Source organism: Paenibacillus sp. TSA_86.1, from assembly GCF_052691815.1.
Window position 1 is genome coordinate 173,015 of the sequence record NZ_JBQZGE010000002.1, and the last position, 57,671, is coordinate 230,685.

At 45.0% G+C, this 57,671-nt stretch carries 47 protein-coding genes and 2 pseudogenes (2 of these 49 running past the window's edge); 26 read left to right on the forward strand and 23 right to left on the reverse strand.

Features of this window, described 5'->3' with window-relative positions; all coding sequences use genetic code 11:
- From ACUTVW_RS06960 to ACUTVW_RS06975, 4 genes are all read left to right on the forward strand, one after another.
- Positions 1 to 190, forward strand: the 3' end of a protein-coding gene (locus ACUTVW_RS06960; protein WP_445645128.1) for a metal ABC transporter permease. 689 nt of this gene lie to the left of the window's left edge; the window shows 190 of its 879 coding nt (coding positions 690-879); the start codon falls outside the window, past its left edge; it ends in the stop codon at positions 188 to 190.
- A 22-nt stretch (positions 191 to 212) separates the two neighbouring features.
- A complete protein-coding gene (locus ACUTVW_RS06965) occupies positions 213 to 1,289 on the forward strand; it encodes a metal ABC transporter substrate-binding protein (RefSeq protein ID WP_445645129.1) in 1,077 nt (358 codons plus the stop codon).
- A gap of 163 nt (positions 1,290 to 1,452) precedes the next feature.
- A complete protein-coding gene (locus tag ACUTVW_RS06970) occupies positions 1,453 to 1,944 on the forward strand; it encodes a hypothetical protein (protein WP_445645130.1) in 492 nt (163 codons plus the stop codon).
- A 41-nt stretch (positions 1,945 to 1,985) separates the two neighbouring features.
- The gene (locus ACUTVW_RS06975; RefSeq protein ID WP_445645131.1) at positions 1,986 to 2,693 is read left to right on the forward strand and encodes a M50 family metallopeptidase; all 708 of its coding nucleotides are present in this window, start codon (positions 1,986 to 1,988) and stop codon (positions 2,691 to 2,693) included.
- 139 nt (positions 2,694 to 2,832) lie between these two features.
- Here ACUTVW_RS06975 and ACUTVW_RS06980 read toward each other — a convergent pair whose 3' ends face one another.
- The 5 genes from ACUTVW_RS06980 to ACUTVW_RS07000 form a co-directional block, all read right to left on the reverse strand.
- Positions 2,833 to 3,204, reverse strand: a complete 372-nt coding sequence (locus ACUTVW_RS06980) for a DUF4363 family protein (RefSeq protein ID WP_445645132.1) — start codon at positions 3,202 to 3,204, stop codon at positions 2,833 to 2,835.
- 86 nt (positions 3,205 to 3,290) lie between these two features.
- The gene (locus ACUTVW_RS06985; protein WP_445645133.1) at positions 3,291 to 4,052 is read right to left on the reverse strand and encodes a DUF421 domain-containing protein; all 762 of its coding nucleotides are present in this window, start codon (positions 4,050 to 4,052) and stop codon (positions 3,291 to 3,293) included.
- A 128-nt stretch (positions 4,053 to 4,180) separates the two neighbouring features.
- The gene (locus ACUTVW_RS06990; RefSeq protein WP_445645134.1) at positions 4,181 to 5,056 is read right to left on the reverse strand and encodes an SDR family oxidoreductase; all 876 of its coding nucleotides are present in this window, start codon (positions 5,054 to 5,056) and stop codon (positions 4,181 to 4,183) included.
- The gene (uxuA, locus tag ACUTVW_RS06995) at positions 5,053 to 6,120 is read right to left on the reverse strand and encodes a mannonate dehydratase (protein WP_445645135.1); all 1,068 of its coding nucleotides are present in this window, start codon (positions 6,118 to 6,120) and stop codon (positions 5,053 to 5,055) included. Before uxuA ends, ACUTVW_RS06990 begins: the two co-directional genes overlap by 4 nt.
- 69 nt (positions 6,121 to 6,189) lie before the next feature.
- The gene (locus ACUTVW_RS07000; protein WP_445645479.1) at positions 6,190 to 6,864 is read right to left on the reverse strand and encodes a GntR family transcriptional regulator; all 675 of its coding nucleotides are present in this window, start codon (positions 6,862 to 6,864) and stop codon (positions 6,190 to 6,192) included.
- 300 nt (positions 6,865 to 7,164) lie between these two features.
- Between ACUTVW_RS07000 and ACUTVW_RS07005 the strand changes: the two genes are divergently transcribed.
- Together ACUTVW_RS07005 and ACUTVW_RS07010 are read left to right on the forward strand one after the other, a co-directional pair.
- Positions 7,165 to 7,467, forward strand: coding sequence for an ArsR/SmtB family transcription factor (locus ACUTVW_RS07005; RefSeq protein ID WP_434750948.1), 303 nt, complete (start codon positions 7,165 to 7,167; stop codon positions 7,465 to 7,467).
- A 202-nt stretch (positions 7,468 to 7,669) separates the two neighbouring features.
- Positions 7,670 to 9,070: an aldehyde dehydrogenase gene (locus ACUTVW_RS07010; RefSeq protein ID WP_445645136.1), complete on the forward strand. Its 1,401-nt coding sequence runs from the start codon at positions 7,670 to 7,672 to the stop codon at positions 9,068 to 9,070.
- 122 nt (positions 9,071 to 9,192) lie between these two features.
- Here ACUTVW_RS07010 and ACUTVW_RS07015 read toward each other — a convergent pair whose 3' ends face one another.
- Positions 9,193 to 10,104: a helix-turn-helix domain-containing protein gene (locus ACUTVW_RS07015; RefSeq protein WP_445645137.1), complete on the reverse strand. Its 912-nt coding sequence runs from the start codon at positions 10,102 to 10,104 to the stop codon at positions 9,193 to 9,195.
- 211 nt (positions 10,105 to 10,315) lie between these two features.
- Between ACUTVW_RS07015 and ACUTVW_RS07020 the strand changes: the two genes are divergently transcribed.
- From ACUTVW_RS07020 to ACUTVW_RS07060, 9 genes are all read left to right on the forward strand, one after another.
- Positions 10,316 to 12,496 (forward strand): glycoside hydrolase family 52 protein, encoded by a 2,181-nt coding sequence (locus ACUTVW_RS07020; protein ID WP_445645138.1) that lies wholly within the window; start codon positions 10,316 to 10,318, stop codon positions 12,494 to 12,496.
- On the forward strand, positions 12,493 to 14,637 hold the full coding sequence (locus ACUTVW_RS07025) for an alpha-glucuronidase family glycosyl hydrolase (protein WP_445645139.1): 2,145 nt from the start codon (positions 12,493 to 12,495) through the stop codon (positions 14,635 to 14,637). The genes ACUTVW_RS07020 and ACUTVW_RS07025 overlap by 4 nt, the downstream gene beginning before the upstream one ends.
- Positions 14,638 to 14,802: 165 nt before the next feature.
- Positions 14,803 to 15,876 carry an NAD(P)-dependent alcohol dehydrogenase gene (locus ACUTVW_RS07030; protein ID WP_445645140.1) on the forward strand — a complete coding sequence of 358 codons (1,074 nt, stop codon included), beginning with the start codon at positions 14,803 to 14,805 and terminating at the stop codon, positions 15,874 to 15,876.
- Between the two features lie 192 nt (positions 15,877 to 16,068).
- Entirely contained in the window at positions 16,069 to 16,335 is a 267-nt protein-coding gene (locus ACUTVW_RS07035) for an HPr family phosphocarrier protein (protein WP_445645141.1), read from the forward strand.
- Positions 16,336 to 16,478: 143 nt separating this feature from the next.
- Positions 16,479 to 16,730 carry a type B 50S ribosomal protein L31 gene (locus ACUTVW_RS07040; RefSeq protein ID WP_434750955.1) on the forward strand — a complete coding sequence of 84 codons (252 nt, stop codon included), beginning with the start codon at positions 16,479 to 16,481 and terminating at the stop codon, positions 16,728 to 16,730.
- A 161-nt stretch (positions 16,731 to 16,891) separates the two neighbouring features.
- Positions 16,892 to 17,200, forward strand: coding sequence for a Dabb family protein (locus ACUTVW_RS07045; protein ID WP_445645142.1), 309 nt, complete (start codon positions 16,892 to 16,894; stop codon positions 17,198 to 17,200).
- Between the two features lie 133 nt (positions 17,201 to 17,333).
- Positions 17,334 to 18,095 carry an SDR family NAD(P)-dependent oxidoreductase gene (locus ACUTVW_RS07050; RefSeq protein ID WP_445645143.1) on the forward strand — a complete coding sequence of 254 codons (762 nt, stop codon included), beginning with the start codon at positions 17,334 to 17,336 and terminating at the stop codon, positions 18,093 to 18,095.
- A gap of 283 nt (positions 18,096 to 18,378) precedes the next feature.
- Entirely contained in the window at positions 18,379 to 20,106 is a 1,728-nt protein-coding gene (poxB, locus tag ACUTVW_RS07055; protein ID WP_445645144.1) for a ubiquinone-dependent pyruvate dehydrogenase, read from the forward strand.
- Positions 20,107 to 20,352: 246 nt separating this feature from the next.
- The gene (locus tag ACUTVW_RS07060; protein ID WP_445645145.1) at positions 20,353 to 21,108 is read left to right on the forward strand and encodes an SDR family NAD(P)-dependent oxidoreductase; all 756 of its coding nucleotides are present in this window, start codon (positions 20,353 to 20,355) and stop codon (positions 21,106 to 21,108) included.
- A 166-nt stretch (positions 21,109 to 21,274) separates the two neighbouring features.
- Here ACUTVW_RS07060 and ACUTVW_RS07065 read toward each other — a convergent pair whose 3' ends face one another.
- Complete coding sequence (locus ACUTVW_RS07065; RefSeq protein ID WP_445645146.1) at positions 21,275 to 21,637, reverse strand: ribosomal protein L7/L12; 363 nt, start codon at positions 21,635 to 21,637, stop codon at positions 21,275 to 21,277.
- Positions 21,634 to 22,842 (reverse strand): cytochrome P450 family protein, encoded by a 1,209-nt coding sequence (locus tag ACUTVW_RS07070; protein ID WP_445645147.1) that lies wholly within the window; start codon positions 22,840 to 22,842, stop codon positions 21,634 to 21,636. Before ACUTVW_RS07070 ends, ACUTVW_RS07065 begins: the two co-directional genes overlap by 4 nt.
- Positions 22,843 to 23,030: 188 nt before the next feature.
- Here ACUTVW_RS07070 and ACUTVW_RS07075 point away from each other — a divergent pair, with 188 nt between their 5' ends.
- The 9 genes from ACUTVW_RS07075 (at position 23,031) to ACUTVW_RS07115 (ending at position 38,290) form a co-directional block, all read left to right on the forward strand.
- Positions 23,031 to 24,008, forward strand: coding sequence for an aldo/keto reductase (locus tag ACUTVW_RS07075; protein WP_445645148.1), 978 nt, complete (start codon positions 23,031 to 23,033; stop codon positions 24,006 to 24,008).
- 453 nt (positions 24,009 to 24,461) lie between these two features.
- Positions 24,462 to 25,562, forward strand: coding sequence for an ATP-binding protein (locus ACUTVW_RS07080; RefSeq protein WP_445645149.1), 1,101 nt, complete (start codon positions 24,462 to 24,464; stop codon positions 25,560 to 25,562).
- Positions 25,550 to 27,991 (forward strand): DUF5682 family protein, encoded by a 2,442-nt coding sequence (locus ACUTVW_RS07085; RefSeq protein WP_445645150.1) that lies wholly within the window; start codon positions 25,550 to 25,552, stop codon positions 27,989 to 27,991. Before ACUTVW_RS07080 ends, ACUTVW_RS07085 begins: the two co-directional genes overlap by 13 nt.
- On the forward strand, positions 27,976 to 29,178 hold the full coding sequence (locus ACUTVW_RS07090; protein ID WP_445645151.1) for a VWA domain-containing protein: 1,203 nt from the start codon (positions 27,976 to 27,978) through the stop codon (positions 29,176 to 29,178). Before ACUTVW_RS07085 ends, ACUTVW_RS07090 begins: the two co-directional genes overlap by 16 nt.
- Positions 29,179 to 29,199: 21 nt before the next feature.
- Positions 29,200 to 32,763, forward strand: a complete 3,564-nt coding sequence (locus tag ACUTVW_RS07095; protein ID WP_445645152.1) for a DUF4132 domain-containing protein — start codon at positions 29,200 to 29,202, stop codon at positions 32,761 to 32,763.
- Positions 32,764 to 32,767: 4 nt separating this feature from the next.
- Positions 32,768 to 34,612: a hypothetical protein gene (locus tag ACUTVW_RS07100; RefSeq protein ID WP_445645153.1), complete on the forward strand. Its 1,845-nt coding sequence runs from the start codon at positions 32,768 to 32,770 to the stop codon at positions 34,610 to 34,612.
- The gene (locus ACUTVW_RS07105) at positions 34,599 to 34,877 is read left to right on the forward strand and encodes a hypothetical protein (RefSeq protein ID WP_445645154.1); all 279 of its coding nucleotides are present in this window, start codon (positions 34,599 to 34,601) and stop codon (positions 34,875 to 34,877) included. Before ACUTVW_RS07100 ends, ACUTVW_RS07105 begins: the two co-directional genes overlap by 14 nt.
- A 235-nt stretch (positions 34,878 to 35,112) precedes the next feature.
- Complete coding sequence (locus ACUTVW_RS07110; RefSeq protein ID WP_445645155.1) at positions 35,113 to 37,617, forward strand: WG repeat-containing protein; 2,505 nt, start codon at positions 35,113 to 35,115, stop codon at positions 37,615 to 37,617.
- A 268-nt stretch (positions 37,618 to 37,885) separates the two neighbouring features.
- The gene (locus ACUTVW_RS07115; protein ID WP_445645480.1) at positions 37,886 to 38,290 is read left to right on the forward strand and encodes an RDD family protein; all 405 of its coding nucleotides are present in this window, start codon (positions 37,886 to 37,888) and stop codon (positions 38,288 to 38,290) included.
- Positions 38,291 to 38,488: 198 nt separating this feature from the next.
- Here the strand turns inward: ACUTVW_RS07115 and ACUTVW_RS07120 are convergent, their stop codons facing one another.
- The 6 genes and pseudogenes from ACUTVW_RS07120 to ACUTVW_RS07145 form a co-directional block, all read right to left on the reverse strand.
- A complete protein-coding gene (locus ACUTVW_RS07120) occupies positions 38,489 to 38,935 on the reverse strand; it encodes an IS110 family transposase (protein ID WP_445645156.1) in 447 nt (148 codons plus the stop codon).
- A complete protein-coding gene (locus ACUTVW_RS07125; RefSeq protein ID WP_154891853.1) occupies positions 38,932 to 39,171 on the reverse strand; it encodes a transposase in 240 nt (79 codons plus the stop codon). Before ACUTVW_RS07125 ends, ACUTVW_RS07120 begins: the two co-directional genes overlap by 4 nt.
- Positions 39,172 to 39,582: 411 nt before the next feature.
- On the reverse strand, positions 39,583 to 39,732 hold the full coding sequence (locus ACUTVW_RS07130; protein WP_186809845.1) for a hypothetical protein: 150 nt from the start codon (positions 39,730 to 39,732) through the stop codon (positions 39,583 to 39,585).
- 681 nt (positions 39,733 to 40,413) lie between these two features.
- Positions 40,414 to 40,886 (reverse strand): annotated as a pseudogene (gene tnpA, locus ACUTVW_RS07135) (IS200/IS605 family transposase).
- Between the two features lie 186 nt (positions 40,887 to 41,072).
- Positions 41,073 to 42,878, reverse strand: coding sequence for a sensor histidine kinase (locus ACUTVW_RS07140; protein WP_154891854.1), 1,806 nt, complete (start codon positions 42,876 to 42,878; stop codon positions 41,073 to 41,075).
- Positions 42,875 to 43,579, reverse strand: a complete 705-nt coding sequence (locus ACUTVW_RS07145) for a response regulator transcription factor (RefSeq protein WP_154891855.1) — start codon at positions 43,577 to 43,579, stop codon at positions 42,875 to 42,877. Before ACUTVW_RS07145 ends, ACUTVW_RS07140 begins: the two co-directional genes overlap by 4 nt.
- Before the next feature lie 287 nt (positions 43,580 to 43,866).
- Between ACUTVW_RS07145 and ACUTVW_RS07150 the strand changes: the two genes are divergently transcribed.
- Both ACUTVW_RS07150 and ACUTVW_RS07155 read left to right on the forward strand, forming a co-directional pair.
- A complete protein-coding gene (locus ACUTVW_RS07150; protein ID WP_154891856.1) occupies positions 43,867 to 45,171 on the forward strand; it encodes an agmatine deiminase family protein in 1,305 nt (434 codons plus the stop codon).
- A 44-nt stretch (positions 45,172 to 45,215) separates the two neighbouring features.
- Positions 45,216 to 47,387, forward strand: a complete 2,172-nt coding sequence (locus tag ACUTVW_RS07155; protein ID WP_261769641.1) for an amidase — start codon at positions 45,216 to 45,218, stop codon at positions 47,385 to 47,387.
- A gap of 196 nt (positions 47,388 to 47,583) precedes the next feature.
- On the opposite strand, the gene ACUTVW_RS07160 is transcribed toward ACUTVW_RS07155, so the two are convergent.
- The 9 genes and pseudogenes from ACUTVW_RS07160 to ACUTVW_RS07200 form a co-directional block, all read right to left on the reverse strand.
- Positions 47,584 to 48,909 (reverse strand): sensor histidine kinase, encoded by a 1,326-nt coding sequence (locus ACUTVW_RS07160; protein ID WP_154891857.1) that lies wholly within the window; start codon positions 48,907 to 48,909, stop codon positions 47,584 to 47,586.
- On the reverse strand, positions 48,896 to 49,591 hold the full coding sequence (locus tag ACUTVW_RS07165) for a response regulator transcription factor (protein ID WP_154891858.1): 696 nt from the start codon (positions 49,589 to 49,591) through the stop codon (positions 48,896 to 48,898). The genes ACUTVW_RS07160 and ACUTVW_RS07165 overlap by 14 nt, the downstream gene beginning before the upstream one ends.
- Positions 49,592 to 49,617: 26 nt before the next feature.
- Complete coding sequence (locus tag ACUTVW_RS07170; protein WP_154891859.1) at positions 49,618 to 50,748, reverse strand: dimethylarginine dimethylaminohydrolase family protein; 1,131 nt, start codon at positions 50,746 to 50,748, stop codon at positions 49,618 to 49,620.
- Positions 50,749 to 51,505: 757 nt separating this feature from the next.
- Positions 51,506 to 52,624: a stalk domain-containing protein gene (locus ACUTVW_RS07175; protein ID WP_154891860.1), complete on the reverse strand. Its 1,119-nt coding sequence runs from the start codon at positions 52,622 to 52,624 to the stop codon at positions 51,506 to 51,508.
- A gap of 185 nt (positions 52,625 to 52,809) precedes the next feature.
- Positions 52,810 to 53,694 carry a DUF3298 domain-containing protein gene (locus ACUTVW_RS07180; RefSeq protein WP_154891861.1) on the reverse strand — a complete coding sequence of 295 codons (885 nt, stop codon included), beginning with the start codon at positions 53,692 to 53,694 and terminating at the stop codon, positions 52,810 to 52,812.
- Entirely contained in the window at positions 53,687 to 54,205 is a 519-nt protein-coding gene (locus ACUTVW_RS07185; protein WP_154891862.1) for a sigma-70 family RNA polymerase sigma factor, read from the reverse strand. The genes ACUTVW_RS07180 and ACUTVW_RS07185 overlap by 8 nt, the downstream gene beginning before the upstream one ends.
- An 878-nt stretch (positions 54,206 to 55,083) precedes the next feature.
- A pseudogene (locus ACUTVW_RS07190) lies at positions 55,084 to 56,021 on the reverse strand (VanZ family protein).
- Positions 56,022 to 56,542: 521 nt separating this feature from the next.
- Complete coding sequence (locus ACUTVW_RS07195; protein ID WP_094939904.1) at positions 56,543 to 56,932, reverse strand: MerR family transcriptional regulator; 390 nt, start codon at positions 56,930 to 56,932, stop codon at positions 56,543 to 56,545.
- Positions 56,933 to 56,966: 34 nt separating this feature from the next.
- On the reverse strand, positions 56,967 to 57,671 hold the 3' portion of the coding sequence (locus tag ACUTVW_RS07200; protein ID WP_445645157.1) for an SDR family NAD(P)-dependent oxidoreductase. It continues 144 nt past the right edge of the window; 705 of the gene's 849 nt are visible here — the last part of the coding sequence; its start codon lies off the right edge, out of view; its stop codon occupies positions 56,967 to 56,969.

The window sequence follows — 57,671 nt, forward strand, 5'->3', positions numbered from 1 at the left end:
TAGCGGGCTCACCGCTTCGTACCAGTGGAATACACCTCCGGGAGGAACCATTGCGCTCATCCTGTTACTTTTCCTGTTGACTGGAATATCGGCTCAAAAGCTGATTTCACTATACAACCGTAAACGTCATCGCGCAGTAAAACAACAGCAGACAGCAACGTTATATATTCATTCAAAAAGCAACACATAAAGATGAAATGGGGAAACATACGATGAAATTTGGCAAAACTTCCGCGCTGGGACTTATCTTCAGTTTGGCACTCGTTGCAACAGGCTGCGGTCAAAAGACAACGGCGTCCAATTCCGATCTGGCCGCAGCTGCATCAACTCCGGCGACTTCAGAACAAAAATTGAATGTAGAGGTCAGTTTTTACCCGATGTATGAATTCACCAAAAACGTAGCGGGTGATCTGGCCGATGTACATACCCTTATCCCGCCAGCGATGGAGCCGCATGACTGGGAACCAACGCCTCAGGACATCGCCAGTATTGAAAAAGCAGACGTTCTCGTCTACAACGGGGCAGGGATGGAATCCTGGATGGATCAGGTCAAAGACAGCCTGAGCAATAGTAAACTTGTACAGGTGGAAGCCAGTCAAGGGATTAACATTCGTGAAGGTGGGGAAGAAGAACATGACCACGATCACGCGGACAAAGCAACAACGACCGAAGAGCATGATCATGCGGATGATGCTACTGCGAAGGAAGGTCACGACCATGACGATGCTGTCGCAGCAGGCGAAGAGCATGACCACGATCATGGCGGACTTGATCCTCATGTATGGTTGTCCCCGGCACTGGCTATCAAGGAAGTACGTAACATTGAAGCAGGTCTTGCCAAAGCGGCACCTCAACATGCAGATCAGTTCAAGCAAAACGCCGATGCATATATCGCCAAGCTGGAAGCACTTGATCAGGATTTCAAGGCGGCTGTGAAGGACAGCAAACGTAAGGACTTCATTACACAACACGCGGCTTTTGCATATCTGGCAGCGGAGTATGGTTTGCAGCAGGTTCCGATTGCCGGGTTGTCTCCTGAACAGGAACCATCCGCAGCGCAGATGGCGTCGGTTATTGATTTTGCCAAGGAACACAAGGTGAAAACAATCTTTTTCGAAACGCTCGTTTCATCCAAAGTATCGGAAACTATTGCCAAGGAGATTGGAGCCAAGACGGCTGTGTTGAATCCCATCGAAGGTCTGACCGAAGATGAGATTAAGGCAGGCAAAGATTACATCCGTGTGATGAGAGAGAATCTGGAAGCGTTGAAGCTGGCATTGAACGAGTAGAAACGATGATTGTCATTTGATGCTTTTCACCGAAAAAGGTACAATATAACAACATGCTGAGGAATGAACGTGACCTGTTCCTTTGCCTTTTGCGAAGCAGAGAGCACAGTGATGTGCTCTCTTTCGTTTGAGATGATCGGAGATGCAGACCAGGAGGAACAAGATGAATTTATATGAAGGAAATGAAGAACAGGAAGTGCTGTTAAGTGAACAGCCGTCTCATCTGTGGAGAAGACGGAAACAGGAACTCCTGCACTGGACAGAACGGGACAAACGAACCGTGTCACCTAAACGGACGGCGATATGGAATGGGGTAGAAGTCGATGCAGAGCTGGTTCGTACACTGAGCCTGCTGAAGGAAGCAGGGGTGCGGACCGAGTTTTCATGTGCCGGGGTCAGTCCGCTGGATGAACCTGTCGATCATTCTCTATATGCCTATGTAACGCTCATTCAGAGCCAAGCGGCAGAGCAGTTTGTGAACGATGCAATGGTGCGGATGCGAAATCGACTTATGGTTACTTATGAGAAAGGCCGGGGGCGATATGATCTATCTTCTTTTTTCATTGGACACAATCGAAGCTTCTGCTGGTGGATGGAGCAGTGCGCGCTTGACTTCAAAAGACGAAACGAAGTAGGGAAGCCTGACGTAATATAATGGATAGGCTCGCTACTTGAAGGCAAGGAGGTCTGAACAGATTGAACAAGTGGCTCAAAACGATACTTTTTCTTATGGCCTCTGTATTTCTAACCCGGTTTATCCCGTTCTCGTCCTTGTTTCGTAATTTGGATACGATGATTCATGAATTCGCTCATGCGCTAATGACACTGGTTTTGTCTGGTAAAGTGCTGCGCATTGAATTATACGCGGATCATAGCGGTGTAACGTATTCGTCTATGCTGACATCGGGAAGAGCGATTTTTGTTTCGCTGGCAGGGTACATTGGTGCGTCGCTTTTTGCATGGCTACTGTTTTATTTGTACCGCAAAGGGCGGCACATGTGGGGCTTGGGGATTATGACGGCTGTTGCCCTTGTATCGCTGCTTTTATATGTCAGGGGTGAATTCGGTATGTTGTGGTTGACCGGGTTTATCGCGTTGAATGTAATTATTATGATTTTTGGTGTAAAGATCGCCAAGTACTACTATCTTCTGCTGGCTTTTATTACGCTCGAAGAATCCGTCGTTAGTGCGATGTATATCGGTTGGACATCCTGGATTCGTCCGTCTCAGGCTGGAGATGCCGCCAATCTTGCGCAACAGACGTTCATGCCCGCGCTATTCTGGGGTACGTTGTTTGCCTTGTTTGCGCTATGGTGTGCAAAGGGAGCACTTGCACTCTTTTTCCGCAAAGAAGGTTCAGCAAGTGCCTCGAATTCGAAATCCCGTGGGTTAAACAGAGCATAAGAGCGAAATGTAGATACGGTGACCTTTCGAAGGGTGAGTAAAGAGCACTTCCTTTTTTTGAAAAGGAGGTGTTTTTGTTTTTTCTATTAGTCTGCATTGATCTGTACCTCTTATGTAGCTACTTTTAGCTGGTTTGCAATTAGTCCCCGAGGTTATCCCATAACGCATAAAAGTAATAAATCTCCTCCATAATCGCCTGATCATCCTTCGCCGCGATGCCGCCTTGCATTCGTGCAAGTGCGCCTAGAATATCGTAGATACTCTCACGCTCCACGCTATATTGAATACGGTTGACGATCCGATCCCAAGCTTGCATAGCGTACTCAACCTGAGTTTTGGCTTGTGTCCACTGTTTGTCCTGAACCTGCTTCTCCAGCTTCTGGATGGATTCAAGTAATCGATCCTGCGTGCCAAAAGGTTTTTTGAGCCAAGGGCCGCTAACCATGATCGCGATGAACAGCAATAGCATGAGGATGGGAAGCGTATAGATCAGCCATTTATGCTTTTTCATTTCGTTTCGGAACCTCCAGGGACAAGTTTGGTCAGATTGTTTTTACGAGTTCAGATCAATTCAGATTCATTCAGAATTAGTTACGTTTATTTTTCTTCATCTGTGCTGGTCTTGTCTGATAACCGATCCTTATATAAATCGATATATAACTTGTCATTCGGTAAAATGGCAGCAAATGCGATCTCCTGAATCGTCAGATTTTGCTTTTTCAATTGTTCGGTTAACCAGCGGCTGTCCTTATTTCGCTCCACCAATTTTTCCTTCATCAGCACACCGTCAATAATGAGCTCCGTCATGAGCTTCTGAGGTGGAGGGTGCATGTGCATATCCTTTGCGGTAACGGGCTGATTCTCTGCTCTTAGAGCAATGGAGAGGGTGCCGTCCGGTTCTAAAATGCCATAATCGACCGTGGTCAGGTCAAATACATCCTTTTGCCGCAGCATCATCGTAAGTTCGTCGAACTTGACGCGCATTTGATTCAGATTTTGCTCCAGAATTTTGCCATTCTGAATAACCAGAGTGGGGTCGGAGTCCATGATTTGGGAGAAGGCTCGACTTTTGAGTGTAATGTATTGAAATATAATGGTGATCAAGGTGAAGATGGTTAACGCTACAAAATGAATCCACGCTTTGGACGACAAATCCGTGGCAAACGTACCAGCAATGGAGCCAATCGTAATGCCGTTAATATAATCAAAATAGGTAAGGTTGCCCATCTGTTGTTTTCCCAGTACCCTCGTATAGACAATTAAAGTGAGAAAAGCAATAATCGCTCGAACGGCAACCACTGTAGTTTCCTCCATCATATCCGTCTCACCATCCTTTACACCCACAATCCTTGCCCACAACGTTCCAACTTATTCCTTACTGGCTAAACGTCAAATCAACGCCAAAAAAACCGAAGCCCGTGAGCATATCACGAGTTTCGGTTTGATTGTGAATCTGTTCCAGACAATAGAAGTGTCAAAAAAGAAAACTATACGCCGGAATAGGCCATGAATCCGCCGTCTACAGGCACAACAATGCCGGTCACGAAGCCGGACTGATGCTCATCTGCCAGCCACATTAACGTACCGAGCAGATCTTCCGGTTTACCAAAACGGCGCATTGGGGTATGCGCAATAATTTTGCTGGAGCGCTCCGTAGGGGAGCCATCCGGTTGTAGAAGCAGATTACGATTTTGCTCGGTCAGGAAGAAGCCGGGAGCAATCGCATTGACTCGAATCCCGGACTCCGCCAGATGCACAGCAAGCCACTGTGTAAAATTGTTAATGGCAGCTTTGGCAGCACTGTATGCTGGCACTTTGGTCATGGGAGATGGGGCGCTCATGGATGATATATTGATGACCGTAGCCGGTAGATCGCGCTCAATCATGTGTTTGGCAAAAATTTGAGTCGGGATGAGCGAACCGACAAAGTTCAGATCCATGACCTGCCGAAATCCCTCTACACTGACATCAAAAAAGGTGGTTACATCCGGATTTCCCAAATCCTCCGGTTTAAAAATTTCATTCGTGGTATTGGCACTGGCGTTATTACCGCCTGCACCGTTAATCAATAGGTCACATGGGCCGAGTTGTTCGCGAACGATATCGGCTGCGGCCTGCACACTTTCGGCCTGGGTCACATCACATGCAACGGCAATGGCACGACCCCCGGCTTTTTCAATCGCGGCTGCTACGTCTTGACCTTTGGATACCGTCCGGTTCAGGATGGCCACCTTGGCGCCGTGCCTTGCGAGTTCTTCAGCCATAGAGCGGCATAATACGCCTGCCCCTCCGGTAATAACGGCTGTTTTGCCTTGAAGGCGAGAAGTACGCTCCAGATTCAGATTCGAGTTGTGTTCGCTCATGCGTTTGCCCTCCTTTGCAGTGAATCCCAGACACCCCAGAGATACATAATACCAAGTGCGCGATCATACAGCCCGTAACCTGGTCTGCATTCTTCTCCCCACAAATGCCGTCCGTGGTCAGGCCGCGCGTATCCTTCAAAACCAATATGATGATAGGCTTCTACAACCCCCGCGATATCTACACTTCCGTCCTGACTGCGGTGAGAAGTTTCGATAAAGTCACCATTCTCATAGACCTTCACATTACGGATGTGCGCAAAGGGTATCCGATCTCCGAATTCATGAATCATGCCGATGATATCATTGTCCGGGTTCGCCCCCAGAGAGCCGCTGCACAGGGTCACACTATTCGCCGGACTATCATACAGATTCAAATATCTGCGCACATTGTTCTGATTGATAATAATCTTAGGTAATCCAAAGATCGGCCATGGCGGATCATCCGGATGGATAGCCATTCGAATGCCAAGCCGCTCGGCGGCAGGGATGATCTCTTGCAGGAAGTAACGTGCATTGTCCCACATATCTTCCTCAGTTACCTCTTTGTAGGCTTCAAACAAGCCTGTCAAATACTGCAGTCGTTCCGGTTCCCAACCCGGCATCGTCAGGGTGGAGTTTTCATTGATTTTGCGAACCAGTTCAAGTGGTTCAATGTTCTCAATTTTGCTGGCCTCATAGAAGAGAGCTGTTGATCCGTCCTCCATTTCTTTGTGCAGGTCGGTACGTAGCCAGTCGAAGATCGGCATAAAATTATAACAGATCACCTTGACCCCCACTTGGGCAAGTTTCTCCATGGTTTTAATGTAATTGCTAATATACTTGTCCCGGGAAGGCAAGCCAAGCTTGATATCTTCATGAATATTAACACTTTCTACCACATCCAGATGCAGCCCGGCTTTGTCCGCAGCTGCCTTGACAGCGAGTATTTTGTCCATCGGCCACTCGTCGCCTGCAGGAACATCATGCAATGCCCATACAATGCCTTCGACGCCGGGGATTTGCCGGATCTGATCCAGCGATACCGTGTCATTGCCTTCGCCAAACCAGCGAAAAACCATCTTCATCCCATTCACCTCATCCTAATTAGTGGAAGCAACAGTATGCATTACGATGTGAAAGCAGTCATTCCCAACTTATTGAAAGTAGGAAGGATATGTACTTCGCAGGACAGCCAGATCTGTTACAGTCAAATGCAAATGATCCTGCATCAGACGTTCTGCTTTCTCTGCATCTTGCTGCTGAATCGCCTGAACCATGGAGCGGTGTTGCTCAATCAAGTGATCCCAATGATGATCCGAAGACAGACGAAGCATCCGGCTTCGGTTCAAGTGCACATTCATCTGCTGAATCACGGTCCAGGTGTTGCTTTTATTACAACCTGCAAAAAGAGTGCTATGGAACTCCTCATCCAGTTGAAACATGCGTCCATCGTCCGGTTCGTTCTGACATTGCTGCTGCTGTGTAAGATTATGTTCAAGGGCAGACATCTGCTCCTCTGGAAAGTGTGCACAAGCTAGACGAATGACGGCTCGTTCAAGCTGCTCGCGCATAAATCTGGCTTCTTCGACCAGATCAACTTGAATGAGGGAGACATACGTACCGCGCTGCGGATACACTTCCAGCAGACCTTCCTGAGCCAAACGGACAAAACTTTCGCGCACAGGAGTTCGGCTAATCTGAAAATCCAGGGCGATTTCTTTCTCCGAAATAGCTGTGCCTGGAGGCAACTGCAGACTCAAAATCTGTTGTTTCAGCGTGTCATACACCAAATCTCGTGTCGAGTAAGATTGCTTGTTCAGCGCAGACAAATGGCTGGATAAGGGCGACAAACCGGCTTTGGATGATAACTTGGGGGTATGATCCACAACTTCAACTCCTTCATTGCCATACTACCATACAAGTGTGGCAGCGTGGAAGCGTTTTATTTTGATGAATTACATGTTGTGAGCTGTTTAGCTTGAAATTTGAGATATGAGGATGTACAATTCGATATATAGGTTTAAATGTTTAAACGAATGAAAATACCTATAGAGGTTATAGTTAATGATAATGGCTATAGAGAATGATAGTGACCATAGAGAATGTAGAATGAACATTGAGGTGTAAATATGAGCCAGAAAGCGATCACGATTTTCCAAACCTGTATCCCGTTATTTCAGGTGCTTAGCGACAACCATCGTCAGTCCATTTTGCTTATGCTGAGTGAGAAAGGACAAATGACCGTGAATGAAATTACGGAACAGTCCAGCCTCTCCCGTCCAGCCATATCCCATCATTTGAAGTTGCTGCTGGAGAAGGGGCTTATCTCCGTAGAACAGAAGGGCACACAACGTTATTATTCAGCTTCGTTGCATGGTTCCGTCGATCTGCTGAAACAGCTAGTCGCTGCACTTGAAGAGGAATGTCTTTAAACAAATTAGCTGATGCTACCTACGCAAAGATGCTAAGGCAAGTATGCCTATGCAAGGTATCAACTAAGTACTGGGCTACAATATTTATAGTAAACAGAGCAACGACAAGCAAAAATAAAATAACATGCCAAGGCATGTATCCTATAGGTTCGTTAGTTTAAACCTTTCATCGGTAATCTAATAAAGAAGGAGTATAACTATTATGACAACGTTTCAGGAGCTCACCCTTGAAGATGTACACACAATTCTGGAGAAACAACGTGCTTTTTTTCGTTCGGGTGCTACGCGCACAGCTGAAGTACGAATAGAGCGATTGTCCAGGTTAAAACAGGCTATACAGAAGTATGAATCCAGACTGACGCAGGCGTTGTATCAAGATTTAGGCAAAAGTGAATTTGAATCCTACACGACAGAAATCGGATTTATGCTCGACAGCATCACACACACGATGCGCAAAATCAAAAAGTGGGTGAAACCTGTCAAGGTCAGAACACAATTGGCGCTCCTTGGCTCCAAAAGTTATATCATTCCTGAGCCTTACGGTGCGGTTCTTATTATTGGGCCGTTTAATTATCCATTTCAGCTTCTCATTGAACCTCTGGTCGGTGCAATTGCCGCAGGCAATACCGCGGTGCTTAAAGCATCCGAGAACACCCCTGCTGTATCGGCTGTTATACGGGATTTGATTGGGGAAGTATTCGAGCCGGAATATGTACAGGTGGTTGAAGGGGCGAAAGACACAACGACAGCACTTATTCATGCGCCGTTCGATTATATCTTTTTTACAGGCAGTGTACCCGTGGGCAAAATCGTGATGGAGGCTGCAGCGAAAAACCTTGTTCCTGTCACGCTTGAACTTGGAGGGAAAAGTCCTGTCATTGTAGATGAGCAGGCAGATATTCAAGTTGCGGCTGAGCGTATTATTTGGGGTAAGTTGCTTAACACAGGCCAGACCTGTATTGCACCCGATTACCTCCTGGTACATGAGCGTGTGAAACAGCCCTTGATTGATGCGTTGAAGGCAGCAATTGTAACCTTTTTTGGAACGGATATTCAGCATAACAAGGATTATGGGCGCATTGTGAACAAGTCACATTTCAAACGACTCACCACGCTTATTGAACAAGATCGGAATCAGGTGATCTACGGTGGAACTTCAGACGAGGAGCATCGCTTTATCGAGCCTACCTTAATTGATGCGGACTCATGGAATGCAGCTACAATGGAAGACGAGATTTTTGGGCCGATTTTGCCGATCATCAGTTACGGGCATCTGGATGAAGTTATTGCAGAAATTGTTAAACGTCCAAAGCCGCTCGCTTTGTATCTTTTCACATCCGATTCAGCGGTTCAGGATCGAGTGTTAACCGAGGTTTCTTTTGGCGGAGGATGCATTAATGATACCATTACTCATGTCGCTAACCCGCGATTGCCGTTTGGAGGCGTAGGTCATTCCGGAATTGGCTCGTACCATGGACGGTATAGCTTCGAAACCTTTTCACATATGAAGGGTGTCCTGAAAAAAAGCACCAAGATTAATCCACATCTGCTGTACCCGCCTTATAATAATAAAATTTCGCTGATCAAACGTTTGCTGAAGTAATGTCAATAACATTAACGTTCTGGAACCTGACTACTGATTCATGTGGAACTTCAAATAAACAGAAAATGGATATTCTCAACAATCCAATGAAGCATTAACTAAAAACAACCTGTTGCTGGACATTACTCCAGAACAGGCTGTTCCTGCCTATAACGCGAAGGCGACATCCCGGACCACCGTTTGAATTGACGGCTGAAATGGGCAATATCCTTATACCCGAGCATCACCGCGATATTTTGCACAGAGAGCTGCGGATTCCCTAACAGAACTTTGGCCTCGTGTAGCACCATTTGCGATAAAACGGTACGTGGGGACTGCCCGAATACTTGTTTGAACACACGATTGCAATGCGAAGTACTGATGCCCAGTTCAGCGGCGACATCATCAATTCCATAGTGGCTGTCGGATTCATGTCCCTGCTTGAATTGCTGGCTCATTAGCCCTTGCAGACGCGTACGAATCTGGTGCGCCAGTTCAATTCGCTCGTATCCATCCGTAAACGTCTGTGCCGCTTCCTGCGAAACGGTCTCCCATAGATGTCCGAATAGTTCAAATACCGCGGATTGCAGTTGCATACGCTTTACCATGGCACTCGCGGATTGATCGTGAGCAGAGGACATCAGTTTGTGCAGCACCGGTTCAATCTGCCGGGTAACCGGGCTATCTGCACTGAACAATACTTGTTGGATTCGAGCCAGGAGGGAGAGAAACAACTGATCATCGATGTCAAAATGCATACAGAAATAAGTGAAACCCTGCCCGTTGCGGCTTTGACTGGAATGTATACTTCCCGGAGGGATCAACAGCAGTTCGCCCGCGTTTTGTACATATAAAGTGCCGTTTATCGTCATATACTGCACACCCTCTGTTACATAATTGAGTTCATATTGAGGGTGCTCGTGCGCCGGATAGTCCCAGTCGGTTCCAACACTGCGCAGATGAATGGCGAACAGGTTCACAGTGGTTTGCACATCTGGGTAAAAAACTTCCTGCACACTTTCTCCCAGATCGGGAGGTAAATACGTGGAAGACATTCGAATTCCTCCTTATGTCCGTCGGGTTTATGCCATATGCAGAATGATTTACTTAAAATTTAAAAAGTGTAACCGCTTTATATTTTATCATACATCAGCTTGATTTGGGTAAATATCCGATTGATTTGTTCATGGTCTGGACGAGCGGTGCATGGTAGGATGGGGCTAATGAAAACGCGTGCATATCTTATTCCGAGAGGGGTTATGAAGGATGAGTTCATCCCAATCCATTTTTTACAACGCGCATCACTCGCCAATCGGTGCATTTGCCAGTTTCACGCTAGGTTACAAAGGGGCTAAAGGTGGACTGGGTCTTGAACTTGGCAAGCCAGCCGACCAGAACGTATATATTGGATTACAGGCTCGTGATGGAGAGCACTATCAGGCGTTGCCATTTTATGAAGCAAGTGAAGATGAGAGCAGCCGTTATGATGTAGAGAAGCTGGAGAACGGGAAGCAAGCTGATAGTGCAGGTATGCAGCCCCTGATCTCGGCGTTCCGGGACGAAGACATCACTCGGGAGTTTACCTCAGGCACAGATACGTGGAACGCAGGGGATCTGGAATTCCGTATCTATTCGCCTGTACGTCCGGTTCCACATCCAGAGAGTGCAGACCGTGAAGCGTTGATGGATGCCCTTGTGCCAGCCGTATTGGTAGAAATGACGATTGACAATAGTCAAGGCGATAAGACACGTAAAGGTTACTTCGGCTATCAAGGCAGTGATCCGTATTCTGCGATGCGTTTGATTGGCGGACCAGAAGGTGGCTCATTAACAGGGGTCGGTCAAGGTCGTTTGACGGCCATTGTGTCCAAAAATGAAGGTCTGTGGCCTGCACGCGGATTCACGCTGGAGAAAATTTTAGAGGAAAAACATCGGGACAATCTGGCATTTGGTTTAGGATCAACCGCTGTGTTGCTGATGGAAGTACCGGCAGGTGAGAAACGTACGTTCCAATTCGCAGTTTGTTTCTATCGCGGCGGCATTGTAACTACCGGAATGGATACAGCATATTGGTACACACGTTATTTTGCTGACATTCTGCAAGCGGGAGAGTATGCGCTGAATCGTTTTGATGCACTAACTGCATCTTGTGCCGAAGTGGATCGGCGTCTTGGAACAGCGGCGCTGAGCGAAGATCAGTCCTTTATGCTTGCCCATTCCATCCACAGCTACTATGCCAGTACGCAATTGCTCGATGCGGATGGGGAGCCGCTCTGGATTGTGAATGAAGGGGAATATCGGATGATGAACACGCTGGATCTGACCGCAGACCAGCTGTACTTCGAGCTTGCGCTTAACCCGTGGACTGTGCGTAATGAGCTGGAGTGGTTCGTGAAACGTTATAGCTATACGGATGAGGTTCGTTTTCCAGGGGAAGAAAAGTTATATCCAGGCGGTATCACATTCACCCATGATATTGGTATTGCCAATGTATTTTCTCGCCCAGGTCACTCGGCATATGAACTCGTCGGCATTGATGACTGCTTCTCGCAGATGAGCCATGAAGAACTGGTGAACTGGCTCTGCTGTGCAACGGTGTATATAGAGCAGACGAAGGATAAGGAGTTTATCAAAGAGATGTTGCCTGTAATTCAGGAATGTTTCCAGAGCATGCTCCACCGCGATCATCCCGAAGAAGATCAACGTAACGGCTTGATGGGGCTGGATAGCAGCCGGACACAAGGCGGGGCAGAGATTACAACCTATGATAGTCTGGACGTATCTCTTGGACAGTCACGGAACAACATCTATCTTGCTGGGAAGTGTTGGGCTGTCTATGTTGCGCTTGAGAAATGTTTTGCAACCGAGAAGCTCGCAGACCTGTCCCATCAGGCAGGAAAACAAGCCGATCGTTGCGCGGCAAGCATTGCTGCGCAATTGACAGATGGAGGTTACATCCCGGCAGTTATCGCGGAGAATAACGATTCACGAATCATTCCGGCCATCGAAGGCCTGGTATTCCCGTATTTTACGGGCTGTGAAACTGCACTGGACGTTAACGGCCGGTTCGGACCTTATATCAAGGCACTGCACACACATCTGAAAACGGTGCTTGTTCCTGGAACATGTCTGTTTGAAGATGGGGGCTGGAAGCTGTCTTCAACAAGTAACAACTCCTGGTTGAGTAAAATCTACCTGTCTCAATTTATCACCCGTGAAATTTTGGGAGTTGAGTGGGATGAGACAGGGAAAACGGCAGATGCTGCTCATGTGAACTGGCTACTTCATCCGGAGGAATCCTACTGGTGCTGGAGTGACCAGATCTTATCCGGCGTTGCAGTAGGCAGTAAATATTATCCACGTGGTGTAACTTCAATTCTGTGGCTGCTTGAAGGCAAAAATAATCGTCTTGCACAGATCTATGCAAGCAAGGAGGCTGTACAATGAGTCAAACTACCGTTCAATCTGGACTATCCGGCCCACAGTATGAAGCATGGTTAGGTTATCATGCAGCATTGCCAGGGGCAAATGGGGATGCAAAAACGGCAGCTCCTCTCTGGAGCCGGCTGATTGATGTACAGGAACAGCATCAAGTCATCGACACAGCACTTGCTGAGCTTACGCAAGGGCTTAGCATGTTATATGGAGAACAACCCGTTATTAGCCACTCTCAGACCCAGAGTACTGAAAGAGACGAACAACGTAAACCTTCCATCCGGTTGGGTACTTGGGCTGGCAACAGTCTGGTGACTGGTACTTTTACTGAGACGGAACGTGCTACTGTACAGGGTGAAGGTTTTATTATTCGTGAAGATGAATCTCTTCGTGAACTGGTTATTGGTTCAGAGACGCCGCAAGGTGTCCTGTATGCTGTCTTTCATTTGCTTCGGGAACTGACGCTGAAGCAAAGAGGGACGGATCAGGCAGATTCGACTGGCGGAGAGCAGCAGATTTTGATTACAGAGCAGCCCGTGAATCAACTACGCATGATTAATCAGTGGGATAATGTGGACGGCAGTATTGAGCGGGGATATGCCGGGCGTTCTATTTTTTACGAGAACGGTGAGTTTACTCAAGATTTAGGACGAATTCGAGACTATGCTCGATTACTCGCTTCAACGGGTATTAATGCGATATCGATTAATAATGTGAATGTGCATAAACAAGAGAGCTTGTTTCTAACAGAACGCTATCTGGGCGATGTTGCCAAGGTAGCCGCTGAATTCAGAGCATACGGTGTTCGTTTATTCCTTTGTGCCAATTATGCCAGTCCAATCGAAGTTGGTGGTCTACAGACGGCTGATCCTCTGGATCAACAGGTACGGGAGTGGTGGAATCTACAAACGGCGAAGGTATACGCTGCAATTCCGGATTTTGGCGGATATGTGATCAAGGCCGATTCTGAAAATCGTCCGGGGCCGTTCACGTATAACCGTGACCATGCGGATGGTGCAAATATGCTGGCTGAAGCCCTCCGACCATTCGGCGGACTTGTCATCTGGCGCTGCTTTGTATACGACTGCAAGCAGGACTGGCGGGATCGTTCCACAGATCGGGCACGCGCGGCGTACGATCATTTTAAACCGCTGGACGGGCGGTTTGCGGACAATGTCATTTTGCAGATCAAAAATGGACCTATGGATTTTCAGGTAAGGGAAGCGGTGTCTCCTTTATTCGGAGCAATGGAGAATACAAACCAAGTCATCGAATTCCAGATTACACAGGAATATACGGGGCAGCAGCGTCATCTGGCTTACCTTGTGCCTCAGTGGAAAGAAATTCTGGATTTTGACACATACGCCAAAGGTAAAGGCTCAGAGATCAAACATATCGCAGACGGTTCGCTCTATCAGCGTCCATACAGTGGATTTGCCGCTGTGTCTAATATCGGTGCTGATGCAAGTTGGACGGGACATCCGCTGGCCCAAGCCAATCTATATGGATACGGCAGACTCGGGTGGAATCCTGAACTTTCGGCAGAAACCATTGCAGATGAGTGGGTAAGGTTAACGTTTGGACATGATGAACAGGTTGTGGAGCGGATTACGGGCATGTTACTGTCTTCGCTGGATATCTATGAAAACTATACAGCCCCTCTTGGTGTAGGCTGGATGGTGAACCCGGATCACCATTATGGACCTAATGTAGACGGTTATGAGTATTCCAAATGGGGAACGTATCACTTTGCCGACTGTCATGGAATTGGGGTTGATCGGACAGTGAAGAGTGGTACAGGGTATACTTCCCAATATCATCCGGAAAATGCTGCTCGCTATGAATCATTGGAAACTTGTCCAGATGATTTACTTCTCTTTTTCCATCATGTTCCATATACACATGTGTTGCACTCTGGTAAGACAGTCATACAGCACATCTACGATACTCATTTCGAAGGTGTTGCACAGGCTGAAGCATTAGCCGAAACTTGGAGAGAGCTGGAGGGCAGGGTGGATCCGGACATCTTTAACAAGGTTGCAGCGTTGCAGGAGGAACAGGCGGAACATGCGAAGGAATGGCGGGATATGATTAACACGTATTTTTATCGCAAGAGCGGGATTCAGGATGAACAGGCAAGAACCATCTATTAATCGATTAGTCTTCATTAAATTTCATTGAACGCGAAGTTATAGCATTGGTTGGTTTAATTTGGGAAAATGATCCATGAGCGATCATCTAACAGATAACGATCATGTACGAAGTACGCAACGTTTTCTTTGAACCAAGAGACAGCACTGACAAGCACAAGGAGGAGAATGCGTATGAGTCAACTCGAACTACCTGAGATGATGAAGGCGGCTGTAATGACAGAGCCAGGACATATCCACATTGAGGAACAGCCTGTCCCTAGACCCTCAGCTAATGAAGTACTTGTAAAAGTGATGGCCGTAGGCGTTTGTGGATCAGATGTACACTATTTCGAGCATGGTCGCATTGGCAGGTTTATTGTGGAGAAACCGATTATTTTAGGTCATGAATGTGCAGGTGTTGTTGCGGCCGTAGGAACAGATGTCTCCCGGCTGAAAGCAGGAGATCGAGTTGCCATTGAACCTGGTGTGACATGCGGTCACTGTACAGCCTGTAAGGAAGGACGTTACAATCTGTGCCCGGAAGTCCAATTCCTGGCGACCCCTCCGGTCGACGGGGCATTTGTGCAGTACATGGTCATACGAGAAGATATGGTGTTCCCGATCCCGGATCATCTGACCTATGAGGAAGCAGCAATGAATGAACCCTTCTCCGTTGGTATTCATGCGGCACGCCGCAGTAAGCTGGCACCGGGTACTACTCTGGCCATCATGGGCATGGGACCCGTCGGACTGATGGCTGTTGCAGCTGCCCAATCCTTCGGAGTACAGACGATTATTGTAACGGATCTGGAAGAAGTTCGGCTTGAGGCCGCGCGCCGGATGGGAGCAACACACACCATCAATGTGCGTCATGAGGATGCCCTAGCTGTCATCCGGGAAATCACCGGGGGTATTGGGGTGGATACGGCATGGGAGACTGCTGGGAACCCCAAAGCGCTGCAATCCGCTCTCTACTCTCTGCGTAGGGGAGGCAAACTGGCTATTGTTGGATTGCCTGCGCAGGATGAGATTGCCATCAATGTGCCGTTTATTGCGGATAATGAAGTGGATATCTACGGTATATTCCGTTATGCCAACACATATCCTGCGGGGATCGCATTTTTGAGCTCGGGGCAGCATAATGTGATGTCTCTGATTACGGATCGATATACACTTGAAGAGACGCAGCAGGCTATGGAGCGGGCGCTTTACAATAAAAGTGGCAGTTTGAAAGTGATGGTTTATCCGAACGGTATGTAAAAGAAATTGGATGGAGTCCTGTACACAGATGTGTACGGGGCTTTTTTTCGGTAATATACAGAAAATTTTTATTTTCCGTATGAAAGGCATGGACAACCTGCCAGCACATGGTATAATTCATGTTGATTTTAATATATAAATGAAAACACACTATTATAGGTGTTCATAATTGAGCGAAAGGAACTGAAGGTTGTGAGAACACATGAATTTATGATTCACGCGGATTTTTATCGGGATGAGCTGTTGTCGGTATCTTCTCAAGCGTCACGTTTTGCGTCGGATATATTATTGTCTTATACGGAGTCTGATCATGAGCATCGTGTAGATGTGAAGAGCCTGCTCGGTATGGCACTGCTTCCGCTTCGAACCGGCAGTATTGTCCGATTACAGACCAGGGGAAGGGATGAATTGGAGGCGCTCGAGTACATGCTGCAAGTACTGGAAAAAGGGCCAGCTTAATGATGGATCAGATACCCAATCGCATGAATTATATTTTTTTTGTTTTTTCATCAAATCTTGCTGGTACTTCGCGCAAAAAAAGAGTATAATAAAATTTAGTTTGATTCTAGGGAGTACCCATATTAAAGGAGTGTAAATAGATTATGCCAAAAGTTGACATCCATCCTAAGACACAGCTCGTTATTTTTTACGATGCAAGTGCTGACTTCAAATTCGTTGCTTCTTCCACGAAGTTCTCGAACGAAACAATGGAATGGGAAGACGGTAACACTTACCCTGTTATCCGTGTAGATACTAGTTCTGCATCCCACCCGTTCTTCACTGGTAAACAAAGAAACGTGGACATCGGTGGACGCGTTGATAAGTTTAACCGTAAATACAACCTCAAAAACTAGTTTTCTTATAGATGAGGAGAAACCCCCGGAGATGATTCCGGGGGTTTTTTGCGTCTGAGCGTCCTTTTTAGAGGAGGAAGATCGACCAAATATTGCGCTTTCAACATAATCAGTTGTAAACTAGAGTACAGAGTTTGAACATAGTGGAGGAGGAAATAAAGATGAGCAGAATTACACATATGGTAACGTTCTCGCTTTATGTAGGCAAAGATACAACGGAAGCCGAGGTTTTTTTGAAAAAAAGTAAGGAAGCGCTTGCGGCTATTGCAGGTGTCGAACAATTTCAGGTACTGCGGCAAGTGAGTGCAAAGAACGAGTTTGATTATGGCTTTTCCATGGAATTTGCGGATCAGGCTGCGTATGATGCTTACAATGATCATCCCGTTCACCGCGAATATGTTGCAGAACGCTGGGAGAAGGAAGTCAGCCGTTTTCAGGAAATTGATCTTGTGCAACACAGTGGCGAATAATGATGTAAAAGTAGAGCTTGAGGCTTGGAAAGCATCATCATCACTCTTAAATGAATATGAAATGTACAGTACATGCACATGATCGAAAGCGTTTTCTGCTTGTGATAGAGCTCGAAAGGAGGCCATTTCGGCCATGCAATTGGATCTGGCAGGAAAAACGGCATTAGTCACGGGGGCAACCGGTCAATTGGGAAGAGTTATTGCTCGTACACTTGCTGCTTGCGGCGCAAATCTGGCTTTGCATTACATAAATAATGAGACGAAGGCCAAAGAACTACAGGACGAGATCGAAGCACTGGGTCGTCGGGTTGTTATTGTACAAGGTGACATCACCAAACAGGAAACTGCATTTCGGATCCGGGATGAAATCCAGAGCAAGCTGGGCGGAGTAGACATTGTCGTTGCAAATGCAGTCATTCAATACGAGTGGACGACGGTGCTGGAGCAAGCCCCTGAAGATTACTTGAGTCAGTTTGAATCTTGTGTCATGCAGAGTGTATATCTTGCGAAAGCTTTTATACCGTACATGCAGGACATGAGATCAGGCCGTTTTATCGGGATTAATACGGAATGTGCGATGCAGAACTTTGCCCATCAATCTGCCTATACTGCTGGTAAACGCGGCATGGATGGTGTGTATCGTGTGTTAGCCAAGGAAGTCGGCGAATATCAGATTACGGTCAACCAAGTTGCTCCAGGCTGGACGATCAGTGAACGGAATCGAAGCAGCGAACCTGGACATGATGCAGCATACGTCCGGACCGTACCCTTGAAACGCAGGGGAGAAGATCAGGAAATTGCGAATGCTGTTGCTTTCTTGGCGTCAGACTTATCCTCTTTTATTACTGGGGCATATATCCCTGTAAGCGGTGGCAACGTCATGCCTGCAATCTGAGTTGTGTTTTTAAATCAAATGAATGAGATACACTAGGAATTACAAGCTCTTTGGAGCAGATGCAATTTATAATTTGTACATTGATATTTAAGAATTATCCGTTTGCCTTCGAGGGCAGACGGATTTTTGTTTTATGAATCAGATGATAACGAGGGTGGTTTCCTTATACTTGGATTGACATATGATGCTGATTCGTTTTTCAAAAAATTGGGGTATAAGAATAGGTATATTCATGGGATGGAAACCTAATCAAAATAACGTAATAAAGGAGTGATCAAGCCTCATGAAAAAAACGATTGCAGACGTTCTAGTTGAAGCCTTGTTAAACGCGGGTATTCACCGGATATATGGCATTGTTGGAGATTCTTTGAATGCGGTCCTCGACTCCATCCGCAAGTCGGGAAAAATTGAATGGATTCATGTGCGTCATGAAGAAGTGGCGGCTTTTGCCGCGGGTGCAGATGCTCAAGTGAGTGGAAGCATCGCAGTATGCGCGGGCAGCAGTGGGCCAGGGAATATGCATCTGATTAACGGACTCTACGATTGTCACCGAAATCGTGTGCCGGTTCTGGCTATTGCTGCTCATATTCCGAGTGATGAGATTGGCAGTGAATATTTTCAGGCAACTCATCCGGAGTATTTGTTCCAGGAATGCAGTCATTATTGTGAAGTGATTACGACTGCCAAGCAGATGCCACGTTCAGTTACGATGGCTATGCAAACAGCGGTAGCGCGTTCTGGTGTGTCTGTCATTGTGCTTCCGGGAGACGTTGCTGGACTTGAGGCAGCTGATCTGCCCGTTCCCGAGCATGTGTACCATGCACCGCATCCGGTAGTACACCCTTCGGAGCCGGAACTTGCCAAGCTGGCAGAATATTTGAATGAAGACAAAAAAATTACTCTTTTGTGCGGAGCAGGCTGTGCAGGGGCGCGTGAACAGTTGCTGGAGCTGTGTGAGCGTTTAAAATCCCCTATGGTTATTGCCCTTCGAGGTAAAGAGTACCTGGAATATGAGAACCCCTACTCGGTGGGACTGACGGGATTAATCGGCTATTCTTCGGGATACCATGCCATGATGGATTGTGACGTGCTGCTCATGCTTGGTACGGATTTTCCTTATCGTCAGTTCTACCCGGAAGATGCAACGGTGTTGCAAGTGGATATTCAAACTTCACATCTCGGCCGGCGCACCAAACTGGATTATGGCGTATGCGGCGACATCAAGACGAGCATTGAAGCATTACTTCCATATCTGACAGCTGAGCATAGTGACAAGCATTTGCGTAAAAGTGTGAAGCGCTACACGAAAGTACGAGAAGAGTTGGACGAGCTGGCTGTAGGCAAACCAGGCAAAAAGCCAATTCATCCGCAGTACTTAACCAAAGTAATCAGTGATGCTGCCGCTGAAAATGCGATCTTTACCTGTGATGTGGGTACACCAACGGTGTGGGCGGCACGTTATCTTGAGATGAGCCGGAATCGAAGATTGCTGGGATCATTTAATCATGGAACGATGGCCAATGCGCTTCCACAGGCGATTGGGGCTCAGGTTGCTGATCCCGGACGACAGGTCATCTCCTTATCCGGAGACGGCGGTCTAGCGATGCTTATGGGGGATCTACTCACGTTAAAACAGCATAATCTTCCGGTTAACGTGGTAGTGTTTAATAACGGTGCCCTGAGTTTCGTAGAATTGGAGATGAAAGCGGCCGGATTCCTCGAATCGGGGACGGAGCTTGTGAATCCAAACTTTGCGATGGTAGCGCAGGCGATGGGCATTGAGGGCATACGTGTGGAAGATCCTGCGGAGCTTGAAGGAGCTATGGAGCGCGCCTTGCAACATAACGGCCCGGTTCTGATCGACGTTGTTGTGAATCGTCAGGAGTTATCTCTGCCACCGAAAATAAATATTAAACAGGCTGAAGGATTCACTCTATGGATGATGAAAGCCGTCCTCAACGGACGTGGCGATGAATTGATTGAGCTAGCAAAAACGAATTTGCTTCGATAGAGCAGCTGAAACAGGCGCCAGGCGTACGATTGAGGGATGGAGTAGATTCGGATCGTATAGTTCAGGTGAACATCGTATCAATCGTATGGATCAATATCATTTGGTTTGTCTTTAAGTGAATTGTTGTTTAGAATAGGTAAAGTCAGAAAGGCGTAATAGCCTTGCTGACTTACATAATTTATCCATAAGAAACCGGGGAATGAAGAGCTACAATCACAAATGGCACATAATTTGGAGGAGATCATCATGAGTCACGCAGGAAAAGTAGCCATCATTACGGGAGCAGGAAGTGGATTAGGTCAAGCGGCAGCGCTGAAATTGGCTGAGAAAGGTGCTTCTATCGTTGTTGTTGATCTGGTCGAAAAGACAGGTCTTGAGACGGTGAGACAGATTGAACAGCTGGGAAGCAAAGCTATTTTTGTTCAAGCCGATGTGAGTAAAGCCGCTGAGGTAGAGAATTATGTGAAGAAGACGGTCGAAGAGTTTGGCCGGATTGACATGTTCTTCAACAATGCGGGCATTGCCGGCCCAGGCATCAAATTAATTGAACATACAATCGAGCAATTTGATCAAATCATCGATATTAATTTGCGAAGTGTATTTTACGGATTAAAATATGTTATTACTGAAATGCTCAAAACGGGTGGCGGTTCCATTGTAAATACGGCTTCTACCGCTGGGATTGTAGGTGTTCCTGCAGTAGCTCCGTATGCAGCAACCAAACACGGTGTTGTTGGTTTGACACGTACAGCCGCGATTGAATATGGCAAGGAAAACATTCGCGTGAACGCGATTGCCCCGGGTACCATTGAGACACCGATGGTTGTTCAATTTGGCAAAGATAATCCGGAAGTTTTCGAGGCTACGGTAAATAGCATTCCATCCGGACGTTTGGGCAAGCCGGAAGAGATCGCCAATCTGGTTTCCTTCCTGCTTGGAGACGAAGCGCCGTACATTAACGGAGCTGTATATCCGATTGATGGCGCTGTTACTGCTCAGTAAGAAGGTAGATCCGTACATTTTAAAAAAATAGAGCATGAAAAAGAGGGACTATGTGGATAATCCGCACAGTCCTTCTTACTGCCTTACGACTAATCAGCTTAAGAGCTATTTTACTCCACCACACTTACCTCTAACAGTAGATGATGGTCAAAACGGACTCATTTTTCTACTTATCCAGTGCTTCAACATAATCCTTCGCTTCTTTTAAAGAGAGGCTGCGGGCTTCACGCAGCTTTTTTATCGCCTGAATTTTGTTTCCTCTGCGCACCATGGCAAGCAGTTCCTGATCTAACTCATTATTTAACTCACTCTGAGCAGTAGAGCTTGCACCTGCAACAGAAGAGAACGATGCAGAATCATTAGACAAAGATGAATGATTGAGAACGAAGCGATTCGCTTCGATGGATGTCCCGTTTCGAAGTTGCTCCACCTCTGTTTTTAATTCATCGACCTGACGTTGCAGTTTACTGAGCTTTGACCACAAAATCGGAATAATCAACAGAAACACGACAAATAAGAAATTGCTCATTTCAGCTGTACCGGAATTTCTTTGACTCCGCGAACGATCATACCCGGTCTCCATTCTAAGGTATCGACATCGTTTTGCAATTTCATGTTTGGAAAACGATTCAACAGTGTGCTTACGGCAATCTCGCCTTCAAGACGAGCGAGCGGCGCACCGAGACAGAGATGAATGCCCTTGCCAAAAGCGAGGTGAGCACTTTTCTCACGTGTAATATCAAACACATCCGGGTCTTTAAATTGCTCTTCATCCCGATTGGCTGAATCTAGTGCAACAACCACGAGTTCACCCTTAGCAATCTGCTGCCCGCGGAATTCGATATCCTCTGAAGCCCAGCGTGAGGTGCTGAATTCAACCGGGCCGTTATATCGCAGCATTTCTTCAATGGCTTGATGGATAAGCTCAGGCTGCTGAATTAACAAATGACGTTGTTCCGGATGCTCTAACAGGGCTAGAATACCGTTGCCAATAAGATTAACAGTAGTTTCATGTCCAGCAATAATAAGCAAAGAGACAACACTAAGTAATTCTCTTTCAGTTAACTGCTCACCGGATTCTTCGGCTATGACAAGCTGGCTGATCAGATCTTGTCCGGGTTCCTTGCGCACTTTGGCAAACCAGTCCGTCAGATAGTCCATAAATTCCTGTTTATGTTGCATTAAAAGTTCTGCGTTCTTGGCAGTAGATGCATCAATGAAGGTGTTGGACCACATGCGGAATTTGTCACGATCCTCCAGCGGAACTCCGAGAATTTCACTAATGACAATAATGGGCAGCGGGAAGGCAAAGTCATCAATGAGATTCATCGTTTCCTGTGAAGGCAAATTGTCCAGCAGATCATCCGCAATGTTCTGGATATGGTTTCTCATATCTTCGACAAGTTTTGGTGTGAAAGCCTTTTGTACCAAGCCCCGCAAACGACGGTGATCGGGTGGATCGGAGAATAGCATGTTACTGGAAAATATACTCTGACCGTCTGACCCATAGCGCTTAACCATATCTTTGCTAAAACGGGAATCTTTCAAAATCTGAACAGCGTCCTCATACCGGGTAATCATCCAGCCAAACTCTCCTTGGGGAAACATGACTTTAAAGAGTGGGGTGTCTTTTCTTAATTTCTCATATACCGGATAAGGGTTCTGCGTAAATGATGCTGTGAAAAAATCAGTGCTTGATATCTCATTGGATTTGTTAGATTCATTCGAATTCAAATGTGTAATCTCCTCTCCTGTGGCTGTAAGATATGTCGCTTTCTATATATTCCATAAGTGAAGGTTCAAAACCTTGTTTCGCGATAATAAAAATGCGAGTGATGCAGGAATATAGCGGGAGACTCAAGAAGACAAGAGAGTAAGTAAAGAATGCGTTTGCAAAATAAAAAAACGAGGTGAACGAAGGAATGTTATATAGGCAGTTGCCTTTGCATTATCATCAGATTCCCGCGAGTCCTATTGTTCTGGGGTGTATGCGCTTTGGTGGAGATTGGGACGGACAACCCATTACAGAAGATTTGGTGGTCGAAGGGCGTCAAGCGGTAGAGTCCGCACTGGAGATCGGGATTACTCATTATGATCTTGCAGATATCTATACACGTGGTAAAGCGGAGCATGTATTTGGTCGGATACTATCTGATAGGCATGATCTTCGTGAACAGATCATTATTCAATCGAAATGCGGAATTCGGCTGGTAGGCGATGATGAAGGACCGCAGCGCTATGATACATCAGGCGCACATATTATAGAGAGTGTTGACGGCATTTTATCCAGGCTCGGCACGGATTACCTGGATATTCTGCTACTGCATCGTCCTGACCCGCTCGCCCACCCGCAGGAGATCGGAGAAGCGCTGGCTAAACTTCATCAGGCAGGAAAAGTAAGGCATTTCGGCGTGTCCAACATGGGTTCTGAACAGATCCGCTTGCTCCAGATGTACAGCCCTTTGCCATTGATTGTGAATCAGCTGGAGATGAGCCTTGATAAGATTGGTTTTGTAGAAGCTGGTGTGACTGTTAACCGTGTACAGGCAAAAGATAATGTTTTCCCATACGGTACGATGGAATTCTGCCAGGCAGAGCATATACAGCTGCAAGCCTGGGGCCCTCTCGCACAAGGCAGATTTACAGGAAGGATCATCGACGGGCAGCGGTCTGAGATCGAAGCAACGGCTGAACTGGTGGGTCGGATTGCCGAAGAGCGTGGTGTCACAAGAGAAGCCATTGTACTCGCTTGGCTAATGAAACATCCGGCCGGGATCCAGCCAGTCATCGGTTCGATCCGTCCGGAGCGGATTCTCGCTTGCCGCGACGCGGCTCAGGTTGAACTGACGCGATATGAATGGTACGCGTTGTATTCTTCTTCCTGCGGACGCAGAATGTAAGGGGCGATATAGCCATGCTCTAAGTTTAACGTGTAATCATGTTATGACCCGCCGTCAAAATAAGAACGAAAGAAATAACGGATGAAGCGCAGGTCACGAAGACCTGTGCTTTTTACAATTTTACTTTATGAGATGTGATTAAAGTCTATGTTTGAATGTTTATAAGATTGTAGTGCCTTTTCTATGCAGTTTGCTAGTTTGAAAAGATACTTAGATACATATGTCTAACTAATATTATGGGTGCAGAGTGAGCGCTTCATTCTATCATCAGACCGGGAGAGAATGTTCATACTTGTACGGGGATATAAGACCTTGGACTTACAGATGAATGCAGGTAAGAAGGACGTTTCAACCATTTTTGCGCGATTTAAGGCTGAGTGCGCCAAGGCTATGATAAAATGAAAATAAATAGGAACATACGATCTGTTTGATATGAGAGGAGACATCTTGATAATGGAGATGCTTAAACCGCCAGCTGAGACGTTATATGAGACGGAATTACGGGCATTACAGCAGGAGGATCAGGGTCATCGTCCGCCTAACTGGTTATTGTCGCCAGCGCATGTGCGGGATTTTATTATTGGCCGAGATCAACCAGCCATGCTGGATGGAGAACAAATTAATATCACTCGTAAATTCTACGGAAATGATGTATTAATCGAACGTGCAGTTGTTACACTTGCGGGGAATCGTGGATTGATGCTGGTTGGTGAACCAGGTACAGCCAAAACAATGCTTAGTGAGCTGCTTACGGCTGCTATCTCGGGAACGAGTCTGAATACGATACAGGGTACGGCTGGAACAACGGAAGATATGATCAAGTATTCCTGGAATTATGCGATGCTTTTGGACAAAGGACCTTCGGAGGCGGCTCTCGTTCCTTCCCCGTTATACAATGGCATGAAAAAGGGCATTCTCACCCGTTTTGAGGAAATTACACGTTGTCCGGCCGAAGCACAGGACAGCCTGATCAGTATTCTAAGCGATAAAGTCATGAGTATTCCGGAGCTTGACGGAGGTGTGCTTTTTGCCAAACCTGGATTCAATGTCATCGCTACCGCTAACATTCGGGATAAAGGTGTGAACGAGATGAGCGGTGCGCTCAAGCGGCGTTTTAATTTTGAGACGATCAAGCCGATTCAGAATGTCAAAATGGAAGCCAAAATCATTGAATCTCAGGCGAGAAACCTGTTATTACATAGTGGAATTGATACCGAAATTCAAACCGACGTGGTGGAGCTGCTGGCGACTACGTTTATGGAACTGCGGACAGGCATGTCGCGAGAAGGTTATAAGCTGGATACGCCTCAAGCGTCCATGAGTACTGCAGAAGCGGTGTCCGTGTACGTGCAAAGCGCGATGACCTCCTATTATTACGAAGGAAAATCCATTGCGCTGGATCGGTTGGTGCAAAATATGCTGGGAACGATTGCTAAGGAAAATGATAAGGATTTAAATATTCTCAAGAACTACTTTTCCAAAATTGTCAAAGCTCGCTCTGCGGAAGAGGAGATTTGGAAGAATTATTATGAGGAAAGAAAATGGATCGGTTAGGCCAGGTACAGTCTGCTGACCCTGCCGGTTTATCGGATGTTACCGATTTGAATCAGCTGCAATCCATATTTGATACAAGTGTATTTAATTTGAATAACAGAACGGTTTATTTTCCAATTCGGCATCACAGTCCTGCCTGTGCGCATCATCTGCTGCGTGTAATCGGAGAGTACAGGCCCGATATGATTCTAATTGAAGGACCGGAAAGCGGCAACCCGCTCATTTCCGTTCTCACGGATGAAGCGACCCTTCCTCCAGTCAGTCTGTATTATACCTGTGAAGATGAATACGGAAGAGAAGCCTGTTATTATCCGATGCTTCGGTATTCACCTGAATACGTTGCGCTAAAGGAAGCTCATCGGCTTGGCATTCCGGCACAGTTCATTGATTTGGATTATCGGCATGTATCGGGACGTACTGGCAACCCTCCGCAAACAGAGCAGAAAGAGATATCCATTCAGGACGAAACGCTGCTTGCCGGATCAGACTTCATTAACCGATTGTGCGAGAAAACAAACTGCCGCAGCTTTGATGAATTGTGGGAAAAGGTATTTGAGATCGGTGGTCTGGAGAAGGAGACCTCTGTCTTTGTTCAGGATGTTTTCACCTACTGTACACTATCCAGAATGTGTTACACCCCTGAGCGGCTGATTGCAAATGGTGACCTGCTACGTGAAGCGCATATGGTGAAACGAATTAAGGAAGCAGAAAAGCAGTATCAACGTGTGCTTGTTATTACCGGAGGTTTTCACACGTATGGTTTAGTGAATTCAATTCATCAGGAAGTGGAGCAACAGGGTGAGACAATACAGCAGGCTACAACAGATGCAGGGAACTTTCAACAACAGATGTATCCCATGGTATACACGTTTGCCGAGGCTGATCGTCTGAATGGTTATGCCAGCGGCATGCCTTATGTGTACTTTTATGATCAAATCTGGGGTCAGATTCTTCGTTCTCCAAGTTCTCCTTACCGTGTAACCACGCTAAATGTGTTATCGAGACTGATGCGGAAGCTGAGGGAAAGAGAAGAACATGTATCTACTAGTGATGCGATCGAGGCTTACAGTATGATACAGGGTCTGGCAGAGCTAAGAGGCAAGCGAGAAGGCGGAGTTTATGAGCTTATGGACGCGGCACTTTCTTCATTTATCAAAGGAGAACTTACGCTGGCCACGGATAAGCCGTTGCAGGAACTGCAGCTTCTATTAACCGGGGATGCCATCGGAAGTGTTGCGCCTAATGCTTTTCATATCCCGATCGTGGAGGATTTCAAAACTCGTTGTACGGACCATAAACTCCAGATCCGAACGACTGGACAGCACAAAAAAGTGCTTGATTTATATGCTAAACCAGAACATCGTTTGATCAGCCAGTTGTTTCAATGTATCTCTTATCTGGTTCCCGAGTTTGCGAAGCGTCAAGCAGGTCCGGACTGGATCGCACAGCGTGATATGAACCTGGTTCGTGAAACTTGGGAATACATGTATTCCTCACGGATTGAAGCGCGGCTCATTGAAAATTCTCTGTATGGCGGTACGCTTGCTGGTGCAGCTACTCGTAAAATGGAGGAGCAGATGCAAGACATCCCGGATCATCACAGCGGAGAGCTTGCAAGGCTGATGCTTCAAGCACTGCTGATGGGTCTTCAGGAGACAGCCATGCATCTGTATGCCAAGGTTCGGGCTGCCCTGCGGACAGATGGACACTTCCTTTCTTTGTGCAACAGCTTAACCATCTTGAATCGGATTTATCAGCACCGCAGGTTGCTGGGACTATCGGATGATGCTCACTTGTCTGATCTCGTATCGGAAGCCTACAGTAACGCGGTGGACAAGCTGCAGCAGCTTTCCAGAACGAACGCCGATGAGCATGAAGGCATTATTCAGGGGTTGAAGTTACTTGCGATGCTGGCGGAGTCATCAGAGGAGCAATTCCAGGATACGGTGTTTCGGATCCATCTGAATGAACTTTTGTCGGATCCGAAGCTTCCTGCTCAGCTTGAGGGGGTCTGTATCGCCATTGCATCCGGATTGGGTGACCGATCCCGAGAGGAAATTGTGGAGCGTGCGAGGGGGTATATTCGTGGAACACCGGAACAGACCCGTCAAACGGCATTATTTTTACAGGGTGTGTTTACGGTAGCGCGGGATGCATTTTTATATGAAGATCAATTGTTGTCGGAGCTAAATGGGCTAATTGAGCAGTTATCCTATGACGATTTTATTGCGATGATTCCAGAACTACGTCTGGCTTTCACTTACTTTACGCCGATGGAAACGAATCTAATTGCTGAACGTGTCGCAAATCTGCATCAGATGATGCCGGATGAGATGACGACCCCTGTGCTGGATGAACAGATGCTCGTTCAATACAGAACGCGGGATGAGGCGCTTCGGAAGGAGTTTGCAGCATGGAAGTTAATATGAACGAAGCACCTCATGGACAAGACGAACCGTTGACGGAGAATCCTGCCACGCAAGAACGAAGTGCTGTCGAAACTTTGAACCGTTGGCGCCTGATTCTTGGTGAATCTGCTGAGGTGGGTCTATGTGAATCAGATCAATATTCAACGGGCGAATTTCAGTATGTGGAACTGGACGAGATTTTAGGGTACTTGTATAACCGGGAATACGGGGAAGAGCAAGGTTACCGTAAAGAAGGCGGACGTGGTTCATCAGAGCTTAGCGTTCCGAATTGGTTACACAAGGTCAGAGATCTTTTTCCCAAATCGACGGTTGAAATTTTGGAGAAGCAGGCATTGGATCGTTATGGACTGACGGAACTGTTAACAGATAAAAAGCTGCTGGAGTCTCTTGAACCTAATATGAACCTACTCAAAAACATCATGCAGTTCAAGGGACGTATGAAAGGCGAAGTACTGCGGAGTGCCAAAGATATTGTGCGGACAGTCGTTGACGATCTACGGAGGAAGCTGGAATCCCATACTCGTGCCAGTATTATGGGGAAACGAAGTAAATATGCCTCCAGTTCAGTGCGTTCATTGCGTAATCTGAATTTCAAACGCACGATTGCCCGCAATCTAAAAAATTATGATAAACATAAACGAAGGTTTGTGATTGATCGTCTTTATTTTGATGGGAATATACAGCAGCACAATAAGTGGAACATCATTATCGGAGTAGATGAAAGCGGAAGTATGATGGATTCGGTAATTTACAGTTCGGTCATGGCGAGTATTTTCTATCGTTTGAATGCGTTACGCACGAAACTGTTCATTTTTGATACCAAGGTTGTGGATTTAAGTGACCGGCTTGAGGACCCCGTGGACGTGCTGATGAATGTGCAACTCGGCGGAGGAACTCATATTGCCAAAGCACTACGTTACGGCGAGACGCTAATCGAGAATCCCGGTAAAACGATATATATACTGGTCAGTGATCTGGAGGAAGGATTTCCGATCAATCAGATGTATCAAGCGTGCAAGGATATTATCGATGCAGGATGCAAGTTGCTTGTGCTCACGGCACTCGATTTCAACGGAGAATCGGTATATAACAAACATGCCGCGCAGACGCTGGCCAATATGGGAGCACATGTCGCAGCTATAACACCTAACGAGCTTGCCGAATGGATTGGAGACATTATTACTTAAACCAACTTAATGGAGGAATATATGATGCTTACCGCAGACCGTGCAGTAGAGAGTTTAGTAGAAAAGTTCGCTTCAATCTGTTCAGATGATTACTCACTCACGACCGATCGCAGTTCCGAAATTATTGATTATGTTATGGGTGCGACAGAAAAATTTCCTGATATGATGGGCAAGACGAGCCATTACGTCTATCGAACTGTAGAGGCACTATCCAAGCTCGGCAAGAAAGACGACGGAGATATTTTTTTCCGTGCCGGAGCAATTGCTATGCATCTGGAGTCGAATTATTTCCGCAGAAGCCCTTGGGGGGTTAACGCATTTACGGCTTGTCTCGGTGAGGATTCGGAGGCTTACGGATTAAATGCAAAAAGCAAGAGTCCAGACCGGATGGGCGCCTTGTTATCCCGTTTGAAGAAAATGAAGCAATATGCTGGCGAAGAAGAAATTCTCACGGAGCTTAAGCGACGCGTGAAGCGAGCCCAATGGTTGTTTGATTCCAAAAAGGCAGACAGTCAGGGCAATTTCAGAGATGTGGTTGATGCCATGATTCTTGTTCAATTGTGTCTGCAACCGGATTGTGAGTTTACCAATAAGGACGAGATCAAAGAAATCAGTGCATCCCTGCCCGAGCTGTTCCAATATGTTATGGCGAATGATGCGGCAAAGCTCCACACAGAGTTGTATTCGTTGATCGAACCGTTAGTTGCAGGCAGTGTTCAAGGTAAACAAAACAGTTCCACCCAGTTGCTTGAAGAGGGATTCTTAAAGCAAAAACGCAGTGAACTGATTGCGAAGCACTACCCGGAAATCACATTCTCCCCGAAACATCATGTTTCACATGCCGATTTTCATCAGACCATGGTGTTGCTTAGCAGTGCGGTGTTATATCTGACGAATATTTATGGAGGGAAGCAGCGGTTTTTGGATAACACCAGTGAGGTTGGCAAAGTACTTCTTGAAGTCATTCATCACTTACATGAGATATATCCGATGGAGGTTCGTAAGTATTTACTTAGTATGAATCCTCGTTCAAGAAGCGAAGATGATCTACTGGCTGGTCTGATCCCGCTGAACGAGCCCTATCAATTAATTGAATTAATGCAGATCGAGTTGAACTCATACCGCGTGTCATGGATTATAATCAAGGCGGCCATTGCCAATCAACCTGAACACTCCAAACGAGCATATGAGATTGTCAGGGCGCCATTCCTGAAGTTATGTCTTCATAAAATGATGTTGGATCAGGGAATCACTTTACATCATCCGGAAACTACAATCGAAGAGGCTGTATTTCGTGTACTGCGTCAACCTTTAGAGGGTGGACGGCAAGGGCTTGCCATTGCCAGATATTTGAGTGGTGAGAACACACTAGAAGAATATTGGGCAGACAAGGACAGCCGCGGGTTGTTTAATCATGTCAATCGGGATCGTAAACGGATTAACAATCTTATTAGCATCAGTTTTCTGCCGCTTGATTCGGAACCGATGCACCGCTTTGCGATCTTGCTAACCCATCCGGAATGGACGCTCGATATTGTATCAGATATGTATCACTCTTACGCATTTAGCGGTGAGCAAATATTGAATGCATACGGTGACGATCCTCAAGTTAAACGCGAACAGTTGCTAACAAGTCTAATATCGTTGAATGGTATGACGGATTATACGTATCAATCGATGCCGCAGGATGAGTATCGCCGTATTTTGCAGCAAAACCTGGAGTATGCATTGAAGCAGTACAAAAAACTGCCAACGGACACACGTATATTAACGCTGGAGGTTGCATTCGAGCAGAGAGCTACCCTGCCTAAGAAACAGTTGGTGACAGCTATTCAAGCAGGTTTGCAAGACGCTTCCAAACGGGCGAACAGTATTGCTTTGGCCGAATTCAACCGGGTTCCGGATCAAGAACTGTATACGATGATTTATCGTGCCGAGAAAAAGGCAGCAATTAAAGAAATGGCGTTAACAGCGATCCGGAGTCTGGATAACAGTAAGGAATTATATACAGAGCTTTTGCAAAACGAGAAGGCAGCGGATTGGAAAAATCTGATTCAGATTTTGCTCGATACAGCTGAGCTAAGTCCTGAATATGCACACGCAGCGCTTGCTGATCTGGCCGATGCCAAAAAGATGTCCCGTATCAGCTGGTTACCTCTCAAGGAACTGCCAGCTTTAATCCGTTCAGCGGACGGTCAGCCTCTGGATGATCGGATCAAACAGTATGTACTGTTGCAATCTATTGATCACGGGTCTGGGCCGAATGAACGGTTAAATGAACTCAGAGAATATGTGAGTGAGGCTTCGTTGATCCGCTTGTCAAAAGAACTACTGCAGATATGGATTCATGAAGGTGCACCTGCGAAGGAAAAATGGGTAATGTATGTCTCCGCACTCTTCGGTGATATTCAGATTGTTCATATTTTGACTCCGCAGATTAAAGAATGGACAGAGAACAGCCGTGGTGCTATTGCAGCAGAGGCAGTGAAGGTACTGGCGTATCTGAAAGAGCCTTCCGCACTCATGGCGATCGATAAGATTAAACGTAGTGTGAAGAACCGCCAGGTTAAAGGGGCAGCGGAAGAAGCATTACAGCTTGCTGCTGAGAACATGGGATTGACTGCGGAACAGCTTGAAGACCGTCTTGTCACGTCCCTTGGTTTTGATGAAAATGGTACTTTGCAGCTAAGTTATGGGGAACGCTCCTTCCAAGTGAAAGTCAATGCCGACCTGCAGGTTGTCGTCATGAATGAGGAGACAGGTAAATCAGTCAAAAGTTTGCCTGCTCCGGCACAAAAGGATGACCCTGAGCTTGCGGCACAATCCAAGGCACGTTTCACCCAATTGAAGAAGGATCTTAAAACGATGGTTACGATCCAGACACAGCGTTTGGAAGAATCGTTGTCGAAGCAACGTCTCTGGACGGCTGATGAATGGACATCCCTGTTTGTGGACAATGTGATCATGCAGAAGTTCGCTGTTGGATTAATCTGGGGAATCTATGAAGATGGTGAGTTGGTCAGCACATTCAGGTATATGGAGGACGGTACATTTAATACGGTGGATGAGGATGAAACGGATTTGCCATCAGGGGCTCAGGTAGGGCTGGTGCATCCGCTTGAACTGGATCAGGAAATTTTGGAGGGATGGACCACTCAGCTTGAGGATTATGAGGTCAAACAGCCGTTTGAGCAGCTGAAACGTCAAGTCCACTTGATTGAGGACGAAGATCAGGTCAAGACCGAATTTGAACGTCTTCCGGAAGAGGAGTTCTCACCAACCGCTCTCCCGAAAGCTCTGGAGAAATATGGATGGATTAAAGGCCCTGCACAAGACGGCGGCTGGTTCAATGAGTTTTATAAAGAGTACGGAGACATTGTTGCTGAACTTCGATTCAGCGGTACAAGTATCACTTATTATGAAGGGATGGATGATGTTACGCTGGAATCATTACATTTCTTCAAACCTAACGGCAAGAGACAGCACTATTATTACGCAGATAACAAATCAATTCCTTTGGGCAAGATTCCAGGCCGGGTATTCAGTGAAACGATCTATGATATTTTGAGAGCAACGGGGCGCTGATTTCGTGGGTATGAACGAGTTCAATGAATTTAAGCAGAAATTCAGGCATTTTTCGAAGCTGTGCACAGAGGATTATCTCATTCGTTATGCGAATAAAGGATTATTTAAGAGGGCGCTTAAAGAGCTGGATCAAGGTGTGTCTGTGCAGTACACGTGGCATGCAGCATCGGTCGGTTGTCAGCTAAGTGAGGGTACGGAATGTACCCTCCATGCTACGCTGGATGAGTGGCAGTGTTCTTGCCCATCGGAGAATATCTGCAAGCATGTGTTAATCGCGATTTTGTATGATCAGCGGCAGCAAACGGTAGGACATGATGCTGCGTCAGAGCCATCGCCAGTTATGCATGATCAACCTGAGGATTCCAAAGTGGATGAGCTTTCTGAGAAGGAGAAGGGCTTTGAAAAGGATGAACTTCTTCTCGTTAAGGAGTCAGCCAGTCATGGTTACGAATGGCCCACTCAATCATCGGAAGAGAATGCTCGTTTTCGCTGGATGCTTGGAGCCGATCTTGCGCCAATGCTCAAATCATATACTTCAACGATGGTTGAAGAAATTGTTTTTCGTTTGCGTTACCCGGAAGACATTCAGATCACGGAGGATACGCTTCTTACCATACATCTGAAAAGTCAGGATATTGAGGTTTCTTTTACAGAAGAGCCTAATCTGACCAAAGCTTTATGCAAATTAAAGCAGACTGCCGGAAAAATGGCCAAACTTGAAGCATTGTTGCGATATCGCATCATTCATGGACTGGATGATACGGAGGCTTTGAGTGTTCGCGCATACGAGCCCAAGTTTTCCCTTCAAACGGTTCGTGAGTGCCGCGAAATGTTGGCAGGCATCCTTAGAACAGGACTCGCAAGGTTGCCCCAGTCCTATATGGCACAGCTCGAGACACTGGCCATTGCTGCACATAGCAGTAACCTTCCAGATGTTGAACGCAATTTGCGCGGGATAGAGGGAGAGCTTCAGCTTTTTTTCAAACGTCATGTGCGATTCTCTATGCAGACGATGTTGGATCGCATAAGTAAGCTTTATCTCGCCTTAGAGGTGCTTGTACAAAGTGAGATAACCATCAAGCAACAGAGTCAGCTTGTTGGCAGCTTTCGAAGCAAATATTTTACGGTGCCTTCACTTCATCTCTATGGCCTGGGTGCATACTCTTGGGAGACACGTTCCGGATTCCGCGGAATAACGTATTATTTCTATTGCTTTGATGATGGTCAGATATATACGTACAGTGATGTACGTGCGGTTTATTACGAAGATCAACAATTCTCGTTTGCTGAGCATTATGCAGCCTATACGCCTTGGTTACCCAATCTGACATTTAGTCAGTTTACGGGAGAGGAAGTGCAGTTCCAGTCTGTTAAAGTGAATGAAGAACGACGGATATCGTCAGGCGATGGAGCGAAGCTAAGTATTTTGCCACGAACGAATGTGACTGAGCTGGACTTTGGGTCGTATCTCATGGACATCTCGTCTGCACTGCAACAGCAGCCTGATTCTATCCAATTATTCGCAGAACCGAAAGAGCGGCTGGCCATAATTGAAGTGGCTCGGATTGCAGAGCATACGTTCAATAAACAGACGCAAGATCTGATCCTTACCGTAGAAAATACGGAGGGGGAGCGATTGCCACTCACCCTTCCTTACTCATCTGATTGGCAGTCCATGATTAACAGACTGGAGTCGGGATTTGGTTCTCAGAAGCTTGAACATTTCTATGCATTTGTACGCTTTGAGGGGAAAAGGTGCAGCCCGATCAGTTTCCTGAAGGGCCAGACGCTGCTTAGTTTAAAGCTGGACTCCGGTAGCGGAAGGATGGGTCGTTTTGGAAGAAAATAATGAATGCATACAGCAGTTATCTGACTGGGCCGAGGAAATGCTCCTTCGAGGGTTATCTCAATTTACCATTCGAGATATTCAGCTGCTGGAACAGCTAGCTACGGATGTGCAACGAATGCAAATGCATTTCCTGCACGAATTGATTCATGGTGTTTTGGAAGCAGGACGCCGGGTTGCTCTTGGCGAAGGGCATGAAGAACAGCTACTGGATCAGTACTGCCGCTTGGCCCAGTATGTGCAGGTCAGTGTGCAAACACAAGCTTGATCTCTCTTTCTGGGCTCTAACATTGTAAAAAAATTAATAATACAAAAAATGCAGAGGCTTAGCCACCTGCATTTTTTTGTTGTTGTCATGTAAGTAAAATTGTTTGGATAAACGAATATAAGTATGAAGCTAACATGAAGGCATCAAAAATGAAGACATCAAAACATTTTCGTGTCATATCCCGAGTAATGATGCATACCATTAGGCGAATGCGGTCATAAGGGAGGAAGCGAAGATGTCGATGAGTGAACCGCTATTACTGCAAATTGTGAATCAACATATTCCGGCGGGGGCAACGGTCATTACGATTGATAAACCCAATCTACATCCGGCTGTGTATGCAGCTGATCTTACAGGCGATGGAATGCCTGAGATTGCAGCTGTTTACCAACTGAATAGTGAGCTGTATCTGCTTATATTAAAGTTTGTTCAAGGACATTGGATCAAGATGGCTCTGACAAAAGGGCTTGGATATGGCGTTACGCTGCTCACGGCAGCACCTGTAACTTCAACGGCAAGAAATAATCTGATTGTAGGCTGGCAGATTGGTTCGATTTGGTCAAAGCTTGCTGTATATGAATGGACCGAATCTGGTCTGAAGGATATTGCTCCTGACGATTTATATTATAGCTATGCTGAGATTATGGATATGTCTGGTGCGCATGGGCGAGATGGCAAGGTTGAGATCGCACTGTGGATTCACGATACCGGGGAAGCTTATCGGGTAGATATTATTCGGTGGCAGCAGGGTCAATGGGTTCCAGCAACGGATGTGTACCCTGCCTATTATCCTAAAGTAGTGCAATATTACGAACAGTTAACACAGCATTATCCCGACTATGTATTCTATTGGTATTACCTTGCGGATGCTCAATTTCATGCAGGGCTATATCCTGCAGCACTGACTTCAGTTCAGAAGGCGCTAAGCTTTCCGGAAGCATATCCTTCAAGAGAGAACTTGCTTGAACTGGAGAAAAAAATTAAACAGGCGCTGGCTGCCCGTTCTTCTACCAGAGTTACGACATGGTTATATCCTGTCTCTGTTCGAACAACGAGCGGGACTCGCTGGGGTTATATGGATGCACAGGGACATGTTCGTCTGGAGCCGGTTCTGGAGGAAGCACAGGCGTTTCAGCCGAATGGATTGGCAGTTGTCGTGAAGAACGGCCGTGCGGGTGTCATTAATCTTCAAGGACAGTATGTGGTTCAACCAGTGTACGATTCTATCAATTCTTTTTCTGAAGAGCGCGCTATGGCTATTGATTCTCAAGGCTTTAAAATGATCAATGAGCGGGGCACTGTTCTGACCAAACGGGCTTACCCGTTTATCTCAGATATGCATGAAGGCAGAGCGCTGTTTTACGATAATAACCCAAATCAGGCGGATGGCTCATCAAGTCTATATGGTTACCTGGATGCTTCGGGAAATGAAGTGATTCGATCACAGTTTACATCAGCAAATGATTTTCAGCATGGCAAAGCTGTTGTACAGATTAAAGATCAGGAATATGCACTTATCGATCGGAACGGAAATAGGCTTGCGACTTATCCATATGCCTATATAGGGCCGCTAGGAGATGGATTGCTTGCTTTTCAAAAAGAATCCTCGGGCAAATACGGATACATCGATGAACGGGGGAATATTCGTATTCAGCCCAAGTTTTCTTCAGCATTTCCTTTTAGCGGTGGGCAGGCGATTGTTAATACAGCAGAGGATTACAAATCCAGCTATGGTGTTATTAATACGCAGGGTTCATTTGTGATTCAACCTGCCTATAACGACATACGGGAGCTTGGAGAGCACAGGTACGCACTTGGAAAAGCCATTAATCCGGAGGAGCCTTATATTGGCTCGATGTATGCGATCTCTGAGGTGAACGGCAGGATACTAACAGACTTTATTTATCGGAATGTGGAAAATTACAAACAGGGTCTCGCTTCGGCATCGGATGGAAATCAGACTTATTTGCTGGATTTGAGCGGCAGACCAGCTCCAGGATATCCTCGTGTGACAGGGGCAGGATCCATGGAAGTTGTGGCACCGAATCTCATTAAGGTGTTTGTGGATCAACGTTTATCCTATGTGAACCGAGCTGGACAGGTCATATGGCAGCAAAATATAATCGTACTTCTACATCCGCCTTATCGGGTGCGTGAGGAGAAGTATAAACCTAACCGAGATTACCTCGTCTATTATCCGCAGGTTGAAGGATTGACTAATCAAGCAGAGCAGGATAAGTTAAATGCTAGGCTGAAGCAGCTTTCTCAAGTCAAACCTGTTCCTTCAGATCAGCAACTGGATTATACGTATACCGGTGATTTTGATATCACGTTCTACCAGCAGCAACTGCTTCAACTGCAATTGACTGGTTATAACTATCCCGCTGGCGCTGCGCATGGTATGCCAACGATGGTATATGCGATTATTAATCTATCGGACGGCCAGTTATATGAGCTGAAGGATCTGTTTAAACCAAACAGTGACTATGTGAAGGTGTTAAGTCAGATTGTAGGGGATCAGATCAAAAATGATCCGCAATATTCTTATGTTTTTCCAGATACGTACACTGGAATAAGCGCGAATCAGCCTTTTTTTGTGACAGCGGATGCACTGCATCTTTATTTTAATCCCTATGATATCGCGCCATATGCTGCGGGATTTCCGACATTTACGATTCCGTTTCGTCAGATCATGAGCATCATTAACACGGAAGGGTCTTTCTGGAAAGCATTTCATTAGATTATTGAATGAGTAGGGGGATATACATTTTTGAAGCCATATGAGGCCATATGGCTTTTTTTATTTATTTTATTTTTTAAATTTTATAAGGTGTCCTATGTAAAAATGTAAGTCCAACATGTTAATTTAAATAAAATGTTCATAAATTCACAAAGTGATATGGAAGAGGTTTAGGAGATTAAAATGAATAATATGAACCAAATGGTATATATTTCATGTATAATATAAATATCCATGCATCAAGGTATGACAAAATAGTTTGGAGGAAATCATTTTGTATAAGGCAGGTTTTTGGATTAGATTAGGAGCAAGTTTTGTAGATGGTCTTATTATTGGGATCCCATTAGTTATCATCGCAGGTGCAATTACCGGGAACTATGATACAGATGAGCCGATAGCCAAAATATTGAGTGCGTTATATTCAATACTTTTACCAGTTTACTGGTATGGCCGAACAATAGGCAAGCGATTATTTGGGATTCGAATCCAAACGTATGACACACAAGAATCACCTAGAATTACTACAATGTTAATGCGAGTTTTAGTGGCAGGAATTGTGTACACATTGACCTTGGGTATTGGAATTATTGTGAGTATGTTTATGATTGGATTACGGGAAGATCGACGTGCAATACATGATTTTATTGCGGGAACAGAAGTTGTGTGGGATTAAGCTAAAAATAAAAGAGCAATAAAACGAGCTGTACAAGATAAAAATCTTGGCGGCTCTTTAATTCTTCGACACTGTTTCACAAAACTCGTATTTTGTACATATGTATAACCATTATGCTTACATCTTCTCCGTCCTTATACTTAAATAATTGTCGGAGGACAAGAACATGTACCGTTAAAGGACAAGAACTTGTTGAGATTATCTTCTTTGTCTGTTCCAGCCTTCTATAAGTTTCCTCAATCTTCCCGTTTTTTCTGCAATCCATCGCTTCGAATGAGATCTACCCACACATTCCTCAATTAGACCTTCCACATTCTCGGTCTTATTCTCCAAGCATCTTTGCAGCACTTTTAGGGACGTTGTCGCATACAAGTTGCTAAAGACTCCGATGAAATCAGGAAACACCTGCTCAAGCAATGCTCTGCTGTTCAGCTTCGCCTGCACATACATCGCGGTCACAAACTCATGCTGCCTAGTCAAGTGCTGAAGCTCACTGTAGTACTCTTCCCACTCGCGATGCGCTTTAACATCCCCACGGTAATACATCTCGGCCAAATGCCAAGCATCGGCTGGGTTTTCACTTTTCGAAGTTGTGTGCCTTTGGATCGTTTCGCTTGCAAAGGATTGATGATGTAGTGAATTCATCCGCTACGTTTCAGATATCCTGCCAAACCTCGATGGTAATTTCCGGTTGCCTCGAAGACAACGACAGGCTCCACACCACTTGTCTCTTTCAGTATGCTGAGCACTACCCCTAACCGCTCGAAACCTTCCTCACTATGCTGAAGGGTCTCCATCCTTCCATAGGGTTCGTTACGCTTTTTGAAGGCCTGAATAACACTACATCCTTTCGCCACATCAATTCCAACAACAGGTTGCATAAAAACCTCCTCATTCGATTTACCGGCATTCCCATCTGGTTTCCAAACCCATAGCTTCGCTTGTGATACGAGGTCATTGCCTCAACCAGCTCAAACATGGTCGTTGGAAGGTAGTGAGAGAACAGTTTTTTGTACGGGTTCTTTGTCCCTAAGCCGCCCTCGTTCTCCCGGCTACCACCATCGTAAAACACCCATAAAAATAGGCCAACCAGAAAATTTCTGGCTGACCTAATAATACGAAAGCCGCTAAAATAGCGACTTTAAAGGGAGCATGTTCTTGTCCTATGACAATAACATCCGTAATGTTCATATTTATCATGACCCATAGACAAATTTTTATACAATCATCTTCTGGCTTGCGGGACACGAATCTGAATGTAAGTAACCATTATTCTGTCCGTTTACTCGATTTCAAGCGGTCATGCAGAATTTCATCCCAGCGCGCTGGCCGCTAGTGGCATCCAATGAATCCTCCGTTTCTAACGAATCGTTGTATCCATCTCCACCTGCTGCCTCATATTCTTCTACCGCACGTTCAAGAACCCCCGGCACAATGCTCATCTCTGCTAATTATTTTCGTAAACTAGCCGGACATTATCGCTAAATGTACATTGACATAAAGTTCCCTACTTTCATGCAATTATGCCCTTTTGTCTTAATTTAACGGAACTTGATCTGTTCCTTTAGTAATTTTTTCTAGTCTGGTAGGCAACTTTATGTCATTCTCCAGCCTGGTAGGCAACTTCATGTCACTCCCTCCAAATTCCTCGTTTGTACAATTTGTACATAAAGTTCCCTACCAAAATGACACAAAGTTCCTGTTCCCTACTTTCATGCATCTATGCCTTTTGTCTTTAATTAACGGAGCAAATTTGGAACTTGGTAGGCAACTTTATGATGTCATTCTCCAGTCTGGTACATGAGAAAAAAGACATCTCCTTTTTACGTTAGTTCAATGAAACAGCAATCCAGGATATGCTTCCCTTGTGTACTGAGATTAAAATGAACTTTACCTGCAGTCACATACCTCGTTTGAAATTCACTCACTCCTTATTTGGACACCATAACTACAAGTATTTATACATGTTTGGAACTTATAAATCAGGACCACCCGTCCAACGGGTGGTTTGCTCTTGGGGTATAACCCCCTGTTGCCAAACTGCGCCTAAAGACGCTAGCCTGACAGCAGGGCTGTTCAGGCTCAGTGTTATTTATCACTTTCACTCACCAGTTAAACTGGTTTTACTTCTTTTTGCTCCGATTACTGCTGAATGGATCTTCGTATTCTTTTACACTCAGCTTATCTAACGCTTGATCATGTGCTTCTTGCTCACGAATATACTTCATTACCGTGCCTTCATTTAACCCCACTGTACTTACATAGTATCCTTCTGCCCAAAACTTTCGATTCCCGTATTTATACTTGAGCTGGCATGCTTTTCGAAGATCATGAGCGAACTTTTCCCCTTTAGATAGCCCATAAATGTTGAGACTGCAATCTTCGGTGGAATCGCTACCAGCATGTGGACATGATCGGGCATCATATGACCTTCTATAATTTCTACTCCCTTGTACTTGCATAAACGTTTGAAAATTACGATTAAATCTTTTCTGACTTGATTATAAATTTCTTTCCGTCTATACTTCGGGGTGAATACAATGTGGTATTTGCACATCCACTTTGTGTGAGCTAGGCTGTAGCTCTTGTTTGCCATTGAAGACCATTCCTTTCTTTGAGCCTGAACATCTCAACTTTATCGGGATGGTCTTGGTGGTCAAACCTCAGGTCCCTCCACCCGCATAGCGGGTGGTTTTTTGTTTCGCGCGTTACACGCACTCAACTGGCTAGCGACTTCAATAGGAACATGTTCTTATACCTCGACATACTAATAATGGCCAACTCAATCGTAGGTTTTATTAAGAACATTTTCTTGATTTTTTTCATCTGACAATTCAAGTGTAAATGAAAAAATTACTCCGTTCTGAACATTGAAGATACCATAATTGCTACCGTGCGCATCAAGTAAGTGTTTAACAATGGCTAGACCCAATCCAGAGTTACCGCCGGATTCCCTGCTTCTTCCAGGTTCAACTTGATAGAAACGCTCCCATACGCGATGTAAATGTTCCTCCGGGATGTGATCTCCAGTATTTTTAACACTTACCTGCAGTTTGTTTTCCAAAGTTCTTTCCATATCAATTACAATCACCGAACCAGGCTCTGCGTGGCGAATAGAATTGCTCAAGATATTGAATATAACATGTTCAATCTGTTCGGGATCACCCTTGACCCTATCCTGAATCCAATACTTGATTTGGATGTTGAGCTCACGTTGTTTAAGCAGGATGTGGAATTTATCCAAGATACGCTCTGTCAAATCTTTTATGGAAAAAGTACGAATATGAAGCTGGAACATATCTGAATCGTATTTGACCAACTGGGTCATTTGTCGGATCAGTCTGTCCATTTTATCGCTTTCATCAATAATGATGCTTAGATACTCATCGTGATTGGATTGATCAACCAGGTCTCTAGCCCCTTCTGCATAGCTCTGAACGATACTAAGTGGAGTTTTAAGCTCGTGGGAAATATTAGATATGAACTCTTTTTGTAATTGTTCCAGCCGCTCTTTCTGCTGAATGTCGGAGTGAAGCTGTTGATTGGACCTTTGAAGTTCTTGGAGAGTATTATCCAGTTTCGTGGCCAATGTGTTCAAACTACAGGCTACTTCGCCGAACTCATCGTTTCGATAATCTGTAGAAACGTTCGAAAAATCAAGACGGGCCATTTTATTAGCACTCTCCCTTAACATTAACAATGGCTTTGATACGGTTCGCGAAAAGAACACGGAGATCAAAGGAATCAAAACCAATGCAATAATAGCAATATACAAATAGTATATTTTCAAAGCATCGTAAGATTCTTCGATTTGTGCTAATGAAGAAACAGCAAACACGATATGTTTCAGCACTCCGTTCTCCTGTTTTATCGGAAACATGACGACGATATTCTCTCCATCGCTCCAGGCTTCCCTCCACTTTTGAACCAACACTTCCCCTTCTTGAAGACGATCCATCTGATTGCGGTTAAGGGGGAAGGTGTTCGTAATTCCGAAATTAAGAACGCCTTCTCTCATATTCCATTGATCAGGAGAAGGCGACACAATTTTATGAACAACACCGGTGAGCTCTACTAAAGAATTTTCCTTGTATTCAGGCCTGCGTCCTATTGCAGAACCTCCCTCTTTTCGAATCTGCGATGGATAAAAGAGTACTTTGTTTCCTTCATACTGATAAAGCCCCTTAACCGTAACCTTATCCCCTTTATGAAGTTCAGCCTTTTTAAGCGCAGCCTTATCGCTAAACATATACAAAGGCACATCGACTACTCCGTTATACTGGGTTTGCAGCTCAAGTTTGAATGGGTTATCAAACTGATAATTCCCCTTTGTATCGAGAATCGCTACCTGAGATTTGTTTTCATTCAAAAAAACAGAATATTCCTCAATTAGCTGTTCTTCATTCCAATCCCCTCGCTCGATGTGGCGAGCAAAGATGGAGAGGTTATTAATCAGTTTGTTTACCTTGTGATGATAATAGAAGTCTTCAAAAAAGGTAAGTTGTCCAACCGATATCAGAATGTATACAAATAACATGAGTCCGGTTGTAAGTAAAAAATGTTTTCTTACAACGCTGGTTCGGATCACGAGTTGACCTCGAAGCGGTAACCATAACCAGAAATCGTATGAATATAGTGTCCGTATCTGCCCAGCTTTGCCCGGACCCTCCCGATATGGGTATCAATGACTCGGAGTTCACCGTCAAAATCCAGCCCCCAGACAAAATCCAAAATTTTTTCCCGTGACAAGGCGATACCGCGATTTTGAATGAGGTACAACAAAATGGAGTACTCTTTAGGTCGTAGATGCAACAGAATGTTATCCATCCACACTTTACGAGAAGCCGGGTCAACCCAGAGTCCTTCAAACCGAAGAACCTCATCGTGTTTGTAATCATCCGTGCTAACCGCTTTCAACAGCCTACCCTCAACACGTTTTATCAAAATCTTGGATCTGGCAAGCAAAACTTTGGGACTAAATGGCTTGCTTACAAATTCATCAGCCCCCAAATCGTATCCCTTGATCATGTCTTCCTCATCCGATTTCGCTGTCAAGATGATGATAGGTAAAGCAGTATATTTTCTTATTTCGCGACAAAGTGACCATCCGTCCATTTTTGGCATCATGATATCCATAATCATTAAATCTACGCGCTCTTTCTTCAAAATGGACAATGCTTCTCCCCCATCTCCAGCTTCTATAACTTCCCAACCATCTTGGACAAAATATTCTGCTACAATGTGCCTAATTCTGGGTTCATCATCAACAAGGAGAAGATTTCGCTTCATTAGATCAACTCCAAATCTCTTTTTTATTATGTTAATATATGTGACATAAAAAAGACAAGCATAACATGAAATTTTGAATAACGAAGCAATTAACACATAACCCATTCGATTTTCGCATAAAAAACGTCATAAAATCTAATTAATATCATTTGAACGATTTAAACGAAGTAGATTTCATGACACAGAAGTTACAAATCAATCCATTATAATAACCCTAACATTACAGCTTAGCAGGCACTTGCTGCCCACAATGTAATGCACATCTACTTTCAGGAGGGGTTACTTACATGAGCAAGTACAACCACAAAATTGCAATACTTATTTTGTCAGCAGGGCTGCTATCGGTTCCTTTGACGAGCACTGGTACCACATACGCAGAAGCCATAACGAGCCAGCAAGAAACAGTATCCAACTCATCCTATGTGAGCAAATATGGATACACGTATCCGGCTGAGTGGGAGAAACAGCAATCCGTCTGGCTTGCATGGTCCGGATCTCCCGAACAAAATATTGTCTCAACGGAAATTATTCAGGCGTTACTACCGAGTACCCGAGTTGACTTAGTTGTCAAAGATAAAAAAACGTTAAATGAAGCCTCTAGGTTTTTGAAAGAATACAAGGTCGACACGAAAAAGATTAAATTTCATATTTACAAAGGAGCTAATATTTTCATTCGCGACCCAGGCCCTCTCTTCTTGAAAAAAGATGATGGCTCCGCGATGATTGCCGACTTCAACTGGAACAATTATGGTGTTGATACAACACGTACGGCATACTCTTTGGAACGCGGCGGCGTAGACAAATATATGGCAAAAAAATTGGGCATCGAAACAATCAAGTCATCTTACGTCGCTGAAGGCGGAGGGCTCGAAGTGAATGGAGAAGGTGTGCTTCTCACCTTTAAGGATACCGCTCTTCAGCGCAATCCCGGCAAGAGCTTAGCACAGATTGAGTCAGAATATCTGCGCATGTACGGTCAGAAAAAAGTCGTTTGGCTTGAACGCAGTCCCGTTCAAGACCGTAGAACACCAGATAACCAACCATTGATTGGCAACTACTTTGGCGGTGGTGCCAATGGACATATCGATGAAGTTGCCCGGTTTGTTAGCCCCAATACTGTATTAGTAGCGTCTTACCCAAAACCAACAGCCAAGAGCCATGCGATTGCCAAAGCTGACTATCTGGTATATGAGGAAGTGGCTGAAACACTTGAGAATTCAACAGATGCTAACGGAAAACCGTTTACAGTCATTCGGGTCGAAAATCCAGATTTGTCTCTGTTTTGGAAAGCCAGCAAGGTGACAAAGAAAGATGAACGATACACGTTGCATGGCATAAAACCTGGCGAAACAGTATACCAAGTACCTGCAGTAAGTTATATGAATTTTATAATTTCCAATAATACTGTAGTCGCCCCGAAATACTGGAAACCCGGAATGCCAGATCATGTGAAAAAACTAGATGAGGATTTTAAAAAAGTTCTGCAGGATGCTTTCCCCGGTTATACCATTGCTCAACTAAACCCTCTGGCAGTTAACTTCTGGGGTGGTGGAATCCACTGTATTACGCAGCAAATGCCGTTGTTTGACTAAGGGAGCTGAAGCAGGTCCATAATCTTCTTAGGGGATGAATATGAATGGTTGAAGCCAATAAAAAAATGAATAAAAATAATTCTGTACGAAAAAAGGGATTAACATTACGGAGTAAAAACTTGTTGGCCCTGGCTCTGGCGAGCTCAATGCTATTTATGTCAGCAGGCGTAAGTGTATCGTATGCCTCCGGTACGCATACTTCTATAAAAGTATTTGAACTCGAAGAGGCAACGATAGAGGAAATGCAACAAGCTATGGATGCGGGTGCCTTGTCCAGTACTGAACTGACCGTCCTTTATTTGAATCGGATTTACACTTATGACCTAAACGGAATTAAACTTAATTCGATCCCTGTTCTGAATAAAAACGTACTTGATGAGGCATTGGAGGCAGACAGGTTACGTTCCGAAGGCCAAAAACTTGGTCCACTTCATGGCATTCCTTATACAGTTAAGGACAGTTACAAGGTCAAGGGCATGACCGTTGCTTCGGGTTCTCCTGCTTTTGCTAATCTGACCGCAAACGAAGACGCATTTACTGTTCAGCAAATAAGAAAGTCTGGTGGTGTACTCATCGGTAAAACTAATATGCCTCCTATGGCAGCAGGTGGAATGCAACGAGGCGTTTATGGCAGAGCGGAAAGTCCTTACAATGCGAATTATTTAACTGCCGCATGGTTTTCCGGATCTTCAAACGGATCAGCTACATCTACTGCAGCGAATTTTGCCGCATTTGGTATGGGAGAAGAAACGGTGTCTTCTGGTCGATCCCCTGCGTCCAACAATGGGCTAGTCGCATATACACCGTCCCGGGGAATGTTGTCCATTCGCGGTAACTGGCCTCTTTTCCCCGTCAGGGATGTGGTCGTGCCTCATACACGGACTGTAGAGGACATGCTTCGCGTTTTGGACGTTATTCAGGTCGATGATCCTATAACCCAAGGCGATTTTTGGCGTGATCAAAAAGCAGTACAACTACCAACCGTCGCGAGTCTTCGACCGGAGTCATTTTTACAATTAAAAGATACTCAAGCTCTATCTGGCAAACGCATTGGCGTTCCCAAAATGTATATCGGCAAAGATTTTGGCGGCACTCGTCCCATCAAAATCCGCCCTTCCATCCTGGAATTATGGGAACAAGCTGCGGAGGATTTGCGCGCACAAGGCGCAGAGGTTGTAGAGGTAGATTTTCCGGTGCAATCCAACTATGAAAATGACCGGGTGACCTCTCAAACGATGGTTGAACGAGGTTTCGTCCCTGCAGGATGGGCAGAGCAAGAATGGGGCTATCTTAACCCATATCTTGCGGAAGAGTTTTTGAAAGGAGTTGGAGACCCGAACTATCCTTCCTGGACCGAGGTTGATCCGAAAACGGTGTTTCCTAATCCTCCTGGATCTGTAGATGAAGCAAGAGACCGGGAAAATGCAAATTACAAAGCTACGATTGATACCATTAAAGAAGGCGTACGTCCAGTATCCGAGCTCCCTGGGTTTGAAAGTGCTATGAAAGGATTGGAGAAGGCTCGAAAAGTTGACTTTGAAGACTGGATGACATCGAACAACCTAGATTTTGTTGTCTTTCCGGCAAATGCAGACATAGGTAAAGCTGATGCAGACGTGAATCCAACTTCATATGACGAAGCTTGGGCAAACGGAAATTATTTTTCAAATACCAATCATATGTTAAGACATTTAGGTATCCCTAGTGTCTCGGTTAGCATGGGTACTATGAAAGATACCGGTATGCCCGTCAACCTGACTTTTATAGGTGCGGCATACACAGACAACGACCTCCTGCGTTATGCATACGATTATGAACAAGCCACGCACAATCGGACTATCGCGACCCGTACTCCTGCCTTATCTGATGAAACTTTACGTTATTCTGCGCAAACCGCAATACCTGCGGACAAACGAAAGGATAAAGATATTCCGGATATGACCCTTACTGCCAAATTAATCGGCAATAAACTATCCATTCGGGGAACCTCCCAGGATCAAAGTCAGATTGATAGCACGAGAGTTTATGCCAATGGTATTAAGGCAACACTCTCCGGCGGAAATGAAAAATGGTCTGCATCCATTCCCATTGACAGATATCAAAAAGAAGGTCCGTTTAAAGCCGAAACATTGACTATCATTGCACTAAGTAAAGATGAATTTGGGAATACCGCCGCCTTAATGCAACAAGTGAATCTACCTATTGTAGAAGAATGAAGTTCCTTCCACTGAATTTAATAAAAAAGCAGCCGATTATTTTTGATCGGCTGCTTTCTAGTTTTTATACCGCTATCGTTTCACTGAGTTATCGTTTCCCGTGTGATAAAGGTGCAATCCCACATATAAAAAGCAGAGTTCAAGTATGAACTCCCAGATTGTCGAGAAATCTTATCCTTTTTGCTATACGGGTTTCTTATTCTCTGCGTAAATAGGTTTGATTTATTTTAAATTTCAACATAATTTTGTAATTCTCGTGATCTCGAGATGAAGAGAATTGTCCTACCATCCGATTCATAATTTTGTATATGATTTTTTCACCCAATTTATAACTTTCCACTGATTCATTATTTATTTTTAATTTGTTTTCTACACAAATCACAAAGTGATTCTCTTCTGTATATGTTAATAATTTGATTTTTTGTTCTTGATCTGCATATTTCATTATGTTTGATAATAAATTATCAAACACACGCCCAATATTATCCATATCCACAGTGATCATCACATCTGTAGGACCAGTGTTTACAAGCACCTGAAAACCTTCCGATCTAAGTACAGCTGTAATATCTGACAAAACATCATAAATTGATTCCCGAACTGAAATGGTTTCTAAGTCGGCCTCCTTCTCTTTATCCAATAAAAAATATAAGAAAAGATTATCCGTACGCTTCTTAAGTTGGAGAGCCTTGTGATACGCGCTCTCAATTTGCTCCCTTGTCTCTATACCTAAATTTTCTGGTGAATTGCGAGCAAACTCCAGGTACATGATTAGAGATGTCAATGGCGTGCGTATATCATGAGACATTTCGGTTGCAAGATTTCGACTCTCTTTTTGTAAATGGTCTATCCTCTCTAATCTGTTTAAAAATGCTTTTCGTAGTTCCTCAATGCTTTCAGCAATCATCGCAAATTCATCATACCCTTTTATGGTCATAGGATAGTCTAATGAACCGCCTTCAAGGATATGAATTTCATTATTAATTATGCGTAGGTACTTGATCCCTCTACGTATACCAAACAACACAATGCTCATAAACAATATTGTGGATAACAATATTTCAATCATGTACGCCAAATTATAATAGTGGGAAAAATAATATCCATAGATCGAAACGTTACCTGTCCCATTCTTAAATTGTACCGGGTAAGAGTTTCGACGATCATATTCAGTTTCAGGTTGACTTCCATAGGCTTTTTCGTCATCACTAAAATACAAAGAGTCATATTGAAGCACCTGGTTCTGGAATACGTATAAAACTATATTACTCTTCTGACTTTTAATCCAATCTGAAAACGCAATACGATCTGTCGTCGACAGATCGTTTGCTGAAACATATTTTGAAAATTTTTGAACGTAAACTTGAGATTCGGCCTTTAAACGCTCGTCTGAAGTATAATAATAATCCATAACCCGATTGCTTGCCAACTGTATAAGTAGGAAAAAAAGAACACTTACGGTCAGAGCAAAAATGATTAATATTGTCAGCTTTTTAGTAATAGTAAGTTTATACTTGGCCAAAACGGTAACCTCTTCCCCATTCTGTTAAGATATATGCTGGCTTTGCAGGATCTTCTTCAATCTTCATACGTAATTTTCGGATGTGTACGACTACCGTATTATTTGAACTGTAGAAGTAAGGTTCCTTCCAAATGCTTTCATAAATATTTTGAGCAGTAAAAATTTTGTTTCTTCTGGTCATCAACAGTTTTAGAATCCCATACTCCAGATCGGAAAGTTCAATCTTCTGATTACCTTTATATACATCATTAAATTGCTCACTTACTTTTAAGCGTCCTCCGATAAGGAAAGTTTCGCCATAATCCTTTTTATCTTGATAAATCGTGTACCTGCGCATCAGAGCAATAACTCTTGCCAGAAATTCCTGTTCAGAAAAAGGTTTAGTTAAATAGTCATCTCCACCAGCAAGCAATCCTTCCGTTTTGTCCAAAGTTCCGGATTTAGCAGTTAAAAAAAGAATAGGAACATTGTATCTTTCTCTGATTCTTATACATGTCTCCAATCCGTTTATTCCAGGCATCATAACATCCAGAATAACCAAATCAAATGATTCATTTATTATATCCAGTCCCTGTTCCCCATCATTAGCTGTTGTTACTTCGTAACCTTCACGAACAAGAGACAAATGTAGCAGATCACGAATATCCTTATCATCTTCCACCACTAAAATCCGGCCTGTCATAGTTCACCTCATACTTAATTTTACTATTAGCTATCCGAGCGAAGCAATGGCTGGGTACTGCAACGGAAGGCTCCGCCGAAAGAGCGGGAAATTTCGTAATCAATATACTCTACTTTGATTCCTCTTTTCTCCAGCTCTTTTCCAATTGTATTTTTGTATGCGATATCCGTAACATATACTTTGCTACTAATCGGCAATCCATTTACCGCCAAATCTTTAGCATCTTTATAACTCACTTCGATTTTATCCCAATTTTTAAGTTCTTCCGGAAGCCCATTAGCTAACGAATCCATGCTAACAATCATTAATCCATCCCTTACAAAACTGATCGCACAATCCAAGTGCAACGTGCCCGGCTCAAGCTTCACCTCAACGACCTTATAACCTGATGGTGTCAAGTAGTTTCTGAGCCAATCAATGCCAGCTTGGTTTGAAGCTTGACCAGAATTGCCCACGAATACAGTCTTTCCATACACCAGGATGTCTCCACCTTCAAGGTAAGGACCCGTTTCAGAGTTAATTCCTTTAGAAACGTCCGGTTGTGGTACAGCTACATGTGGAATCTTATTTTGGGCCGCTTCCTTATCCAGAATACTTCTCACTGGTAAAACTTCAAGTCTCCGGTAAGCGGATTTAAATGAACCCTCAATCAGATGATTCCCTATGGTAAAGAACGGATCCCTAACAAAAAAATTGGTTACTCCTTCTCCACCTGTAATCCCATCTTTCACGTATCCCAATTCTTTTTCCTTTTCAGTTAAGAGGCGTGGACGTTGAACCTCAACCCCGTATTTTTCAAGAACCTTTTTAAGTTCTTCACGCTCTTTCTCCCACTTTTTCTGTAAATCGGCTGGATCCATATCCATCATAGGCATGTCTTTCTCATTTACGTCTTTAACTTCTTTTTCTTCTGGCAAATCGTTAAAATTGAAGTTCATGAAAGCTTCAGATTGTGTCAATACAACTCTTTTTAGAGTAGCAAATTCACTCTCTACATATACTTTATTCTCCCCATTTTCAGTAGTCACTGTCCCATTTACTTCCGTAACTTTACTAACCTTAGCCACACCAGTCGCCCCTACCGTTGGTAATATCCCACCTACTATTACAAGTGATAATGCTGTTAACCCAACCCACTTCAAATGCTTTTTTTTCATATTATTACCCTCCTAATAATTTGTTTTGATGCTTACAGTTCGTATTATAGAGAGCAATTCTTAACAGTTTATGAAGGCATGTTTTTTTTTTACGTTTGTTTGCTAGGATGTCTTTTCACCTCTGAGGCCTTTAAAGACATCTGCTGCATTTTGGTTTTAGAATCAATATTAGTGATGAGTGCCAAGTTCTTTCGCAAGTTTTTTTCTCTCCACGAGAAAACACGATTCAAACACGCAAAAGAGTCGCGCTGGATTAGCTGATTTCTTAAAATTGTCGTTTCTATCCTTTTCGTTGTTTCTCTAACGCTTTAACTGCTGAGCTAACGTTTCCCGTTAGTTCAATAGGTGTCCTGTGCGAAATGAGCTTCGACTTCCGCGCTCGCAGGCGGCAGTTCCATTCCTTTTTTCCACACGAGTACGGGGTCCTTTTCGCTTCCGAAGTACAGCGCGACATAGGTCTGCTTAATTATATTTATATAAAGATATACTGTTTTCGATCATTTTATTTAAGCTGTTTTGTGTCGCCGCACAAAAGGCTGCCGATAGATTTGATTGATTCGGATTGTATTTTGATGTATACCTAACCCATCTGGATCTATTTCTTTTGATTTGTCTGATACAGTTTTATACGAAACTGTTTTACCCTCTTTACATGCCTTAAGGCCAAGAAAAAAGACCGCTGGCGCAAATGATTGCGGGCGGTCTTTTGCTGTAATCGAATATGAGGGCGTGCAGAAAAGGAGGAAAAGCGTACTTTTTAATTTCCTGCATGGGAGATTGTGATCTGACCGTGCTTGTCTTGGATGACCTTCAAATTCAGAATATCGGACAGGAACTCAAGCGGCACGTAGACGGATCCATTTTTCATTTCCGGTGCCGCACCGAGCTTGCGGGGAGCTTTTTTTCCAAGAAAGTAGCTGTCCTTGTTCAAGCTGATGGAGCTCCAGAGGGCTCCTTTGGAAATGTCGGCGGCTTTGCGTTTGCCATTCCAGGTAACGTCGAAATTCAGCTGGCGCAGCACGCTGGCTAAAGGCACCATTAGCTTGCCGTCTTTGCCGATGTAATGCTGGCTGGAAGGAATGATCGATTGGACCGCTCCGTGTATGTCTTTCTGATCCGGGAGCTTCACGGCAAATTCCGGCGTGCCGGTCGATCCCGGAGCGATGCTGTATTTTTGGAACACGATGTATGCATGGCCGTCCTTGACGTAAAAGCTCTGCTCGGGATCTACGCCCTGAAACCCGTTCTCCCCTTTAAAATAAAGATCTTGGTCTGCAGCGATTGCGGATTGAATATGCGCATCCAGAATGGATGAGTACTTACTGCCGAACAGGTCTTCAAGCGTTACGCGCTTCGCCTCGGCTTCATTCGTGAAGTTGTACGTGTCGACAAGCGTCTCCGGATTGTTCATGCCGGTCCCCTCCGTGGTGATTTTAAGGGAGACCAGGCCGTTGTCCGAGCCGTCCGATGTTAGATCATATTGGATCAACAGCTGGTAGGGATGCATGGTGTAGCCATTCTTTTTGGCCAAGTTGGCTGCTTTAGCGGCCTCCTTTTCCCATTTTGCAAGATCCTTGGAGGCATGGGATTCAATGATATCGTTCAGCTGATCCTGATATTTGGTGTCGGCGAGTCCTTTGAATACGGGAATGGTGATATCCGTCTTCAGCCATTTCTCAGATGAGTGGAGTTTCTTGCTTGACACCAACTTCGCGGCAAGCGCAGGAGCCATAATCTGTCCGTTGCCGGAAGCGGGCTGGGCCTGTGCATAGACATGTGCGGAAGAAAGCCCGGAAGCGGATACCATCAGAATGCCTGCCAAGCTGGCTACGGCTAAGGTTTTAGTCCATTTTGTTGTATATTGCATCGTTTTCATTGTAATTACCTCCTGGTGATTAAAAAATGATTTAGTCGTACAGTATTTGTTACATTCGAATCATTACCGAGCCGGACTCGCCCGAGGCGATTTCCTGCTCTCTTTCGTGGGGCTCATGTAGTTGATTCCCGAAATGCGCCCCCGCGCAGTGCGCTAAGGAGCGATTGCGCGGTGCAAAACGGCTCTTATTGGACATACTTGTTGCTGACGAGCAAGTCCTGGATCGCCTCCGTCGGAATCGTAAACTCGACAACGCCCATGTAGCCAGGCGCTACGTCATATTCATTAAAGCTGATGACCAGCTTGCCGTCCTGATTAATATAGAAATTCTGGTCCTTCGCGATGCTGTGGAACAGATCATCCTCCGGCATATCCGCCTCGGTCCCCGGCTGCTGAACCCAGTAAACCTTGCTTGGGTCGTCCTTCATCTGCTGACGCATTTGCTCTTTAATATTGTCGCTGATCACTTGAATATAGCGGTCATCGCTGAAAAGGCTCGGCAGCATGATGACGATCTGGTTGACTTTATCGATCGTATCGTATTTGCGGGATTCGGCGGAGGATCCGGCTGATTCGACGACATAACGAGAGAGGGTCAGCAGCCGATCCGTATCGGTGACGACTTTATAGCCGCTTTCCAGCCCGAGATGCCCGCCCCCGCCTTTTTCCAGCTGGGACACTTCATCCTTGAAGCCCTCGTACAGCTTCTTGTTCTCCTCTAAATATTTGGTATTCAGGGACTGTTCCAGTTCAAGATTGCCGGTGCTGGCAATGCCGGGCGTTTTAAGATGCACATCGTTGTTTTCGTTCTGTTCGGCATATTCCCGAATGGTAATCACCTTGACAATCTGCCCGAGCACCGGCACTTCAGACAGCGCCTTGGCGAAGGTCGGGCTGGCGTTTACGCCGACAGACAGCAGGATGCAGGCAGCCGCAGCGCTTACGAGCCAGGGCATGGCCTTTATTTTTGTTCGCCGGGAGGCGATCGTTCTGTTCACCATCTCATTTAATTCATCGGGAATAGGAATGGACTCATACTCCTGCTTCATCCTATTCAGCTTGTCATCCATTATCCTCTCTCCTCTCTTGATCTTCCTCGCTCATGTTCACCCGAAGCTTCTGCAGTCCTTGATAGAGCCTTGTTTTCACGGTATTGAGATTCTCGTTAAACACTTCGGCAATTTCTTCGATCTTCATATCTTCAAAAAAGCGGAGGATAATCAAGATCCGGTATTTGTCCGGCAGCTCATCCAGTGATCTTGCCAGATCCAGATCGGCATAATGGTCTTGGCTGCTTGGTAGCACAACCTCCAGTTTTTCATCGTCCATGATTTGGACTTTTTTCTGTTTTCGTATGAAATCCAGGGACGTTGTCACAATGATCCGAAAAAACCAGCTATTTAATGAACCCGTATTCTTCAGGTTTTCGATGGACATGAACGCTTTGTGGATGGCATCCTGTACGATGTCGAGGGCATCCTCTTTGTTGCGGACATAGCTATAAGCCAGTCGATACGCCCTTTCCTGGTTTTCGGTGATGCATTGGATTAGAAGCTTCTCCAGCTTCCGGCTGACTTTCATGTAATCAGACACTCCTTTGGGCCCGCGCGGGTAACCATCAATTGCAATTGCCTTACGGAAGCAAGACGGGCGAGTTGTTCAAAAAGTTTGATTTGCAATAAAAAAATTCAACCGCTGTGATTTTATCTGCGATTTGGCCGGCCAATCAAGTGCGCAACAAATAAAAGACCCCTGCTTCACCGGGGTCCTGAGCTAATTTCTATTCACTTTCATATTTTCGGATATGTATTGCGGAAGGATGTCCGCCGAAGCCAAACGAACTTTTGTAGCAAAAAATAGTAACCCGTTGGGACTTAAATCATCAGCTCGTTTTTAGAAATATACTTTATTTCAACTAATACAATTTCTTCAGGCGATACCAAGTACAATCAATCATTATTCTAACCTAGATCACTGGTCCTTATCTACCCCATTAATAATAGCACATATCGCAACTTTCTGCCCGTTAGTATAATGAAGAAGCTGTAAACTACAATTAGATATATATCTAATCGATAATGGGAACATGTTCTTTTCCATTTCGGCAATCGGTACAAGTGCTTGTCCTTGGCTCGGGACAAGAACTTGTACCGATAAAATAAATAAGCCGCTAAAAATAGCGACTTCAATGGGAACATGTTCTTGTCTCTCGACATCTTCTTGTTCTTTTAGAATAAAAACGGGCAGTTTAGTTACTATTTACTAAACTCACCTGCCCGTTAGCTTAATAAATTGAAGGGCAAAATGCCGATTAGATACACGCCTAATCGGCAATAGGAACAAGTTCTTGTCCAATACGGTAATCGGTACAAGTTATAGTCCTTATACAAAAAAACGCTCGAAAACCCAAGCGCGAGGTTTTATTCATGATACAATGGCGGCGAAGTCCCTTTTAGTATTCAGTTCCAGATATACTGCATCATTTTATACCCGACATCCCATATTTTCATTTCGCCCTTAACCGTGATTTTCAGCTCATCCCCCGGCTCAAGCGGAATCTCGAATACCCCCGGGAACGCATCAGGATTAGTACGCTGAAACTCTCCAGCATAATTCAGAATCTCCTGGCCATCCCGGGTAATACTGATTTCACCGGAATAATCAGTTGGTTCGGGGTTTCCGAAATTGAAGGAGAAAATCGTCTGTTCCTCAGACTTGTACTTGAACGTTCTGGGCTCTCCGCCTTCAGACCCAAACAGGTTATAGCGGAGCGGTACCTTCTGTCCGTTGATGTGAATACTGTTCGGTTTGACTCCGGCGGATGAATTGCCTGAGTTGTCCGTCCATTCAGTGATCGCCACAAATGGTCCCTCTACTTTAGTTATTATTTTGTTACCGCCGCCCCTAATCCCCATAAAGCTATAAAAAGAACCATTCCCGATATAGCCGTTGCCACCAAATTGCGCCCAAGGCTCCTGTAACGGAAACCAAGCTTGTACGCCCCAAAACCGAGGGCTGCACCAACCGAATTCTGAAGAACGTCGTTGATATCGAAGCTGCCCAGGAATGTAAGAGCCTGGATCGTTTCCAGCACAAGAATCGCGATGAAGAATAAGGTGATGAACCGGACGAAGCTGACCCGGTACAGCCATGGAATCAATATACCGAAAGGAATAAACGCAATAGTGTTTCCGAAACCCACTAAATCCATTAGGGTGGGAGGCAGAAGATCAGATGGAGACGGCAAACTAATGAAGTTATCGGGCATGAAAATAAAGGTGTATCGGGAAATGTTCTCCGATGCCTCTCCTCTGCCAAAAGCAAAGAACATAAAATAAAGAACAAGCAATGTGTACAATACGGTTAAAGTTAGTAAAATCTTGCGTTGTTTGACCATTGTTAACTCCTCCACTCTATTTTTCCATCTATTATTATACCTTACATACCCGTTTCATGCCCCTTAGCTTGATTAGAATCGCCAACAGGGGTGTGATGACGCCGCCTCGTGATGTCCCTACATCGGAGCGCCTTACGTTTCCTTCTTTCATGACTCCCACGAGGCCTGTTTGACACTTGCGGTAATAGTTTGTGTACTATCAGCACCATATGTTCTTGACCTCAGCTTGGGACAAGAACTTGGTTCCTTAAAATCATGACCACCCGTTCATTGGGTAGTTTGCTTTTGGGGGTACAACCCCCTGTTGCCAAACTGCGCCTCTGAACTTCTCCACCGACCGCGCAGGCAAGGCAGTTTAGACACCAGCGCTAATGTTATAAAAATCCGTCTATCGACGTACATTTGAACTTGAAACGGGCTCTTCTCTTACCAGCATTAAATAAAACAATCGCCCTACCCTTTACAGGGGCAAGGCGATTGTTTTTGTAACGGAAATCATTTAAAAATTGGTGGTCAAGCGCCTATGCTTCATCACCACTTTTATCCCGCAGCAAGGATTGATTATGAACCACCTTATGGTCGATAAAGTTCAAAATGCGTTCCAAATCTGCTATCTGATCAGTGATTTTCTTCCGGTATTCCTGAAGCTCGGCATTCAATTCTGGCACGGACTTAATCGCTTCCTTGAAGGGAAAAGAAAGATAGACCTTCATCTCCTCCAACGACATATTCGTTTGCTTCAGGCACTGGATTAATTCCATCCTCTCCATATCCTCCGAATAATACACCCGGTGGCCGTTTGGTTTTCTGGATGGAGGGGATATCAGTCCAATTTTTTCATAATGTCGAATGGCATCCTCCGTTAATCCAGTTCGTTCAGCTGCCTGTTTGATCGAGAGCCCTTGGTCCATGTTATATCACCAGCCTTGGAGGTTAAATTAACACTCATTGCATATTTGCAGATGCAAATTCCTGCTTATAGATTCTTTCTACTTTAACCAGAACATTCGTGCTCTGGTCATTGAACTTGAAGGGTGTCGCTTTGCCTTTATTAAGAAAAATGCCCGTAGCGTCCTTATGGTGACCCAATGCAGCGTCATATAAACGGGCCGCTCCTGCACTCGGATGGGAGAAGAACAGGTTGGCAATCGGAATCATGAAGGCTGGCATCCCTGCGCCCTTGGACATCTTTGTCTTGCTAGGGCCGGGACAAACGCTCCGAATCCGGATTCCCTCCGTCAATTGTGCAGGAGCAATTTGCTGGGTCCATAGCGAAAGGGCCAATTTGGTAGCGGCGTAAGGACCCAGAAGTTTTTTGAATCCGACAGGCTTGTCTAATGTATTGTAATCGAACTGTTTGACCATCAACAAGGCGTTGGATGAAGTGTTGATAACGGTTTTCAGTTCCCCCTTTAACAAAAGCTCTTTGAGCTCCATGAAAATAATGTAGGGTACCACTGTATTGACCTCAAAATGTGTCTCTCGCCCTTGTATCGAGTACTGGAATTCTCCGAATGACACGCCGGCATTATTGAAGAGCAGATCAATATGGTCCTCGCTCTGCTTAATCTGTTCCAAGGCTCTCCTGAGACTTGAAAAATCAGCTAGATCCCCTTTATAAATTCTCAGTTGCTTCGACTTTAGAGCCGT

Coding starts and splice junctions, on each gene's coding strand:
- ACUTVW_RS06965 (WP_445645129.1), top strand. CDS start 213: ATGAAATTTGGCAAAACTTCCGCGCTGGGACTTATCTTCAGTTTGGCA.
- ACUTVW_RS06970 (WP_445645130.1), top strand. CDS start 1,453: ATGAATTTATATGAAGGAAATGAAGAACAGGAAGTGCTGTTAAGTGAA.
- ACUTVW_RS06980 (WP_445645132.1), bottom strand. CDS start 3,204: ATGAAAAAGCATAAATGGCTGATCTATACGCTTCCCATCCTCATGCTA.
- ACUTVW_RS06990 (WP_445645134.1), bottom strand. CDS start 5,056: ATGAGCGAACACAACTCGAATCTGAATCTGGAGCGTACTTCTCGCCTT.
- uxuA (WP_445645135.1), bottom strand. CDS start 6,120: ATGAAGATGGTTTTTCGCTGGTTTGGCGAAGGCAATGACACGGTATCG.
- ACUTVW_RS07005 (WP_434750948.1), top strand. CDS start 7,165: ATGAGCCAGAAAGCGATCACGATTTTCCAAACCTGTATCCCGTTATTT.
- ACUTVW_RS07010 (WP_445645136.1), top strand. CDS start 7,670: ATGACAACGTTTCAGGAGCTCACCCTTGAAGATGTACACACAATTCTG.
- ACUTVW_RS07015 (WP_445645137.1), bottom strand. CDS start 10,104: ATGTCTTCCACGTATTTACCTCCCGATCTGGGAGAAAGTGTGCAGGAA.
- ACUTVW_RS07020 (WP_445645138.1), top strand. CDS start 10,316: ATGAGTTCATCCCAATCCATTTTTTACAACGCGCATCACTCGCCAATC.
- ACUTVW_RS07025 (WP_445645139.1), top strand. CDS start 12,493: ATGAGTCAAACTACCGTTCAATCTGGACTATCCGGCCCACAGTATGAA.
- ACUTVW_RS07030 (WP_445645140.1), top strand. CDS start 14,803: ATGCGTATGAGTCAACTCGAACTACCTGAGATGATGAAGGCGGCTGTA.
- ACUTVW_RS07040 (WP_434750955.1), top strand. CDS start 16,479: ATGCCAAAAGTTGACATCCATCCTAAGACACAGCTCGTTATTTTTTAC.
- ACUTVW_RS07045 (WP_445645142.1), top strand. CDS start 16,892: ATGAGCAGAATTACACATATGGTAACGTTCTCGCTTTATGTAGGCAAA.
- ACUTVW_RS07050 (WP_445645143.1), top strand. CDS start 17,334: ATGCAATTGGATCTGGCAGGAAAAACGGCATTAGTCACGGGGGCAACC.
- poxB (WP_445645144.1), top strand. CDS start 18,379: ATGAAAAAAACGATTGCAGACGTTCTAGTTGAAGCCTTGTTAAACGCG.
- ACUTVW_RS07060 (WP_445645145.1), top strand. CDS start 20,353: ATGAGTCACGCAGGAAAAGTAGCCATCATTACGGGAGCAGGAAGTGGA.
- ACUTVW_RS07065 (WP_445645146.1), bottom strand. CDS start 21,637: ATGAGCAATTTCTTATTTGTCGTGTTTCTGTTGATTATTCCGATTTTG.
- ACUTVW_RS07075 (WP_445645148.1), top strand. CDS start 23,031: ATGTTATATAGGCAGTTGCCTTTGCATTATCATCAGATTCCCGCGAGT.
- ACUTVW_RS07080 (WP_445645149.1), top strand. CDS start 24,462: ATGGAGATGCTTAAACCGCCAGCTGAGACGTTATATGAGACGGAATTA.
- ACUTVW_RS07085 (WP_445645150.1), top strand. CDS start 25,550: ATGGATCGGTTAGGCCAGGTACAGTCTGCTGACCCTGCCGGTTTATCG.
- ACUTVW_RS07090 (WP_445645151.1), top strand. CDS start 27,976: ATGGAAGTTAATATGAACGAAGCACCTCATGGACAAGACGAACCGTTG.
- ACUTVW_RS07095 (WP_445645152.1), top strand. CDS start 29,200: ATGATGCTTACCGCAGACCGTGCAGTAGAGAGTTTAGTAGAAAAGTTC.
- ACUTVW_RS07110 (WP_445645155.1), top strand. CDS start 35,113: ATGTCGATGAGTGAACCGCTATTACTGCAAATTGTGAATCAACATATT.
- ACUTVW_RS07120 (WP_445645156.1), bottom strand. CDS start 38,935: ATGAATTCACTACATCATCAATCCTTTGCAAGCGAAACGATCCAAAGG.
- ACUTVW_RS07125 (WP_154891853.1), bottom strand. CDS start 39,171: ATGCAACCTGTTGTTGGAATTGATGTGGCGAAAGGATGTAGTGTTATT.
- ACUTVW_RS07130 (WP_186809845.1), bottom strand. CDS start 39,732: ATGAGCATTGTGCCGGGGGTTCTTGAACGTGCGGTAGAAGAATATGAG.
- ACUTVW_RS07145 (WP_154891855.1), bottom strand. CDS start 43,579: ATGAAGCGAAATCTTCTCCTTGTTGATGATGAACCCAGAATTAGGCAC.
- ACUTVW_RS07150 (WP_154891856.1), top strand. CDS start 43,867: ATGAGCAAGTACAACCACAAAATTGCAATACTTATTTTGTCAGCAGGG.
- ACUTVW_RS07155 (WP_261769641.1), top strand. CDS start 45,216: ATGGTTGAAGCCAATAAAAAAATGAATAAAAATAATTCTGTACGAAAA.
- ACUTVW_RS07165 (WP_154891858.1), bottom strand. CDS start 49,591: ATGACAGGCCGGATTTTAGTGGTGGAAGATGATAAGGATATTCGTGAT.
- ACUTVW_RS07170 (WP_154891859.1), bottom strand. CDS start 50,748: ATGAAAAAAAAGCATTTGAAGTGGGTTGGGTTAACAGCATTATCACTT.
- ACUTVW_RS07175 (WP_154891860.1), bottom strand. CDS start 52,624: ATGAAAACGATGCAATATACAACAAAATGGACTAAAACCTTAGCCGTA.
- ACUTVW_RS07180 (WP_154891861.1), bottom strand. CDS start 53,694: ATGGATGACAAGCTGAATAGGATGAAGCAGGAGTATGAGTCCATTCCT.
- ACUTVW_RS07185 (WP_154891862.1), bottom strand. CDS start 54,205: ATGAAAGTCAGCCGGAAGCTGGAGAAGCTTCTAATCCAATGCATCACC.
- ACUTVW_RS07195 (WP_094939904.1), bottom strand. CDS start 56,932: ATGGACCAAGGGCTCTCGATCAAACAGGCAGCTGAACGAACTGGATTA.